Annotated in this window: 53 protein-coding genes and 1 pseudogene (2 of these 54 cut by a window edge); 33 read left to right on the forward strand and 21 right to left on the reverse strand. The window is 72.2% G+C overall.

The genetic code is table 11. The features are described from left to right. Together AC07DC_RS17235 and AC07DC_RS17240 are read left to right on the forward strand one after the other, a co-directional pair. A protein-coding gene (locus AC07DC_RS17235) for a DMT family transporter (RefSeq protein ID WP_478915248.1) crosses the window boundary here: on the forward strand, window positions 1–175 show its 3' end. The gene continues 719 nt to the left of window position 1, outside the view; the window shows 175 of its 894 coding nt (coding positions 720–894); its start codon lies off the left edge, out of view; its stop codon occupies window positions 173–175. Window positions 176–329: 154 nt separating this feature from the next. Next, window positions 330–857 carry a DUF5134 domain-containing protein gene (locus AC07DC_RS17240; RefSeq protein ID WP_478915249.1) on the forward strand — a complete coding sequence of 176 codons (528 nt, stop codon included), beginning with the start codon at window positions 330–332 and terminating at the stop codon, window positions 855–857. A gap of 28 nt (window positions 858–885) precedes the next feature. Here the strand turns inward: AC07DC_RS17240 and AC07DC_RS17245 are convergent, their stop codons facing one another. Next, the gene (locus AC07DC_RS17245; protein WP_478915250.1) at window positions 886–2,004 is read right to left on the reverse strand and encodes a glycoside hydrolase family protein; all 1,119 of its coding nucleotides are present in this window, start codon (window positions 2,002–2,004) and stop codon (window positions 886–888) included. 283 nt (window positions 2,005–2,287) lie between these two features. Between AC07DC_RS17245 and AC07DC_RS17250 the strand changes: the two genes are divergently transcribed. The 8 genes from AC07DC_RS17250 to AC07DC_RS17285 all read left to right on the forward strand — a co-directional run bounded on the left by AC07DC_RS17250 (window position 2,288) and on the right by AC07DC_RS17285 (window position 10,460). Then, window positions 2,288–3,226, forward strand: a complete 939-nt coding sequence (locus AC07DC_RS17250; RefSeq protein WP_478915251.1) for a M56 family metallopeptidase — start codon at window positions 2,288–2,290, stop codon at window positions 3,224–3,226. A gap of 67 nt (window positions 3,227–3,293) precedes the next feature. After that, window positions 3,294–3,983 (forward strand): HAD family hydrolase, encoded by a 690-nt coding sequence (locus AC07DC_RS17255; RefSeq protein ID WP_478915252.1) that lies wholly within the window; start codon window positions 3,294–3,296, stop codon window positions 3,981–3,983. A gap of 70 nt (window positions 3,984–4,053) precedes the next feature. Next, a complete protein-coding gene (locus AC07DC_RS17260; RefSeq protein WP_478915253.1) occupies window positions 4,054–5,328 on the forward strand; it encodes an NAD(P)/FAD-dependent oxidoreductase in 1,275 nt (424 codons plus the stop codon). Beyond that, window positions 5,322–6,050, forward strand: coding sequence for a DUF1365 domain-containing protein (locus AC07DC_RS17265; protein ID WP_478915254.1), 729 nt, complete (start codon window positions 5,322–5,324; stop codon window positions 6,048–6,050). The genes AC07DC_RS17260 and AC07DC_RS17265 overlap by 7 nt, the downstream gene beginning before the upstream one ends. A 38-nt stretch (window positions 6,051–6,088) precedes the next feature. After that, the gene (locus AC07DC_RS17270; protein ID WP_478915255.1) at window positions 6,089–7,387 is read left to right on the forward strand and encodes a class I SAM-dependent methyltransferase; all 1,299 of its coding nucleotides are present in this window, start codon (window positions 6,089–6,091) and stop codon (window positions 7,385–7,387) included. After that, a complete protein-coding gene (locus tag AC07DC_RS17275; protein WP_478915256.1) occupies window positions 7,384–8,187 on the forward strand; it encodes a DUF1295 domain-containing protein in 804 nt (267 codons plus the stop codon). The genes AC07DC_RS17270 and AC07DC_RS17275 overlap by 4 nt, the downstream gene beginning before the upstream one ends. A 159-nt stretch (window positions 8,188–8,346) precedes the next feature. After that, a complete protein-coding gene (locus tag AC07DC_RS17280) occupies window positions 8,347–9,000 on the forward strand; it encodes a TetR/AcrR family transcriptional regulator (protein WP_478915257.1) in 654 nt (217 codons plus the stop codon). Window positions 9,001–9,119: 119 nt separating this feature from the next. Then, window positions 9,120–10,460: an FAD-dependent oxidoreductase gene (locus AC07DC_RS17285; RefSeq protein ID WP_478915258.1), complete on the forward strand. Its 1,341-nt coding sequence runs from the start codon at window positions 9,120–9,122 to the stop codon at window positions 10,458–10,460. A gap of 60 nt (window positions 10,461–10,520) precedes the next feature. Here the strand turns inward: AC07DC_RS17285 and AC07DC_RS17290 are convergent, their stop codons facing one another. After that, complete coding sequence (locus AC07DC_RS17290; protein ID WP_478915259.1) at window positions 10,521–10,889, reverse strand: ArsR/SmtB family transcription factor; 369 nt, start codon at window positions 10,887–10,889, stop codon at window positions 10,521–10,523. A 110-nt stretch (window positions 10,890–10,999) separates the two neighbouring features. Here AC07DC_RS17290 and AC07DC_RS17295 point away from each other — a divergent pair, with 110 nt between their 5' ends. Then, a complete protein-coding gene (locus tag AC07DC_RS17295; protein ID WP_478915260.1) occupies window positions 11,000–12,091 on the forward strand; it encodes an NADH:flavin oxidoreductase/NADH oxidase in 1,092 nt (363 codons plus the stop codon). A gap of 57 nt (window positions 12,092–12,148) precedes the next feature. On the opposite strand, the pseudogene AC07DC_RS17300 reads toward AC07DC_RS17295, so the two are convergent. After that, window positions 12,149–12,574, reverse strand: a pseudogene (locus AC07DC_RS17300) (SDR family oxidoreductase); the annotation flags it as partial. A 139-nt stretch (window positions 12,575–12,713) separates the two neighbouring features. Here AC07DC_RS17300 and AC07DC_RS17305 point away from each other — a divergent pair. The 5 genes from AC07DC_RS17305 (at window position 12,714) to AC07DC_RS17325 (ending at window position 17,364) form a co-directional block, all read left to right on the forward strand. Next, window positions 12,714–13,802 (forward strand): WD40/YVTN/BNR-like repeat-containing protein, encoded by a 1,089-nt coding sequence (locus AC07DC_RS17305; RefSeq protein WP_478915261.1) that lies wholly within the window; start codon window positions 12,714–12,716, stop codon window positions 13,800–13,802. A 19-nt stretch (window positions 13,803–13,821) separates the two neighbouring features. Further along, entirely contained in the window at window positions 13,822–14,499 is a 678-nt protein-coding gene (locus tag AC07DC_RS17310) for a uracil-DNA glycosylase (protein WP_478915262.1), read from the forward strand. Window positions 14,500–14,524: 25 nt separating this feature from the next. Beyond that, window positions 14,525–15,367: an LURP-one-related family protein gene (locus AC07DC_RS17315; protein WP_478915263.1), complete on the forward strand. Its 843-nt coding sequence runs from the start codon at window positions 14,525–14,527 to the stop codon at window positions 15,365–15,367. A gap of 4 nt (window positions 15,368–15,371) precedes the next feature. Continuing rightward, the gene (locus AC07DC_RS17320) at window positions 15,372–16,397 is read left to right on the forward strand and encodes an N-acetylglucosamine kinase (protein WP_478915264.1); all 1,026 of its coding nucleotides are present in this window, start codon (window positions 15,372–15,374) and stop codon (window positions 16,395–16,397) included. 97 nt (window positions 16,398–16,494) lie between these two features. Beyond that, window positions 16,495–17,364: a sirohydrochlorin chelatase gene (locus AC07DC_RS17325; RefSeq protein WP_478915265.1), complete on the forward strand. Its 870-nt coding sequence runs from the start codon at window positions 16,495–16,497 to the stop codon at window positions 17,362–17,364. Between the two features lie 138 nt (window positions 17,365–17,502). Here AC07DC_RS17325 and AC07DC_RS17330 read toward each other — a convergent pair whose 3' ends face one another. The 3 genes from AC07DC_RS17330 to AC07DC_RS17340 form a co-directional block, all read right to left on the reverse strand. Then, the gene (locus tag AC07DC_RS17330; protein ID WP_478915266.1) at window positions 17,503–18,549 is read right to left on the reverse strand and encodes a lactonase family protein; all 1,047 of its coding nucleotides are present in this window, start codon (window positions 18,547–18,549) and stop codon (window positions 17,503–17,505) included. A 74-nt stretch (window positions 18,550–18,623) separates the two neighbouring features. Beyond that, window positions 18,624–19,871, reverse strand: coding sequence for a nitric oxide synthase oxygenase (locus tag AC07DC_RS17335; RefSeq protein WP_478915267.1), 1,248 nt, complete (start codon window positions 19,869–19,871; stop codon window positions 18,624–18,626). Between the two features lie 147 nt (window positions 19,872–20,018). After that, window positions 20,019–21,518, reverse strand: a complete 1,500-nt coding sequence (locus AC07DC_RS17340) for an FUSC family protein (RefSeq protein ID WP_478915599.1) — start codon at window positions 21,516–21,518, stop codon at window positions 20,019–20,021. 200 nt (window positions 21,519–21,718) lie between these two features. Between AC07DC_RS17340 and AC07DC_RS17345 the strand changes: the two genes are divergently transcribed. Continuing rightward, a complete protein-coding gene (locus AC07DC_RS17345; protein WP_478915268.1) occupies window positions 21,719–22,267 on the forward strand; it encodes an Lrp/AsnC family transcriptional regulator in 549 nt (182 codons plus the stop codon). A gap of 21 nt (window positions 22,268–22,288) precedes the next feature. Here AC07DC_RS17345 and AC07DC_RS17350 read toward each other — a convergent pair whose 3' ends face one another. The 4 genes from AC07DC_RS17350 to AC07DC_RS17365 all read right to left on the reverse strand — a co-directional run bounded on the left by AC07DC_RS17350 (window position 22,289) and on the right by AC07DC_RS17365 (window position 26,285). Next, entirely contained in the window at window positions 22,289–22,921 is a 633-nt protein-coding gene (locus AC07DC_RS17350; RefSeq protein WP_478915269.1) for a DJ-1/PfpI family protein, read from the reverse strand. 12 nt (window positions 22,922–22,933) lie between these two features. Further along, a complete protein-coding gene (locus tag AC07DC_RS17355) occupies window positions 22,934–23,899 on the reverse strand; it encodes a GlxA family transcriptional regulator (protein ID WP_478915270.1) in 966 nt (321 codons plus the stop codon). 400 nt (window positions 23,900–24,299) lie between these two features. Beyond that, a complete protein-coding gene (locus tag AC07DC_RS17360; RefSeq protein WP_478915271.1) occupies window positions 24,300–25,664 on the reverse strand; it encodes an FAD-dependent oxidoreductase in 1,365 nt (454 codons plus the stop codon). 198 nt (window positions 25,665–25,862) lie between these two features. Then, a complete protein-coding gene (locus AC07DC_RS17365) occupies window positions 25,863–26,285 on the reverse strand; it encodes a secondary thiamine-phosphate synthase enzyme YjbQ (protein WP_478915272.1) in 423 nt (140 codons plus the stop codon). 103 nt (window positions 26,286–26,388) lie between these two features. Here AC07DC_RS17365 and AC07DC_RS17370 point away from each other — a divergent pair, with 103 nt between their 5' ends. From AC07DC_RS17370 to AC07DC_RS17415, 10 genes are all read left to right on the forward strand, one after another. Then, window positions 26,389–26,472: a putative leader peptide gene (locus tag AC07DC_RS17370; protein ID WP_384631905.1), complete on the forward strand. Its 84-nt coding sequence runs from the start codon at window positions 26,389–26,391 to the stop codon at window positions 26,470–26,472. 146 nt (window positions 26,473–26,618) lie between these two features. After that, window positions 26,619–27,479, forward strand: coding sequence for an ABC transporter permease (locus AC07DC_RS17375; protein ID WP_478915273.1), 861 nt, complete (start codon window positions 26,619–26,621; stop codon window positions 27,477–27,479). Then, complete coding sequence (locus AC07DC_RS17380; RefSeq protein ID WP_478915274.1) at window positions 27,452–28,261, forward strand: ABC transporter ATP-binding protein; 810 nt, start codon at window positions 27,452–27,454, stop codon at window positions 28,259–28,261. The genes AC07DC_RS17375 and AC07DC_RS17380 overlap by 28 nt, the downstream gene beginning before the upstream one ends. 41 nt (window positions 28,262–28,302) lie before the next feature. Then, on the forward strand, window positions 28,303–29,340 hold the full coding sequence (locus AC07DC_RS17385) for an ABC transporter substrate-binding protein (RefSeq protein ID WP_478915275.1): 1,038 nt from the start codon (window positions 28,303–28,305) through the stop codon (window positions 29,338–29,340). Continuing rightward, window positions 29,340–30,548, forward strand: a complete 1,209-nt coding sequence (locus AC07DC_RS17390; protein WP_478915276.1) for an LLM class flavin-dependent oxidoreductase — start codon at window positions 29,340–29,342, stop codon at window positions 30,546–30,548. The genes AC07DC_RS17385 and AC07DC_RS17390 overlap by 1 nt, the downstream gene beginning before the upstream one ends. 143 nt (window positions 30,549–30,691) lie before the next feature. Then, window positions 30,692–31,561: a glycoside hydrolase family 3 N-terminal domain-containing protein gene (locus AC07DC_RS17395; protein ID WP_478915277.1), complete on the forward strand. Its 870-nt coding sequence runs from the start codon at window positions 30,692–30,694 to the stop codon at window positions 31,559–31,561. Window positions 31,562–31,616: 55 nt separating this feature from the next. Then, on the forward strand, window positions 31,617–32,732 hold the full coding sequence (locus AC07DC_RS17400) for an NAD(P)-binding domain-containing protein (RefSeq protein ID WP_478915278.1): 1,116 nt from the start codon (window positions 31,617–31,619) through the stop codon (window positions 32,730–32,732). A 189-nt stretch (window positions 32,733–32,921) separates the two neighbouring features. After that, window positions 32,922–33,692: a (Fe-S)-binding protein gene (locus AC07DC_RS17405; RefSeq protein WP_478915279.1), complete on the forward strand. Its 771-nt coding sequence runs from the start codon at window positions 32,922–32,924 to the stop codon at window positions 33,690–33,692. Continuing rightward, a complete protein-coding gene (locus tag AC07DC_RS17410) occupies window positions 33,689–35,164 on the forward strand; it encodes a lactate utilization protein B (protein WP_478915280.1) in 1,476 nt (491 codons plus the stop codon). Before AC07DC_RS17405 ends, AC07DC_RS17410 begins: the two co-directional genes overlap by 4 nt. After that, the gene (locus tag AC07DC_RS17415) at window positions 35,161–35,862 is read left to right on the forward strand and encodes a LutC/YkgG family protein (RefSeq protein WP_478915281.1); all 702 of its coding nucleotides are present in this window, start codon (window positions 35,161–35,163) and stop codon (window positions 35,860–35,862) included. Before AC07DC_RS17410 ends, AC07DC_RS17415 begins: the two co-directional genes overlap by 4 nt. Before the next feature lie 105 nt (window positions 35,863–35,967). Here the strand turns inward: AC07DC_RS17415 and AC07DC_RS17420 are convergent, their stop codons facing one another. Then, on the reverse strand, window positions 35,968–37,785 hold the full coding sequence (locus AC07DC_RS17420; protein ID WP_478915282.1) for an ABC transporter ATP-binding protein: 1,818 nt from the start codon (window positions 37,783–37,785) through the stop codon (window positions 35,968–35,970). 153 nt (window positions 37,786–37,938) lie between these two features. Here AC07DC_RS17420 and AC07DC_RS17425 point away from each other — a divergent pair, with 153 nt between their 5' ends. After that, window positions 37,939–38,439 carry a MarR family winged helix-turn-helix transcriptional regulator gene (locus AC07DC_RS17425; RefSeq protein ID WP_478915283.1) on the forward strand — a complete coding sequence of 167 codons (501 nt, stop codon included), beginning with the start codon at window positions 37,939–37,941 and terminating at the stop codon, window positions 38,437–38,439. A gap of 85 nt (window positions 38,440–38,524) precedes the next feature. Here the strand turns inward: AC07DC_RS17425 and mscL are convergent, their stop codons facing one another. Together mscL and AC07DC_RS17435 are read right to left on the reverse strand one after the other, a co-directional pair. Then, on the reverse strand, window positions 38,525–38,971 hold the full coding sequence (mscL, locus tag AC07DC_RS17430) for a large conductance mechanosensitive channel protein MscL (protein ID WP_478915284.1): 447 nt from the start codon (window positions 38,969–38,971) through the stop codon (window positions 38,525–38,527). 74 nt (window positions 38,972–39,045) lie between these two features. Next, window positions 39,046–40,803 (reverse strand): carbohydrate-binding module family 20 domain-containing protein, encoded by a 1,758-nt coding sequence (locus AC07DC_RS17435; RefSeq protein WP_478915285.1) that lies wholly within the window; start codon window positions 40,801–40,803, stop codon window positions 39,046–39,048. Between the two features lie 261 nt (window positions 40,804–41,064). Here AC07DC_RS17435 and AC07DC_RS17440 point away from each other — a divergent pair, with 261 nt between their 5' ends. Continuing rightward, window positions 41,065–41,934 (forward strand): LysR family transcriptional regulator, encoded by an 870-nt coding sequence (locus AC07DC_RS17440; protein WP_478915286.1) that lies wholly within the window; start codon window positions 41,065–41,067, stop codon window positions 41,932–41,934. 16 nt (window positions 41,935–41,950) lie between these two features. On the opposite strand, the gene AC07DC_RS17445 is transcribed toward AC07DC_RS17440, so the two are convergent. Next, on the reverse strand, window positions 41,951–43,579 hold the full coding sequence (locus tag AC07DC_RS17445) for a peptide-N4-asparagine amidase (RefSeq protein ID WP_478915287.1): 1,629 nt from the start codon (window positions 43,577–43,579) through the stop codon (window positions 41,951–41,953). A 228-nt stretch (window positions 43,580–43,807) separates the two neighbouring features. Here AC07DC_RS17445 and AC07DC_RS17450 point away from each other — a divergent pair, with 228 nt between their 5' ends. Further along, window positions 43,808–45,670, forward strand: coding sequence for an ABC transporter transmembrane domain-containing protein (locus AC07DC_RS17450; protein ID WP_478915288.1), 1,863 nt, complete (start codon window positions 43,808–43,810; stop codon window positions 45,668–45,670). Continuing rightward, window positions 45,667–47,448, forward strand: coding sequence for an ABC transporter ATP-binding protein (locus AC07DC_RS17455; RefSeq protein ID WP_478915289.1), 1,782 nt, complete (start codon window positions 45,667–45,669; stop codon window positions 47,446–47,448). Before AC07DC_RS17450 ends, AC07DC_RS17455 begins: the two co-directional genes overlap by 4 nt. A gap of 83 nt (window positions 47,449–47,531) precedes the next feature. On the opposite strand, the gene AC07DC_RS17460 is transcribed toward AC07DC_RS17455, so the two are convergent. Next, the gene (locus tag AC07DC_RS17460; protein WP_478915290.1) at window positions 47,532–48,326 is read right to left on the reverse strand and encodes a metal-dependent hydrolase; all 795 of its coding nucleotides are present in this window, start codon (window positions 48,324–48,326) and stop codon (window positions 47,532–47,534) included. A 133-nt stretch (window positions 48,327–48,459) separates the two neighbouring features. Here AC07DC_RS17460 and AC07DC_RS17465 point away from each other — a divergent pair, with 133 nt between their 5' ends. Both AC07DC_RS17465 and AC07DC_RS17470 read left to right on the forward strand, forming a co-directional pair. Next, window positions 48,460–50,973, forward strand: a complete 2,514-nt coding sequence (locus AC07DC_RS17465) for a DEAD/DEAH box helicase (RefSeq protein WP_478915291.1) — start codon at window positions 48,460–48,462, stop codon at window positions 50,971–50,973. A 25-nt stretch (window positions 50,974–50,998) separates the two neighbouring features. Further along, a complete protein-coding gene (locus AC07DC_RS17470; RefSeq protein ID WP_478915292.1) occupies window positions 50,999–51,865 on the forward strand; it encodes an acyl-CoA thioesterase in 867 nt (288 codons plus the stop codon). A gap of 60 nt (window positions 51,866–51,925) precedes the next feature. On the opposite strand, the gene AC07DC_RS17475 is transcribed toward AC07DC_RS17470, so the two are convergent. The 6 genes from AC07DC_RS17475 to AC07DC_RS17500 form a co-directional block, all read right to left on the reverse strand. Further along, window positions 51,926–52,885: a DUF6397 family protein gene (locus tag AC07DC_RS17475; RefSeq protein ID WP_478915293.1), complete on the reverse strand. Its 960-nt coding sequence runs from the start codon at window positions 52,883–52,885 to the stop codon at window positions 51,926–51,928. A 266-nt stretch (window positions 52,886–53,151) separates the two neighbouring features. Next, window positions 53,152–53,562, reverse strand: coding sequence for a roadblock/LC7 domain-containing protein (locus tag AC07DC_RS17480; protein WP_478915294.1), 411 nt, complete (start codon window positions 53,560–53,562; stop codon window positions 53,152–53,154). A gap of 149 nt (window positions 53,563–53,711) precedes the next feature. Further along, window positions 53,712–54,320 (reverse strand): GTP-binding protein, encoded by a 609-nt coding sequence (locus tag AC07DC_RS17485; RefSeq protein ID WP_478915295.1) that lies wholly within the window; start codon window positions 54,318–54,320, stop codon window positions 53,712–53,714. Then, a complete protein-coding gene (locus AC07DC_RS17490; protein WP_138353091.1) occupies window positions 54,301–54,684 on the reverse strand; it encodes a DUF742 domain-containing protein in 384 nt (127 codons plus the stop codon). Before AC07DC_RS17490 ends, AC07DC_RS17485 begins: the two co-directional genes overlap by 20 nt. 6 nt (window positions 54,685–54,690) lie before the next feature. After that, window positions 54,691–55,110 carry a roadblock/LC7 domain-containing protein gene (locus AC07DC_RS17495; protein ID WP_478915296.1) on the reverse strand — a complete coding sequence of 140 codons (420 nt, stop codon included), beginning with the start codon at window positions 55,108–55,110 and terminating at the stop codon, window positions 54,691–54,693. After that, a protein-coding gene (locus AC07DC_RS17500) for a sensor histidine kinase (RefSeq protein WP_478915600.1) crosses the window boundary here: on the reverse strand, window positions 55,107–56,179 show its 3' portion. The gene runs 1,627 nt beyond the window's last position; only the last 1,073 of its 2,700 coding nucleotides appear in the window; its start codon lies off the right edge, out of view; it ends in the stop codon at window positions 55,107–55,109. Before AC07DC_RS17500 ends, AC07DC_RS17495 begins: the two co-directional genes overlap by 4 nt.

The following is a 56,179-nucleotide window of genomic DNA, read 5'->3' on the forward strand; positions in this document are numbered from 1 at the left end:
CCGGGGCATGGCCGCGATCGGCGTCCCCCGCGCCAGCCAGCTCCAACTCGCGCAGCCGCTGCTGACGCTGGTGTGGTCGGCGGCGCTGCTCGGCGAGCACCTGGACGCCGCCACCCCGCTCGCGGCGCTGGCCGTCCTGGTCTGCGTGGCGGTCACCCAGCGCGCCAGGGCCTGAGACCGCGGCCCGCGAGTACGTCCATCGCGCCCCCCGAGTACGTCCGTGCGCGTGGGTGTGCGCCCTCGTGCCTGGGCAGCTCTCCAGCGGAACGCCGTCGCCGAGGGACGCGGGGCGGCCGGTGGGCGGGAACGCCGCGAACGGGAGGCCGGTCATGCACGGACCACCGCTGGTGGGGTGGCTGCTGGTCGTACTCAGCGCCGCGACGGGGCTGTCGTGCCTGCTGCGGCACGGCGCGCGGGACGAGGCGCTGATGGGGGCCGGCATGGCGGTGATGGCCGTGCCCATGTCCGTACTCGACCCCAGACCCTGGGGTTCGCTGCTGCTCGCGGTGGTCTTCGCGGCGGCGGCGGTCCGGGCCCTGCTGCTCGCCCGGCGGCCCGGTCACCATCTGCACCACGCCCTGGGCGCTGCCGCGATGGTCTACATGACGGCCGCCATGGGCACCGCCGCCCCGGCCGGCAGCCACGCCGGGCACTCCCCGGCGGGTACGCCGCTGCTGACGGGGGCGCTGCTGGTGTACTTCGCCGCCTACGTCCTGGGAGCCGGCGCCCGGCTGGTGACGGTGGCGGCCGTCGCCCCGGCCGGCGGTCCGCCGGCCGGGGTGCCGATCGCGCCGGAGCTGGCGGCGTGCCGGGTCTCCATGGCGCTGGGGATGTTCGCGATGCTGCTGGCGCTGTGAGCGCCGGGGCCGATCGCCCCGGTGGGTGTCAGCAGGCGAGGGCGAGCGGCGGCCGCCAGACCTGGCCGTCGCCGGGAGTGCCGGAGGGCGTGGTGGAGTTGAGCGGCACGAACATCATCCGCGCGGAGGTCTCGTTCCGTTCGCCGGTCCACAGGTCGATGCCCTGCCAGGCCCGCCCGTCGACGACGGAGACCGTGCGGGACTGTCCGCCGCAGCTGTTGGCGGAGATGAGGCGACGGCCGTTCGCGGGCTGGCCGACGCCGAGGTTCGGAGGCGCGACCCAGTTCCCGTAGAGGCTGGTGGCGGTGGCGTAGCCGGTACCGGTGCCCGTGCAGTAGCCGCAGCCCGGATCCGAATAGGTGAGGAAGTACTGCCCACTGGCCCGGTCGTACCAGCCGCCGGGGCTCTCGATGTTCTTCAGTCCGGCGACGCTCAGCCCGCCCTCGCCGGACCCGCCGACGCCGTAGGCGTTCAGCTCCTCGATGGACAGGGACAACGCGCCGGGCATCGTGCACACCAGGGCGGGCGCGGCGCCCGGCGTGACGGAGTCGATGAAGCCCATGTCCCCGTTGCCGGTGCAGTACTTCAGCGCGGGCTTGGTGTACGAGCCGTGCGGCGGACCGGCGGAGGGGCCGCACGGGCCGGCGGGCCCGTTGCAGCCCATCGCGTTGTAGGCATGGGTCCTGTCGCGCCCGTAGTCGGCCGGGGAGTTGAACCACAGGATCCACACCCCGTCGTCACTGCCCCAGCCCTTGCGCTGGATCATCCGCGCGTTGAAACAGCCCGCGCCGGTACCGCCGCACTCCACCTGCCAGCTCGTGCCGGTGTACGGATCGATGTCGTTCAGGCCGAACAGCAGGGTGGGCGTGGACCAGGGCCCCGAGAGCGAGGGCGCGGTGGACACCTTGAAGCCGCACCACGGCGTGTTGGTCGCCTGCCAGTGGAAGCCGCACGCGTACGCGGTCCCGTACGCGTAATAGACGCCGTCGAACTTCTGGATGATGCCGTCATGCAGATCGAGCGAGACGGGCAGGGTGAACGCCACCCGGCCACCGGGCTCCGCATGTGCCTGGGAGGCGGTCGCACCTCCGAGGAGTGCGACGAGGGAGAGGGCAAGGACGGCGAGCAGAGTACCGATACGGCACACCACGCCTCCAGTTCGATGAGGTCGTCGCAGACGAAGTCGCGGGTGAGCCGTTCCGATGATCGGCTCGCATGACGCACCGTATCCGTGCGATTGCGGCGTGTGTGGCGGCGCGACCGGCTGCCGCCCGACGTCACCCGTAGCGACGAAGAGTCGTACGGCCGGCCGGGTCCTGCGCGCAGCCGGAGGTTCGGGCGCGCGGGACGGGCCCTGACGAGGTGAGGCGTGCATCACTTCGGACCGCGGACCGTACCCGCCGGTCCCGCCGCCTCCTAGGGTGAGCGGCATGACGGTCCCGTTCGTGCTGCTGGTGGTCGGCGCACTGGCGGCGGCGATGACGCCGCGCCTGCTGTCCCGTGCCGCCTGGCCGGAGCGCGAACCCGTGCTGGCCCTGTGGGTCTGGCAGTGCGTCGTCGCCGCCGTCCTGCTCTGCTGCGTCCTGGCGATGGCGCTCAGCGCCGCCGCCGCTTCCGCCGCGGTGCGCTGGCACCTGTTCGGCTTCGCCCCGCACGGTGTCGTGGACGCGTACGGCCTGCCCGGCTACGGGCGCTGGGCCGGATCGCTGGCGATCCTGCTGGCCTGTGGTGGCGTGTGGACCGCCGCGATGCTCACCCGCGAGGTGCGCGGGGCGCGGTCCCGGCGCCGCCGGCGGCGGGCCGAACTGCTCGTACGCTCCCCCCGGCTGCCCGGCGAGGAGCCTCCGGCCGGTGACCGGCTGGTGGTGCTGGAGGGTGACCGGCCCGACGCCTGGTGGCTGTCGGGCGCGCAGCCGCAGCTGGTCGTGACCACGGCCGCGCTGCGCCGGCTCAAGGGCCGCCAGCTCGACGCCGTACTCGCCCACGAGCAGGGCCATGTCCGTGCCCGGCACGATGTGCTGCTGCACTGCGCGGGCGCACTGGCCTCCGGCTTCCCGCAGGTCCCGGTCTTCGCCGGCTTCCGCGACCAGGTGCACCGGCTGATCGAGCTGGCCGCCGACGACACCGCCTCGCGCCGCTTCGGACGGCTCACCACGGCGCTGGCCCTGGTCGAGCTCAACGAGGACCGCGGGGTGTTCGGCCCCTGTCCCACTCCGCTCGCCGAACTGCCGCGCCGGGTGCACCGGCTGCTGGATCCGGCGCCGCGGCTGGCCCCGGTACGCCGGGCCGGACTGACCGCGACCGCGCTCCTCGTCCCGGCCGTCCCCCTGCTGATCGCCTTCGTCCCGGGGCTCAGCGCTCTCGCGTAGCCCGCCGGAACCGCTCCTTCCGGGCCCCTGGCGGCTCACTTCCCGGCGCGTTCCGGAGAATGGCGCCATGGCGATCAAGGGATGCATGTTCGACTTCTCCGGGACCCTGATGCGGGTCGAACCGGCCGAACGCTGGCTGGACGCGGTCCTCACCGCGACCGGCCACGACGTTCCCGCCGCGGTGATCGCGCGGTACGCGGAGCGGCTGGAGCGGGCCGGGGCGCTGCCCGGCGGCGCCCATCCGATCCGGGTGCCGCCGGAGCTTTCGGCCGTCTGGCAGGAGCGCGACCGCAGTGCCGAGCAGCACCGGGCCGCATACACCGGCATGGCCCGGCAGGCGGACCTGCCGTGGGACGTCTACGACGCCCTGTACGACCGCCATATGACGCCGGAGGCCTGGACGCCCTACCCCGACACCGCCGAGGTGCTGGGTGAACTGCGGCGGCGTGGGACCGCCGTGGCCGTGGTCAGCAACATCGGCTGGGACCTGCGGCCGGTCATCCGCGCCCACGGTCTCGACCCGTTCGTCGACGCGTACGTGCTGAGTTTCGAGCACGGCATCCAGAAGCCGGACCCCCGGCTGTTCACGATCGCCTGCGACGCCCTGGGACTTCCTCCCGAGCACGTCGCGATGGTGGGCGACGACCGGCGCGCCGACGCGGGCGCCGCGGTGCTCGGCTGCCCGGTGCACCTCGTCGACCATCTGCCGGCCGACAAGCGCCCGGACAGTCTGCGGAAGATCCTCGATCTGTTGTAGTCCCACCAATCCGTACGGCGCGCCGCTCCGAATACCCGGCAAGGACATGCGGGCGTGAGGAGGGCGGGCTGTGATGACGGAACGACGTCGGGTCGCGATCATCGGGAGCGGGATCGCCGGACTCGCGGCCGCGTATGTCCTGCGCAGGACGCACGATGTCCTGCTGTTCGAGGCGGACGCCCGGCTCGGCGGCCACGCCGACACCCATGAGGTGGTGGCCGCCGACAGCGGCCGGGCGTTCGCCGTCGACACCGGCTTCATCGTGCACAACCGCCGTACGTACCCGCTGTTGACGCGGCTCTTCGCCGAACTGGGCGTGGCCACCCAGGAGACCGACATGAGCATGTCGGTGCGCTGCGACGGCTGCGGTCTCGAATACGCCGGAGCCCGCGGCGCGGCGGGCCTGTTCGCACGGCCCGGCAACGCTGCCAACGTGCGCTATCTGCGGCTGCTCGCGCAGGTGCCGCGCTTCCACCGGGCGGCCCGCGAACTGCTGGCGCGGCCGGCGGACGGCCCGGAGCCGACCCTCGCCCACTTCCTCGCCGAGCAGGCCTTCTCGCCGTACTTCGTCTCGCACTTCATGACGCCGCTGGTCTCGGCGGTGTGGTCCTGCGGCGCGGCGCAGGCGGCCGGCTATCCCGCCCGCCATCTCTTCCGCTTCCTGGACAACCACGGGATGCTCTCGGTGACCGGCGCCCCGGCCTGGCGGACCGTCACCGGTGGCTCGCACGAATACGTCCGCCGGATCGCCAAACAGCTGACCACGGTGCACACCTCGGCCCCGGTCCACGCGCTCACCCGCCGGGCCGGCGGCGTACAGCTGCGCACCGGGGACGGCGCCGAGCACACCGCGGACGCCGTGGTCGTCGCCGTCCACCCCGACCAGGCGCTGCGGCTGCTCGCGGACCCGACGCCCGAAGAGTCCGAGGTGCTGGGCGCGTTCGCCTACTCCCGCAACCCCGCGCTGCTGCACACCGACACCTCGCTGCTGCCCCGGGCGAGCGGCGCGCGCGGCTCCTGGAACTATCTGCTGCCCTCGTGCGGCGCCTCCCCCGACCGGGTCCTGGTGAGCTACGACATGACCCGCCTCCAGCGGCTGGACAGCGCGCAGGAGTACGTCGTCACACTGGGCGGCGAGCGACTCGTCGACCCGGCCCTGGTCCTGGACCGCATGGAGTACACGCACCCGATCTTCACCAGGCGCTCGGTCGCCGCCCAGCAGCGGCTGCCCGGGCTCAACGGCCCGGTCACCACGTTCGCCGGGGCCTGGCACGGCTGGGGATTCCACGAGGACGGCTGCCGCTCGGGAGTCGCGGCGGCCGCCGCGCTGGGCGTCCCATGGTGACCGCGGCGCTCTACGAGTGCGTGGTGGCGCATGTGCGCACCGCCCCGCTGCGGCACGCCTTCCGGCACCGTACGTATCTCTGGCTGGTGGACCTGGACGCGCTGCCCCGACTGCCGCGCCCGCTGCGCCCGCTGGCCCGTTTCGAGGCACGTGACCACTTCGGCGGCGGGGCACCGGACATCCGCGGGGGACTCGACCGCTTCCTCGCGGCGAACGGGGTGGAGCGGCCCCGCGGCCGGGTGCTGATGCTCACCGCGGCCCGGGTGTTCGGCCATGTCTTCAACCCGCTGACCGTCTACTGGTGCCACCGGCCGGACGGTTCGACGGAGTGTGTCGTCGCCGAGGTGCACAACACGTACGGCGAACGGCACTGCTATCTGCTGCGCCCGGACGCGGCGGGCCGGGCCGTCACCCCGAAGGAGTTCTACGTCTCGCCGTTCTTCCCGGTGGACGGCGAGTACCGCATGCGGCTGCCGGAGCCCGGCGCCCGACTCGATCTGACGGTCCGTCTGGAGCGCGCGGAAAGCCGTCCGTTCACCGCGACGCTGCGGGGCGAGCGGCGCCCCGCGACCGCCGCGGGCCTGCTGCGGGCCGCTGTGCGGCACCCGTGGTCGACGGCCGGTGTGTCCGTGCTCATCCGGGTGCACGGAGTCCTGCTGTACCTGCGCGGCCTGCCCGTACGGCCCCGTCCCCCGCACCGACCCCAGGAGGGTGTGCAGTGACTGCCCCTGTTTCCCGTCCGTCCGTTTCCCGTCCGGCCATGGTCCGGCCGTCCCTGGCCCGGCCGTCCGTGGCCCGCGCTCTGCCGGTGAACCCGGAACTCTGGCCGGATGTCGCCCGGACGCCCGCCGCGCCGGTCCGCGCGGCCGTCGCCGGGCATCTGGTGCGGCGGGCCGTGACCCGCCTGCCGCTGCGTCTGGGCCTGCCGGACCGCGCACCGGCCGGGCCGCCGGACGCTCCGCTGCTGCGGGTGCACCGGCCGGGCCCCTTCTTCGCCCGGATCGGTGAGTCCGGACTCGTCGGCTTCGGCGAGTCGTACATGGCGGGCGAATGGGACTCCGACGACCTGGTGGGCGTGCTCACCGTGCTCGCCTCCCACGTCGCGTCCCTCGTGCCGGCCCCGCTGCAACGGCTGCGCGGCGCCTGGGCGCTGCGGCAGCCGGCCGCCCAGCGCAACACGATGGTGGGGGCGCGCGGCAACATCAGCCGCCACTACGACCTGTCGAATGACCTGTTCTCGCTCTTCCTGGACCCGACGATGACGTATTCGGCGGCCCTGTTCCCGCCGGACGGCACGCCCGGCGACCTCCGCTCCGCTGGCGGAGCCGAACCGCTGACCGTGGCCCAGCACCGCAAGATCGACCGGCTGCTGGACCTCGCCGCCGTGGAGCCGGGCACCCGGCTGCTGGAGATCGGCACCGGATGGGGCGAGTTGGCGCTGCGGGCCGCACAGCGCGGCGCGGAGGTGGTGACGGTGACCCTGTCGCGGGAACAGCGCGAGCTGGCCCGGCTGCGGATCCGCGAGGCGGGGTACGAGAACCGGGTGACGGTGCTGCTGCGGGACTACCGGCAGATCCGCGGCGAGTACGACGCCGTGGTCAGCGTGGAGATGGTCGAGGCGGTCGGCGAGGAGTTCTGGCCGGTGTACTTCCGTGCACTGGAACGGTTCCTGGCCCCCGGCGGACGGATCGCGCTGCAGGCGATCACCATGCCGCACGACCGGCTGCTGGCCTCCCGGCGCACCTTCACCTGGATCCAGAAGTACATCTTTCCCGGCGGTCTGCTGCCCTCGGTCACCGCCGTCGAACAGGTGCTGGCCCGCCACACCGGACTGCGGATCGCGGAGGACACCGGGTTCGGGCCGCACTACGCCCGGACGCTGGAGCTGTGGCGCGAGCGCTTCACCGAACGGGCCCAGGAGGTCGCCGAGCTGGGGTTCGACGAAACCTTCCGCCGGATGTGGACCTTCTATCTGGCCTACTCCCAGGCGGGATTCCGGTCCGGCTATCTGGATGTGCGCCAGTTGCTGCTGGTGCGCGGCGCGGACGGTGCCTGGTGAACGGCTTTCCCTGGGGCGACTTCGCCATGTGCCTCGCGGCCTCGGCCGGCGCGGCCCTCGCGGTGCTCCTCACCGCCTTCGCGGTCGGCGCCGCGAAGGGTCTTCACCGGGTCGTGGACGTGGCCTGGGGTACCGCCTTCGCCCTGGTGGCGGGGGTCTCGTACGCACTGTCCGCGGGCCATGGGGACGAGACTCGGCGGCTGCTGGTCCTGATCGCGACGGCGGCGTGGGGCGTGCGGTTGTCCGTGTACATCGGTCTGCGCGGCTGGGGCCACGGCGAGGATCCGCGCTACGCCCGGATCCTGTCGCGCGCGCCCGGCAGCCGGAGCCTCTACGCGCTGCGCATGGTCTATCTGCTGCAGGCGGCACTGGTCTGGCTGGTGTCGCTTCCCGTCCAGTTCGCCATGTACGTGCCCGGCGCGCTCAACGGGTTCGCGTCGGCCGGGGTGGCGCTGTGGCTGCTGGGGTTCTTCTTCGAATCCGTGGGTGACTTCCAGCTCGCCCGCTTCAGGCGGGATCCGTCGCATCACGGCACGATCATGGACGGCGGGCTGTGGAGCTGGACCCGGCATCCCAACTACTTCGGCGACTTCTGCGTGTGGTGGGGGCTCTTCCTGCTCGCCTGCTCGACCCCGCTCGCGGCCATCACGCTGGTGTCACCGCTGGTCATGAGCTACCTGCTGATCCGCGGCAGCGGCAAGCCGATGCTCGAGCGGCACATGGCACGACGCCCGGGATTCGCCGAGTACACGGCGCGCACCAGTGGCTTCTTCCCCAGACCGCCGCGTCATCGGCTCTGACCGGCCACGGGCCTGCGGCGCGCTGTGACCGGGTCGGCGCCCGGCGGTCCCCCGCGCCGCCGGGCGCCGACCCAGGCCCCCGTTCCCCGTGCGGGCGCGTAGGCCCGCGGGGGTGCGTTGAGTATATTGGCTGAGAGCCAGTCAACGCAGGAGTAAAGCATGTCTCCCCGAAGCGCATCGGTCAATGAAGAGATGCGGCGGCGTTCCCGGGAACGGCTCCTCCAGGCGACGGTGGAGCTGATCGAAGAACGCGGTTACGAGGCGACCACCCTCGGCGACATCGCCGACCGGGCGGGCACCGCGCGCGGTCTGGTGTCGTACTACTTTCCGGGAAAACGCCAGCTGGTGCAGTCGGCGGTGCACCGCCTGATGCATCTGGAGCTGGCGGCGGCGCTGGAGCGCGAGCCGTCCACCGAGGACGGCCAGGAGCGGATGGCGCGGGCCATCGACGCGATCCTGGGCCTGACCCAGACGCACACGAAATTGATGCGGACGCACATGGCGTCGATCCTCCAGGCAGAGGGTTTCATCCAGTGCGCCGAGCAGCAGAAGCTCGCCGCACTGCTGGAGGACACGGTCGTACGGTGGGGCGCCGAGGATCCCGGCGCGGAGTACCCGATGCTGCGCGCGCTGCTGATGGGCGCGGTGGTCGCCCTCCTGGTGCCCGGCGTGCCGATGCCGCTGCCGCGGCTGCGGGCCGAGCTGTTCACCCGGTACGGGCTGGACTGGGAGCTGGGCGTTCCGCCGCCCACCGTCGAGGGACCCGTCGCGGCGGCGGACAGCCGCCCTCCCGTGCGCTCGCCGTTGCCCTGACGGATTCGCGGGCCCGCGGAGCGCTGAAAGCTCGTCCCGGACACCGGTAGCGGCGCGCGCCACTCCCGCAACGCACGGCGATGGCGCATGCTGGGCTTATCCGCGGAAGGAGCCAGATCGTGCTTCGAGTCGCAGTAGTCGGTTCAGGGCCCAGTGGCGTGTACGTGGCCGAGGCGCTGACCCGTCAGACCACCGTGCCGGACGTGGCGGTGGACGTCCTCGACCGGCTGCCGTGCCCGTACGGCCTGGTGCGCTACGGAGTGGCACCGGACCACGAGAAGATCAAGTCCCTGCAGGGCAATCTTCGGCAGGTGCTGGAGGACCCGCGGGTGCGCTTCCTCGGCAATGTCGAGGTGGGGCCGGCGCTCGGGCCCGAGCAGCTCGGCGAGCTCTACCACGCGGTGGTCTACTGCTTCGGCGCCGCCGCCGACCGGCGGTTGGACGTGCCGGGCGAGGATCTGCCGGGCAGCTACTCCGCCACCAGGTTCGTGTCCTGGTACAGCGCCCACCCGGACGAGCCACCGGAGGGTTTCGCGCTCCTCGCCCGGTCGGCGGTGGTGATCGGGGTCGGCAATGTCGCGGTCGACGTGGCCCGCGTACTGGCGCGGGGCGCGGACGAGTTGCGGCACACCGACATCCCGCAGTCGGCGCTCACCGCCCTCGATGCCAGCCAGGTCGCCGATGTGCACATGGTGGGGCGGCGCGGCCCCTCCCAGGCGAAGTTCACCACCAAGGAACTACGCGAGCTGGGCGGACTGTCCGGCGCCGATGTCATCGTGCACGCCGACGAGTTGGCCCTCGACCCCGGGTACGCCGACCCTTCCGCGCTGCCTGCCGTGGCCCGTCGCAATGTCGAGGTGTTGCGCGAGTGGGCCGGCCGGGTCCCGCAGGGCCGCCCGCGCCGGATCCATCTGCGCTTCTTCCTGCGCCCTGCCGAACTCCTCGGCGACGAGCGGGTGTCGGGTGTCCGTTTCGAGCGGACGGTGCCCGACGGGCTGGGCGGGGTGCGCGGGACCGGGCAGTTGGAGGAGATCGAGGCCCAGCTCGTCCTGCGCTCGGTGGGGTATCAGGGCGTGCCGCTGCCCGGCCTGCCGTTCGACGAGCAGCACGCGGTGGTGCCCAATGACGGCGGCCGGGTGCTGCGGGACGGGGTGCCGTCACCCGGCGAGTACGTCGCGGGCTGGATCAAGCGCGGGCCGACCGGGGTGATCGGCACCAACCGGCCCTGCGCGAAGCAGACTGTGGCGGCGCTGATCGAGGACGCGCCGCGGCTGCTGGCCAGGTCGCTGGCGCGCGACCCGCTGGAGGCGCTGCGGGCCGGCGGCGGCGATCCGGTGGCGTGGCAGGGCTGGCTGTCGATCGAGGCCGCGGAGAAGGCGCTCGGCAGGTCGCTCGACCGGGGCACCGTCAAGATCCAGGACTGGGCGGGGCTGCTGGCCGCCGCGCGCCAGGCCGCCTGACCCGGACGCGGCGGGCGCTCTCAACGGGCGTCGGACAGTCTCAGCGGGCGTCGCGCGGTCTCAACGGGCGTCGCGCGGTCCGTGCAGCCGCTCGCACTGCCCGTCGATCGCCGCCAGCACGGTGTCCAGGAGCCCGGGGAACAGCACGTCCAGATCCTCCCGGCGCAGGCCGCTCATCTTGGAGGTGCCCCGGTAGTTCTGCTCGATGACGCCGGCCTCGCGCAGCACCCGGAAGTGGTGGGTGGTGGTGGACTTGCTGACCGGCAGCTCGACATCGGAGCAGGCCAGCTCGGTGTCGGCGGCGGCCAGGGTGCGCACCACGTGCAGCCGCATGGGGTCGGACAGCGCGTGGAGCACGCCTTCGAGGCGGATGGCCGCGCGCTCCGGGTGCTCCAGCGCGCGGGCTGCGGGGGCGGTCTGCGGTGTCATGGATCTATAGTACGAGATTCCTCGTAGTTTGACATCTGCCGTATTACGATGCGTATCGTAGAAGGCGTCCGGTGAAGCGATCCGGTGAGCCCTACGACGAGGAGAGCGCCATGAGCGCACTGTTCGAGCCTTACACCCTGCGGTCCCTGACCATTGCGAACAGGGTCTGGATGGCGCCGATGTGCCAGTACAGCGCGGCGGTCGACGGTCCGGAGCAAGGTGTGGCGCAGGACTGGCACTTCGCACACCTCGCCGCACGGGCGGCCGGCGGCACCGGCCTGATCCTCACCGAGGCGACAGCCGTCAGCCCGGAGGGCCGCATCAGCCCGGCCGACCTCGGGCTGTGGAACGACCGGCAGCAGGAGGCGTTCGGCCGGATCACCCGCTTCCTCAAGGAGCGGGGGACCGTTCCCGGCATCCAGCTCGCCCACGCCGGGCGCAAGGCCTCGACGGACCGACCGTGGCGCGGCGGCCGCCCGGTCGGCGCGGAGGGCAACGGCTGGCAGCCGGCCGGCCCGAGCCCGGCGCCGTTCGCCGACGGCCACCCCGTACCGCGGGAGCTGACCGTAGAAGAGATCCGGGAGATCGCCGGCAGGTTCGCGGACTCCGCCCGGCGGGCGCTCGCGGCCGGGTTCCAGGTCGTCGAGGTGCACGGCGCCCACGGCTACCTGATCCACGAGTTCCTCTCCCCGCACAGCAACCACCGCACCGACGAGTACGGCGGCAGCTTCGAGAACCGGATCCGCTTCGCGTTGGAGGTCGTCGACGCGGTGCGCGCGGTGTGGCCCGCGGATCTGCCGGTGTTCTTCCGGGTCTCCGCGACCGACTGGCTGTCCGAGAACGGAACGGGCCCGGGCTGGACCGCCGACGAGACCGTCCGGCTGGCGAAGGAGCTGCGCGCCCACGGCGTCGACCTGCTCGACGTCTCGACCGGCGGCAACGTCCCCAAGGTCCGGATCCCGACCGGCCCCGGCTACCAGGTGTCCTTCGCCGAGCGGGTCAGGACGGAGACCGATCTGCCGGTGGCCGCGGTCGGCATGATCACCGATGCCCGGCAGGCCGAGGAGATCATCGCCTCCGGCCGCGCCGACGCCGTCCTGCTCGGGCGCGAGCTGCTGCGCGACCCGCACTGGGCGCTGCGCGCGGCGCGCGAGCTGGGCGCGGTGTCTCGCGTTCCCGACCAGTACGGGTGGGCCATCTGACATCCGCGCCCTCGATCCGGTTCGGGGAGTTCCGGAGGCGGCAGGCGGCAGGCGCCACTACGGGACGATCGAGTCCACGTATCCGCCGTCGACCCGGATCGCGCCACCGGTGGTGGCCGACGCCTGGGGCGAGCTCAGGTTGACGACCATGTGGGCGATCTCCTCGGGCTCGATCAGCCGCTGGACGAGCGACTGCGGCCGGTACTCGCGCATGAACGCGCGCTGCGCCTCGTCCCACGGGAGGTCGCGGTCCACCAGCTCGTACACGAAGTCCTCGACGGCGCCGGTGTGGGTGGGTCCGGCGATCACCGAATTGACGGTGACGCCGGCGCACGCCGGCCCGGTCGCGATGGCGGCTCCGATGCCCTGCGTCGACCCCGTGACCAGGGCGGTCTTTCCGGTGAGATCAATGAGCACGACGCGGGCCCCTTCCGCGGTGATCCGGGCGGCGCCGCGGTCCCGCGTCCCGTGGATCCGGACCCGTTCAGTAGATCACCGCGGCGGGCGGACGGGTCGCAGGACGCGGTGCCGACCTTCGGGAACCGCGCGCGGCGGGCCATTGTCAGTGGTGGGGTGGAGACTCTGTGATGTCGGACACATTCCAGCATGGAGGCGACGTGCCATGAACGACGTATTGCTCGCGGTGGGCACCCAGAAGGGTCTGTTCCTCGGCCGCAGGAACGGCGGCGGGGGGTGGGACTTCAGCGGCCCGCACTTCGCGATGCAGGCGGTGTACTCCATCGGCATCGACACCCGCCGCGACACGCCCCGGCTGCTGGTGGGGGCGGACAGCTCGCACTGGGGGCCGTCGGTGTTCCGCTCCGACGACCTGGGGACGACCTGGCACGAGCCCGCCAGGCCCGCCGTGAAGTTCCCCGAGGACACCGACACCTCGCTGGAGCGCGTGTGGCAGCTGCATCCCGCCGGGCCCGCCGCCCCGGATGTGGTGTACGCGGGCACGCAGCCGGGAGCGCTGTTCCGCTCCGAGGACGGCGGCGAGAGCTTCGAGTTCGTGCGCAGCCTGTGGGAGCACCCGCAACGGGCCGAGTGGAACGCCGGATTCGGCGGCCAGGCCGTGCACACCGTGGTGACCGACCCCCGCAACGCGGACGCGGTGACCGTCGCGGTGTCCACCGGCGGGGTCTACCGCTCGCTGGACGGCGGGGCGAGCTGGACGCCGTCCAACACCGGGGTGCAGTGCACCTTCCAGCCCGAGCGGTTCCCGGAGTTCGGGCAGTGCGTGCACAAGATCGCGCAGGACGCCGAGGACCCTGACCGGCTGTATCTGCAGAACCACGGCGGGGTCTACCGCAGCGACGACGCGGGAGCGAAGTGGTCGGAGATCGGCGCCGGCCTGCCCGCCGACTTCGGCTTCACCATCGCCACCCACCCGCGCCGCGGCGGCGTCGCCTATGTCTTCCCGATCACCGCGGACGCCCACCGGCTGCCGCCGGACCTGCGCTGCCGGGTCTTCAGGACCGAGGACGCCGGCGGGACCTGGGCCCCGCTCTCCCAGGGGCTGCCGCAGGAGCCGCACTACGGAGCCGTCCTGCGGGACGCGCTGTGCCTGGACGACGCGGATCCCGCCGGGGTGTACTTCGGCAACCGCAACGGCGAGGTCTACGCGAGCGCGGACGAGGGCGACAGCTGGCAACTGGCCGTCTCCCATCTCCCGGACGTCCTGTGCGTGCGTGCGGCCGTCATCGGCTGAGCCACTAGAGTGACGGATCGTGACAGCGCGACCGTTGAACGAAATCGTCGAGGCCGGCTGGGCGAAGGCCCTGGAGCCGGTCGCCGGGCAGATCGGCGCGATGGGAGACTTCCTGCGCGCCGAGATCGCCGAGGGGCGCACCTACCTGCCGTCCGGGGCGAACGTGCTGCGCGCGTTCCAGCAGCCGTTCGACGAGGTACGGGTGCTGATCGTGGGTCAGGACCCGTACCCGACGCCCGGCCACGCGGTGGGGCTGAGCTTCTCCGTGGCCCCGCAGGTGCGTCCGCTCCCCGGCAGCCTGGAGAACATCTACCGGGAGCTCTGCACCGACCTCGGCGTCCCCCGGCCCTCCGACGGGGACCTGACGCCGTGGACGCGGCAGGGCGTGCTGCTGCTCAACAGGGCGCTCACCACGGCGCCCCGCAAGCCCGCGGCCCATCGGGGCAAGGGCTGGGAAGAGGTCACCGAGCAGGCCATCCGGGCGCTGGTGGCGCGCGGCACCCCGCTGGTGTCGATCCTGTGGGGACGCGACGCCCGCAACCTGCGTCCGCTGCTCGGCGAACTGCCCGCGCTCGAAGCGGCGCATCCGTCCCCGATGTCCGCGGACCGCGGCTTCTTCGGCTCCCGGCCGTTCAGCCGGGCCAACGCCCTGCTGACAGGACTCGGCGCCGATCCCGTGGACTGGCGCCTGCCGTGACGGAGCCGGACTGTACGCTGCCCGGGTGACGACGCATTCGAATACTCCTGCGGGCTGGTACGCGGACCCGCAAGGCACCCCGAACCTGCTCCGCTACTGGGACGGCTCCCAGTGGACCGAGCACACGAACACCGGCCAGCCGGGCCAGGTTCCCCAGCAGCAGACGAACAACGCCTGGGAACTGAACGTCGACGGCGGCCACGACCCGTCCAAGGTGCAGCGCCAGGTGCAGCACCAGGCGGGTGTCGCGCCGACCGGAGGTGGTGGCGGCACGCTGTTCAACGAGCCGATCCTGGTGGTGAACCAGAAGGCCAAGCTCATCGAGCTGAACAACGAGTACAGCGTCTTCGACCAGCAGGGCCGTTCCCTCGGTTCGGTGAGCCAGGTCGGCCAGAGCACGGCCCGCAAGGTGCTGCGCTTCGTCTCCAGCATCGACCAGTTCCTCTCGGTCAAGCTGGAGGTGCGGGACGCCCACGGGCAGCCGCAGCTGCTGCTCACCCGGCCGGCGAAGTTCATCAAGTCCAAGGTGATCGTGCAGCGCCCGGACGGACAGACGCTCGGCGAGATCGTCCAGCAGAACGCCATCGGCAAGATCAACTTCTCGTTCGAGGTCAACGGCCAGAAGATCGGCGCCATCAAGGCCGAGAACTGGCGCGCGTGGAACTTCGCGATCGTGGACCACACCGACACCGAGGTCGCCCGTATCACGAAGACGTGGGAGGGCCTGGCCAAGACCATGTTCACCACGGCGGACAACTACGTGCTGCAGATCCACCGGCCGCTCGCCGAGCCGCTGCTGAGCATGGTGGTCGCCTCCGCGCTCACGGTGGACACCGCGCTCAAGCAGGACTCCCGCGGGCTCGGCTGACCCGATGGCCGGTTCCGGCGGCTGGGTCCTCGGTGTGGACTCCGGCGGCTCCGGGGTGCGGGTGTCCCTTGCCCGTGCCGACGGCACCGCCAGGTCCGCGCCGGTCTCCTCCAAGCGGCCCGCCGTGGTCGCCGCCCGGGGGATCGACGCCAACAGCCTGCTCGACGAAGTGCTCCCCGCCGCCCGTGAGTTGATGCGCGCGGCGGGCGCCGACACGCTCACCGCCATCGCGGTCGGCGCCGCGGGCCTTGCCACGCTCGGCGACGATCTGCGCGCCGTGCTGCCCGGGGCGCTGCGCGAGGCCTTCGGCGTGCGCGCGCTCGCGCTCGCCGCGGACGCGGTGACCGCGTATGCGGGCGCCCTCGGCCTGCGCCCCGGGGTCGTGGTGGCGGCGGGCACCGGAATGATCGCTCTCGGCACCGGGCTCGACGACTCCGGCTGGCGCCGTGCCGACGGCTGGGGCCATCTCCTCGGCGACGCCGGCGGCGGCGCCTGGATCGGCCGCGCCGGCCTGGATTCCGCCCTGCGCGCCCACGACGGGCGGGCAGGGGGTTCCGCCGCGCTCCTGCAGCGCGCGGAAGCGCTCTTCGGCCCGGTCGACGGCCTGCCGGGACAGCTGTACCCGCGGGCCGACCGGCCGGCCGTCCTCGCCTCGTTCGCCCCGGCGGTGGCCCGCTGCGCGGTTTCCGATCCGGTGGCGGCGGACATCCTGCGGCAGGCCGCACGGCACATCCTGGAGACGGCCGCCGCCGTCCGCCCGACCACCGGCAACGGCACCGGCACCGGCACCAGTCCGTGCCGGACGGCGCTGACCGGCGGCCTGTTCAAGATGGGCGAGCCGCTGCTAGGGCCGCTGCGCGAGCTGGCACCCGAGGTGTTCCCCGAGGCGGAGTTCGTCCCCGCCGAAGGAGATCCGCTGCTCGGGGCCCTGCGCATCGCGGGCGCGCTCGCCGAGGGCACGCTGTCACTGCCCGAGGACCCGGCGCTGCTGCACGTCCCGATGCACGTGCAGCCGCACAGCCAAATGTGACCGAACGTGAAGGAAAATCGGACGGAACGGGACAGGTCCCCCCTAGGACGTACCCACCCGAACACCCGCGCACCGCGAGGCATTAGCATGCGACGCCATGAGCACTGCCACTGGCCCCGCAGCCGGCCTCCCCGTTCGAATGCCGCGTCCCCGCCAGCCGGGACGCCACCGCCGACCGGAGCCCCTGGCCGCGCCCGAGGGCGCGCCGGTGCTGGTTCTCGCTGTTCCCGGCACCCCGACCCCCGCTGTGCGCAGCCTCGCGGAAGAGGTCATGAGCATCGCCCGGTCCGAGCTGTCGGGCCTGGACCCGCGCATCGGCTACCTCGAAGGCGACGACGCCGAATTCCCGACGCTGGAGGCCGTGCTGACGCAGGCCGCCTCCGAGCGCCCTGACGGCTCCCCCGCCGCCGTCGTGGTCCCGCTGCTGGCCGGGCCCGACGCGTCGGTGGTCCGCCGGATCCGCCAGGCGGTGACCGACAGCCGCTGCGGCGCCGAGGTGACCGACGTACTCGGCCCGCACCCGCTGCTCGCCGAGGCGCTGCACGTACGGCTCTCCGAGGCTGGTCTGGCCCGCGCCGACCGTGCCCGGCTGTTCACCGTCGCGACGGCCGCCGACGGCATCATCCTGGCCACCGTGGGCGGCGAGGAGGCCGTACAGGCGGCGGGTGTCACCGGTCTGCTGCTCGCGGCCCGGCTCGCGGTCCCGGTACTGGCCGCCGCGCTGGACGTGGACGGGTCGATCGCCCGCGCGGCCGAGCAGCTGCGGGGCTCCGGTTCCACGAACCTCGCCCTGGCGCCGTGCCTGATCGGTCCGGAGGTCGCCGCCCAGCTGCTGCACTCCGCCGCCGAGGAGGCGGGCTGCTCGGGCGCCGACGCGCTCGGCCCCTACCCGGCGGTGGGCAAGCTCGTGGTCGCCAAGTACACGACCGCGCTGGGTATCGCCCCGCAGGGCGCCCCGACGCACTGACGTGTCCCCGACGGTGCGGGCGGTGCGTTCGGCGCCGCCCGCACCGTCGTCTCGTCTCCAGTCGGCGTTCAGCGCATGGTGCTCAGAACGTGGCCTTCAGCGCGTGGGGTTCAGAACGTGGCGTTCAGAACGTGGGGTTCAGCGCAGCAGCACGCAGGAAGCGGCCGGGACGTCGACCGAGCCCGCCTGCTTGGGGATGCCGGTCTCCTGGTCGATGTCGAACCAGGTCACGTCACCGGACCGCTCGTTGGCCGCGTACAGCCGGCGGCCGGACGGGTCGGCGGTGAGGTGACGCGGCCAGTCCCCGCCGCACGGGACGGTGTCCAGCAGTTCCATCCGCTCCCCGGACTCGTCGAGGGAGAGCACCGCGATGCTGTTGTGGCCGCGGTTGGCCGCCCAGGCGAAGCGGCCGTCGGGCGAGACGACCAGTTCCGACGGGTAGTTGGGGTGCTCCGGGTCCGCCGCGCCCTCGGGCAGCACGGACACCTCGCTCATCGGCCGCAACGATCCGGCCGCCGCGTCCCACCGGCAGACAGTGACGACGGAGTGCAGTTCGTTCATGACGTACGCCCGGTCACCGCGCGGGTGGAAGGTCATATGGCGCGGTCCGGCCCCTGAGCGCAGCCCGAGCTCCCGCTCGATCTCCAGCTCGCCGGTGGCAGCGTCGAGCTCGCACACCCGCACCGAGTCGGTACCGAGGTCGACGCTGAGCAGCCAGCGGCCCGAGGGATCCGGCAGGACCATATGGGCGTGCGGGCCCTTCTGGCGGTCCTTGTTCGGCCCGTCGCCCTCGTGCTCCAGCACGCTGCGCACCGCGCCGAGCCCGCCGCCGGCCGCGTCGAGGGCCAGCACGCTGACGCTGCCCGACGAGTAGTTGGCGGTGAACAGGTGTCCCCCGTGCAGGCACAGGTGGGTGGGCGCGCTGCCGCGTACGGGCACGGTGCCGCCCAGCTGCCGCGGCGCGGCGGGGTCCGCGAGGGAGAAGGCCGCGACGCCGCCCTCCCGGGTCTCGCTCACCGCGTACAGCACCTCGCGGTCGGCGGAGAGCGCCAGGAAGGACGGGTCGTCCACCGCCGCCGTCGACCCGAGCACGGTGAGCGCACCGGTCCCGGGGTCGACGACGGCCGTGGTGAGGCCGCGCCCGCCCGCCGACGTGAACGATCCGATGTATGCGTGCGCGGCCACCACTGCTCCTGTCACTCCAGCTACGTGTGCTGCGGTGACATTAGTGGGCGGCGCCGCGGGCCGCACGGGCGGGGCTACACGGAAACCGTTCCGGGACAGGTCCCCTGGCCGTCGCGGGGTGCGGCGGAGCGGTGCACGTAGGCCGGTGTGCGCTCCCCCGTCTCGTAGTACCGGTGGAAGACCTCGGTGGCCGAGCCGGAGATCGGCGGCACGATCCACGACCAGTCGGCCGGCACGCTGCGCCCCTTGCGCTCCTCGCGGTCGACGTGGGCGAGGAAGCGGCGGGACTCGGTGTGGTGGTCGGTGACGGTGGCGCCCGCCCGGTCGAAGGAGTGCAGGACGGCCCGGTTGAGTTCGACGAGGGCGCGGTCCTTCCACAGCGACCGGTCGCTGCTGGTGTCCAGTCCCAGCCGCCGGGCGAACCGCGGCAGCAGGTCGTAGCGGTCGGTGTCGGCGAGGTTGCGGGCCCCGATCTCGGTGCCCATGTACCAGCCGTTGAAGGGCGCGGCCGGGTAGCGGATGCCGCCGATCTCCAGGCACATGTCGGAGATCGCCGGGACGGCGTGCCAGCGCAGCCCCCATTCGGCGAGCCACTCCAGTTCCGGGTGGACGATCGGCACCTCTAACAGCGCGTCGGCGGGGAGGGTGAACCAGCGCGGCTGTTCACCGCGGCCCTCGACGATCAGCGGGAGGACGTCGAACGCGGTGCCCGGTCCGCGCGGCCAGCCCAGTCGCTCGGCCGCGTCGGTGATGCCGGTGTTGCGTGGGTCCCCCGTCACCCCGCCGTCCGCGTCCCGGTAGCCGGCGTACCTGATCAGCTGCTCGTTGTGGATCCTCGGTCCGGGCAGGCCGGGGGCGTCGGGGGCGAAGACGGTGATGACCGGGCGGATCCGTCCACCGTTGGCCGCGGCGCGCAGATGGGCGGCGGACTCCTCGGCGATGCCGGCGGCGTCGGAGATCCGGCGCCGGTCGCGGACGTGCAGGGAGTTCCAGTACAGCCGTCCTATGCAGCGGTTGTTGTTGCGCCAGGCGACGCGGGCGCCGAAGACCAGTTCCTGTCTGGTGTGCCGGTAGGTGCCGGTCGCGTCGATCTCGGCCCGCACCCCCGTCAGGCGTGCGGCGAGGCCGTCGGCGTCGGCCTCCTCCCGGTACAGCTGCCGCAGGAACTCCCTGGCCGGCGGCCAGACGTCGCCCTGGGCGTCCCACTGCCCCGCCCCCGCCGGGCGGGCCACCGGGCGCCCGACCGGCGCTTGGAGCGCCACCGTCCGTTCGTGATGCGCCATGACGTCGGTCCGTCGCAGAAAGTTCAGCACGCCGCGCACTCCCCAAGGTGTTCGGCTCCCGGACCGCATCCCGCTGCGGCCCGCGGAATTCCGATGCGGAGGGTCCTACCCGAGGGAGCGGTTGATCCATCCTGTTTGTGGCCGATGCACATGCCTCAGACATGGGCCACGTGTCCACGCCGCAGCTCAGACGGCCAAAGGGGCGCGTGGAGTTGCGCGCAGGGGTGCGACCAGAGCCGTGAGCGCCCCCTCCAGTGCGTGCAGGTGCGCCAGCGCGTGCTCCGCGTGCGGGTGTTCGCCGGCCTCGGCGACCACCGTGAGCTGCGCCGGGACATGCGGAGCACCGGGCGCCACGAGCCGGTGGACGGCTTCCTCGACGCGGCGGCAGGCCGCGAGCAGCCGCTCGTCGTGGCCCGCGTCCGGGTCGGCCACCACCGCGGCGAGGGCGCGGACGCGCTCCGCGCATTCGTCGAGCAGCGCGAGCACGCGGCGCGCCCGCGCCCTGCGGGCCCGCAGCGGGCTGAACGGGTGGACGAGCGGGGCGACGGTGGTCCTGACCCGGCCCAGTACGAGGTCGAGCTCCTGCGCGCGCTGCGCGAGGTCCTCGCCGGGGCCGCCGGCCAGGTGGTGTGCAGCCTGGGTGGTGAAGTCGCGCACGCCGTGCAGCGCGCGCTGGATCCAGGCGTCGGTGGCGGAGTGCGTGCTGATCGGCAGGACGACGACCACGGCCAGTGCGGCGCCGAGCGCCCCGACCGCGGTCTCCTCCAGCCGCAGCCACAGCAGACCCGGGTGGAGGATGCCCAGCAGACCGTAGAGGGAGCCCGCCATGACGGTCACGAAGAACATCATCCAGCTGTACGACACGGGCGCTGTGTAGAAGATCCCGAAGACGCAGATCCCGACGAGCAGGGCGGTCGGCGCCCCCGCGCCGTGCAGCGGCAGGGCCAGCGCGAGACCTGCGGCGATGCCCGTGACGGTGCCGAGCACCCGGCGGAAGCCGCGGACCAGCGTCTCTCCCCGGTGGGCGGTGTTGACGAAGATCCACCACGCGGTGCCGACCGCCCAGTACCAGCGGTCCTCGGAGAGCGCCTGGCCGAGCGCGAGGGCGCACCCGGAGGCGGCGGCGGCCTGGAAGGCCTGGCGGGTGGTGGTCCTGCGCAGTCCGCGCGCCTGCGGCAGCGCGACGACGGCCGGCGGCGCGGCCCGGCGCTCGTAGCACCACAGGCCGAAGCGGACGAGTGCGGCCGAGGCGAGGCCCAGGCCGACGGCCCCGCACAGTTCGGGGAGCACGGCCGGGACGGCGTGCAGGAACTGGGAGATGAAGAACATCATGAACGCGAAGACGCCGAGCGCGTGCCCGCGCGGCCCCCAGCGGCGGGCGTAGACGCCGCCGAAGACCACCGCGACGAAGACCGCGTCACGGGCGTACGGGAACGCGTGCAGCCACGCGGCGACGGCGAGGACCGGAAGCCCCACGACGGGCATCAGCGCGGTGGTGACCGCCTGCTGTCCGACCCGGGCGTCACCGATGACGAAGAGCGCCAGCAGCGCGGCGAGGCCGCCGCCCGCCACGGCGGGCATCGACAGCCCGGCCAGCAGGGCCGAGGTGACCGCCAGCGCGATGCCCAGGACCGCGCGGGACGCGCTGCGCAGCCGCGCGTGCCCCGGGTCCGGAGCGATCAACATCCTCTTCACGTCGGTGGTCCCGCCCCTTGCTCAGCATCGTTCGATCAGCAGACATGACAAAGGCGTTGCGGAGGACCGCAACGCCATCGTCACGCCAAGGAAAGCATCACCAGGGGCAATGGCTCAAACGAGCCAGTCGGTATTGGGCCATTGGTACAGTGAAGAGCTCTGCCGACCGACCAGAAGGAGACCAGTGGCCCATGGCCGTCGATGCACTGGACGCCCGCATCCTGCGGCTGATGCTGGAACAGCCGCGCACCAGCGTGCGTGAGTACGCCCGCGTCCTGGGCGTGGCCCGCGGCACGCTCCAGGCCCGGATCGACCGGCTGGAGCGCGACGGGGTGATCACCGGGTTCGGTCCGCGGCTGTCGCCCGCCGCGCTCGGCCACCCGGTGCTCGCCTTCGTGCACATCGAGGTGACCCAGGGGCACCTGGACGATGTCGGTGACGCGCTGGCCGCGGTGCCCGAGATCATCGAGGCGGTCTCGGTCACCGGCGGCGGCGATCTGCTGACCCGCGTCGTCGCGCGCGACAACGCGCATCTGGAGGACGTCATCCAGCGGCTGATCCGCACCCCGGGCGTGGTCCGCACCCGGACCGAGGTGGCGCTGCGCGAGCGCGTGCCGCACCGCGTGCTGCCGCTGGTCGAAGCGGTGGGACGGAGCGCCGAGGGGCCGGGGCGGGGAGCGGAGGGTCTGGCGCGGGGACCTGAGCGGCCGGAGCGGGGCGCCGCCGACCGGGCGCCGTGATCCCCGGCCCGGTATCCGGCCTCAGCGGTTGAGGCCGGCCGCCAGGAGGTCTTTGGCGGCCTGCGGCGCCTTGGCGAGCGAGCCCGCGTCGAAGGGCGGCTGGGGGTCGTACTCGATCATCAGCTGGATGGCCTGGGCGGTGGTCGGGCCGACGATCCGCCCGGCGAGCGCGAGCGCCATGTCGATCCCCGAGGAGACCCCGGCCGAGGTCACGATCCGCTGCTCGTCGTGGAACACCACCCGCTCCCCGGTGTAGACGGCGCCGAGTCCCTGCAGTTCCTCCGCGGCGCTCCAGTGGGAGGCGGCGGTGAGACCGTCCAGCAGTCCCGCGGCGGCGAGCGCCAGGGATCCGGTGCAGACCGAGGTGGTCCAGGTGGTCGTGGCGTGCATCCGCTCGACCCATGCGATCAGGCCGGGGTCCGCCAGGAAGTCACGGACGCCCCTGCCGCCCGGTACCACCAGGATGTCGCAGGCGGTGATCTCGTCGAACGCGGCGTCGGCGGTCAGAGCGAGCGTCTTGGCGCTGTCCCTGACCGGTCCCACCGTCTCGGCGGCGAACACCGTCTCGGCTCCGGGCAGCATCTTGAGCACCTCGTACGGGCCCACGGCGTCCAGCGCGGTGAACCCGTCGAACAGCGGAATGACGATGTGCATGGCGACTCCCGATCAGTTGGTGCCGAAATGGCGGCGGTACTCGCCCGGGGTGACCCGGACGGTCCGCCGGAAGGAACGGTGCATGGTCTCCACGGTGCCGAAACCGCAGCGCTGGGCAACCGCGCCCACCGTCGTGTCGGTGCTCTCCAGCAGCCGCCGCGCCGCCTCGACGCGGGCGGCCTCGACGTAGGCGGCGGGTGTGCGTCCGGTACCGGCCCGAAAGGTCCTGGTGAAGTTGCGCTCGCTCATCCCGGCGCGCGCCGCCAGCACCGGCACCGCGAGGTCCGCGCCCAGATGGTCGGCGATCCACTCCTGCACCTCGCGCAGCGGCGCCCGCGACGGCCGCTGCGCGGCCAGCTGGGTGCTGAACTGCGCCTGACCGCCGGGCCGCTGGACGAACATGACGAGCTGCCGCGCGATGTCCCGGGCGAGGTCGGCGCCGTGGTCGTCCTCGATCATGGCCAGTGCCAGGTCGATGCCCGCGGTGACTCCGGCCGAGGTCCAGACGTCGCCGTCCCGGACGAAGATGGGGTCGGGGTCGACCGTCACCTGCGGATACTGCTCGGCCAGCCGGTCGCAGCCGCTCCAGTGCGTGACGGCGCGCCGTCCGTTCAGCAGCCCGGCCGCAGCGAGCAGGAAGGCGCCACTGCAGACCGAGGCGACCCGGTCCGCGCGCCGGGCGGCCGCGGCGAACCAGCCGACGAACTCCGCGTCCTGGACCGCCCGCCGTATGCCGGGGCCACCGACGGCGACCAGCGTGCCGATCGGGCCCTCGCACTCGTCGAACGTCAGCGTCGGGGTGACGGCGAGCCCGCCGCTGGACCTGACCGGTCCGGCAGCGGCCGCCACGGTGTCGAGCCGATACCCCGGCCCGGCAAGATTGTGCCGTCCGGCCTGCGCGAACACCTCGTGCGGCCCGGTCAGATCGAGGATCTGGAAGTCCGGGGCGACGACGAAGACGATGCGGTGATCTGTCACCCGTTCATCGTCACCGGCCCGGAGAATGGCGGCAAGGACACGGTTATGACGATTCCCGCCACCGATGCGACGCCGGGACGTCAGGCGTCGCACGGCGGGACGTCAGGCGGCAAAACGCCGACGGCGCGGGTCCCGTCCCCGGTCCCCGCGCCGCCACGTCATGAAGGAGCCCTCGGCAGACCCAGGGCCTGTCCGGCTCTAGGTCGTGTCTTCAAAGGCCCGTCTGGCCGGCGGGGTCTGGCACGCACGCTCGCGGCGTTGTCGTCGGTCGCCGATGGCCCCCAGCTACCACTGGGAGGTGCCCCCACCGCAGGGACTCCCTCCTCCGCCTTGCGACCGCACGCACCAGACCCCGCCGGCCCCGCCCTCCGGGCGGACGACGCTACTTTGAAGACACTCCCTAGGCGCCGCTCGCCTCGAGCATGTCCTCGCGTTCGACGATCTTCACCCGGTCGCGGCCCTGCGGCTCGCCCAGCGACTTCTCCGCGGCGTCGAGCCGGTGCCAGCCCTCCCAGGTGGTGAAGCGGACGTTCCGCTCGCCGAGGAACGCGTCCACGTCCTCCGGGGCAGGCGAAGTGGGTGCGTGCAGACGACCGTTGGCGTAGTCGTCCAGCAGGCTGGCCACCGTCTCGTTGGCGTCGCCCTTGGTGTGGCCGATCAGCCCCACGGGGCCGCGCCGGATCCAGCCGGTGACGTAGGTCGACTGCAGGTGCTCGCCGGTCTCCTCGATCACCCGGCCGGCCCGGTCCGGGACCGTGCCCGACGCGAGGTCCCAGGGCAGCTTGGGCAGCTCGTCGGAGAGGTACCCCACGGCGCGGTAGACCGCGGTGACGTCCCACTCCTTGAAGGTGCCGGTGCCCTTGACGTTGCCGGTGCCGTCGAGGGCGGTGCGCTCGGTGCGCAGGCCGACGACTTCGCCGTCCTTGCCGAGGATCTCGGCCGGTGACTCGAAGAAGTGCAGGAACAGCTTGTGCGGGCGGTCGCCGACATCGCGGATGGCCCAGTTCTCCACGGTCTTGGCCACCATGTCGGCCTGCTTGTTGCCACGCCGGGTCGCGATCGAGCCGTCGTCGTAGTCGATGTCCTCGGGGTCGACGATGACCTCGATGTTCGGGGAGTGATCCAGCTCCCGCAGCTCCATCGGGCTGAACTTCGCCTGCGCCGGGCCGCGGCGGCCGAAGACGTGGACCTCCAGGGCCTTGTTGGCCTTGAGGCCGTCGTGGACGTTGGGCGGGATCTCGGTCGACAGCAGTTCGTCCGCGGTCTTGGCCAGGATCCGCGCCACGTCGAGCGCGACGTTGCCGACGCCGAGGACGGCGACCTTCTCGGCCTCGAGCGGCCAGGTCCGCGGCACGTCCGGGTGCCCGTCGTACCAGGAGACGAAGTCCGCCGCGCCGTACGAGCCGTCGAGGTCGCTGCCGGGTATGTCGAGCGCCCGGTCGGCCGTAGCCCCCGTGGAGAAGATCACCGCGTCGTAGAAGGTGCGCAGGTCGTCCAGGCTGATGTCGCCCGGGTAGTCCACATTGCCGAAGAGGCGGATCTGCGGCTTGTCGAGCACCTGGTGCAGGGCCGTGATGATGCCCTTGATGCGCGGGTGGTCGGGGGCGACGCCGTAGCGGATCAGGCCGAACGGGGCCGGCATCCGCTCGAAGAGGTCGATGGAGACACCGGGCGAGGCAGCCACCGGGGATTTCAGCAGCGCGTCGGCGGCATAGATCCCGGCGGGGCCGGCTCCGACAATTGCTACCCGCACAGGGCGAAGCATGATCAGGTTCCCTTCGAGCGGTGGCAAGCGGACTCGCGGGAAGCCTAAACTAAGGCAAACCTAAGTTAGTAGGCGGGTCAGATCTATGACCCCATAAGGCTGCCTTATGGGCTCTCATCGATCCGATATGACCCACGGAGCCGCACGGACACCCCCACCGGCCATCGCCCATCGACGCGAGGCATACGGCGCCCCAGGTCAGCCCAGAAAGGACAGCCGCACCTGGCGCCGGGGATTGTCGCGGTTGGTGTCCACCAGGACGACGGACTGCCAGGTTCCCAGTTCCAGTCGGCCGTCGATCACCGGGAGCGTGGCGTGTGGCGGGACCAGGGCCGGGAGTACGTGGTCGCGGCCGTGTCCCGGGCTGCCGTGGCGGTGGCGCCAGCGGTCGTCGGCGGGGAGCAGGTCGTGCAGCGCGGCCAGCAGGTCGTCGTCGCTGCCCGCGCCGGTCTCCATGACGGCGATGCCGGCGGTCGCGTGCGGGACGAAGACGTTGAGCAGCCCGTCGCGGCCGTGTGCGGCCTCGTCGAGGAACTCGGCGCAGGCTGCGGTGAGATCGTGGACCGTCTCGGTGGAGCCGGTCGGGATGTCGAGAGTGCGGGTGGTGAACGCGTGGGCCATGGCTCCATGGTCGCCCAACGCCGCCGGATCCGCGTTTGGGACTCCCGTCCGGGTGGCGAGACGACGTTGACCGGGCGCGGGACGGCTCGCTAGGTTCTCCCGCATGTTGCGTCCCGTTCTGCTCACCACGCGCGGTCACATCGACCTGCTGCGGGTGGCCTCCGCCGCGTGTCCTCGCGGCTGCTGACGCCTTCTCACTCGTTCGTCCTTCTCCTCGCCTCGCTCTTTAGCGCGCTCCCGGGCTGATCCCGCACGAATCCGTACGGATCCGACCCGTCGGGAGCCTGCGCGTCGAGGCGTGCCTCCGCCTGCCGCCCCCGCCGTGGAGTCGTCATGACCATCAGCAAACCACCGCCGGACATATCCGTAATACCCGACCAGGGAATCGTCCTTGAGCTGGAACCGATCATCTCGGCGGCCTCCCGGCGCCGCCATGTACCCCGCTGGCTGCGCCGGACCGCCGGACCCCTTCTCCTCCTGGCCCTGTGGCAGGTGCTGAGCAGCACCGGAGTTCTGCAACCCGACATCCTCGCCTCCCCCGGCACCATCGCACGGGCCGGAAGGGAGCTGATCGCGGACGGGACACTGCCGTCCGCGATGCTCGTCTCGCTCCAACGCGTCGCCCTCGGACTGGTCTTCGGCGTTCTCGCGGGCACCGCGCTCGCCCTGGTCTCGGGGCTCTCCCGGCTCGGCGAGGACCTGGTCGACGCGAGCGTGCAGATGCTGCGGACGGTGCCCTGGGTGGGTCTGATCCCGCTCTTCATCATCTGGCTCGGCATCGGCGAGGCGCCCAAGATCGCGCTGATCTCGCTGGGCGTCGCCTTCCACCTCTATCTGAACGTCTACGCGGGCATCCGCGGCGTGGACGAGCAGCTCATCGAGGCCGGCACCTCGCTCGGCCTGTCCCGCTGGGGACTGGTGCGCCATGTCGTCCTGCCCGGTGCACTGCCGGGCGCGATGACCGGACTGCGCTACTCGCTGGCGACCGCCTGGCTCGCGCTGGTGTTCAGCGAGCAGATCAACGCCGACGACGGCATCGGTTTCGTCATGAACCAGGCCCGCGAGTTCTTCCGCACCGACGTGATCGTGGTCTGCCTCGTCGTCTACGCCTTCCTCGGCCTGACCGCCGACATCGTCGTCCGCACTCTCGAAAGGCTGCTGCTGCAATGGCGACCGACCTTCACCGGCAAGTGACCCGGCCCGCAGGCCAGAAGACCGACCGGAAGCCGGACCGTCCGGGGACGGGGACGGGGACGGGGCCCGGAACGGCGGTCCGGGTCGAGGGACTGACCCGCGCCTTCGACGGGCGCGCCGTGATCGACCGGCTCGATCTCGACATCCGGCCGGGCGAGTTCACCGCCCTGCTCGGCCGCAGCGGCTGCGGCAAGAGCACGCTGCTGCGCGTGCTGGCCGGTCTCGACCGCGAGGTCGAGGGTTCGGTGCTGGTGCCGCGGCGGCGCGCCGTCGCCTTCCAGTCGCCGCGGCTGATGCCGTGGAAGCGGGTGTGGCGCAACGTCCTGCTCGGGCTGCCCGGCCGGCCCGACCGCGCGGTCGCGGAGCAGGCGCTGGAAGAGGTCGGGCTCGGCCACCGGTCCGGCGCCTGGCCCAAGACGCTCTCCGGCGGCGAGGCCCAGCGCGCCTCGCTGGCCCGCGCCCTGGTCCGGGAGCCGGATCTGCTGCTGCTCGACGAACCGTTCGGCGCCCTCGACGCGCTGACCCGGATCACCGCCCAGCGGCTCGTCGCCGAGCTGTGGCAGCGGCGCGGGTGCGCGGTGCTGCTCGTCACCCATGACGTGGACGAGGCGCTGCTGCTGGCCGACCGCGCGCTGGTGATGGAGAACGGCGTGATCGCCCACGACAATCCCGTCGCGCTGCCGCGCCCCCGCGATCCGGGCGACCCCCGGTTCGCCGAACTGCGATCCCGCCTGCTCGATCAGCTCGGCGTCGACAACCACCCTGCCGTCCAAGCTGCCTGACGACCTCTCACTCTCGTTCCGAACGGAAGAAACGATCTCCCATGAAACGCTTCGCCCCCGCCCTGCTGCTCCCGCTCGCCCTGCTGCTGACCGCCTGCGGCGGGTCGTCCGCCGCCGATGACGCCTCGGGCGCGTCGAACACCTCGGACGGTCTCGGTGGTGTCACGCTCAACGTCGGTGACCAGAAAGGCGGTTCCGAGGCGATCCTGCGGGCCGCCGGAGAACTGGAGAAGGTGCCGTACAAGATCAAATGGTCGACGTTCACCTCCGGGCCACCGCTCCTCGAAGCGGTCAACGCGCGGGCGGTGGACATCGGCGGGGTCGGCAACACCCCGCCGGTCTTCGCGGCGGGCGCCCGCTCGAAGGTCACGGTGGTGGGCGCCTCGCACGGCTCGTCCGCCGGTGAGGTCATCGCGGTGCCCAAGGACTCCGATCTGACGTCGGTGGCCGATCTCAAGGGCAAGTCGGTGGCGGTGGCGCAGGGCAGCTCCGCCCACTTCCAGCTGGTGGCCGCGCTCACGAAGGCGGGCCTGAAGCTGACCGACGTCAAGGTCAGCTATCTGCAGCCGGCCGACGCGCTGGCCGCGTTCAGCCGGGGTCGGGTGGACGCCTGGGCCATCTGGGACCCGTACACCTCGCAGATCCTGCGCAACACCGGCGCCCGGGTGCTGACCACCGGGGACGGCGTCGTCAACGGGCTGGCCTTCCAGGTCGCCGCGCCCTCGGCGCTGCAGGACAAGAACAAGTCCCAGGCGATCGGCGACTACCTCACCCGGCTGCGCCGGGCCCAGGACTGGGCGTTCAAGCACCCCGAGGAGTGGGCGAAGGTCTGGTCGAAAGCGACCGGGCTGCCGTACGACGTCGCACTGGACGCGGTGAAGCGCAGCAGCGGCACCCGGGTGGCGGTGGCCGTGGACGACGCCGCGATCGCCTCCGAGCAGAAGATCGCCGACACCTTCGCCGACCTCAAGCTCATCCCGAACCACTTCGCGTTCAAGGACTTCGTCGACCAGCGCTTCAACGCCGGCCTGCCGGCCTCCACCACGCCGGCCCGCTCCTACGGAAAGGCCTCCTCCTGATGTCCGTGCACCTGCACTGGTTCCTGCCCACGGGCGGCGACGGCCGGACCCTGGTCGACCGCCACGCCTACACCGACGGCGGCATCAAGCGCTCGCGGATCACGCCGATCAGCGGGGTCCGCGCCCCCGACATCGACTATCTGGCGCAGATCGCCCGCGCCGCCGACCAGTTGGGCTTCGAGGCCGTACTGACGCCGACCGGCACCTGGTGCGAGGACGCCTGGCTGACGACGGTGGCGCTCTCGCAGCACACCGACCGGCTGAAGTTCCTGGTGGCGTTCCGGCCCGGCGTCATCTCGCCCGTCCTGGCGGCGCAGATGGCGGCCACGTACCAGCGGATCACCCGCGGCCGGCTGATGCTGAACGTCGTGACCGGCGGCGACTCCACCGAGCAGAAGCGCTTCGGCGACCATCTGGACCACGACAACCGGTACGCCAGGACCGATGAGTTCCTGTCGGTGGTGCGCGGGGTGTGGGAGGGCAAGCCCTTCGACTTCCACGGCGACCACTACCAGGTGGAGGGCGGGCTGGTGGCGCTGCCGCCCGAGCCGCGCCCGCCGGTCTTCTTCGGCGGCTCGTCGCCGGCCGCGGGACCGGTCGCGGCCCGGAACGCGGATGTCTATCTGACCTGGGGGGAGCCGCCGGAGCAGGTCAAGCAGAAGATCGACTGGATTCGCGGGCTGGCAGAGGTGGAGGGCCGCACCGTCCGGTTCGGCATTCGGATGCATGTCATCTCGCGCGACTCCTCGAAGGACGCCTGGGCGACCGCGAACCGGCTGTTGGACGACCTCGACGACGACACCGTCGCCGCCGCCCAGCAGGCGCTCGGCAAGAGTGAGTCAGTGGGCCAGCAGCGGATGCTGGCCCTGCACGGCGGCTCCCGCGACAAGCTGGAGATCTCCCCCAACCTGTGGGCGGGGGTGGGGCTGGTGCGCGGCGGCGCGGGGACGGCGCTGGTGGGCAACCACTCCGAGGTCGCGGACCGGATCGAGGAGTACCACGCCCTGGGCGTCGAGCACTTCGTGCTCTCCGGCTACCCGCACCTGGAGGAGGCGTACTGGTTCGGCGAGGGCGTGACGCCCGAACTGGCGGCACGCGGCCTGCTCGACACCGTCCCCGGCTCCCCGCTGGCGGGCGTTCCGGCCACCAACGGCCGTCCGGCGTCCGCGCCGGGCGGTGCGCCGTTGCTGCTCTCCGGGGGGCGTTGAGCGGCGGCGGAAAATCGCGGCTGCCCGTCCGCCGGTAGATCGTTCCCGTCGGACGGGCAGCCGCTTCCCGATTGGTCTGGACCATTAGGTCGCTGTCGGGATACCCTCCCACTGCCGCCGCACGCCAAAGGGGGACAGCCGACGTGAACACCCTGCACCGTATCGCCGCACTGGTCGACGCCTGCCTGCTCCCCGCCTGCCGCACCGCGCGGCTGCCGGACTGGATACGGCTCGGGCTCGACCGGGGCATGCCGGGGGTGGTCGCCTACGCGAGAACTCCCGCCGCCTCCCGCCGGATCACGGACGCGCTGCACGAGCGGCTCCCCGACGCCCTCACCGGCCGTCCCGGCGACCCCCCGAGCAGCGCCGGAAGCGATCCCGGCACCGGTGGCAGCGGCAGTTCCGCGGCCGCCGAACTGGTGGGTCTGGGAGCCAACTTCCATCTCGGCGTCCGGCCGGGCTTGCGGGCCGACGCGACCCGGGTCTTCGTCACCGATCTGCAGGCGCACGGTGTCGCCGCGGCCCTCGGCCCCTTCACCGGCGAGGGTCCGCTGCGGCCGTTCGCCGAAGGCGCCGCCGCCGGAGTACGGGCGATCACCGCCGGACGCACCCCGGTTCCGGGCGGCGACGGCCTCCCGGCCACCCTCAGCGGCCGGGCCGTGACGGGCGTGCTGCGCGGTGACCTCGGCTACCGCGGAGTGGTGGTCAGCGACACCCTCGACGCGCCGTCGATCGTCAACGGCTGGGGGGTGCCGGGCGCCGCCGTGCTGGCCTGGATCGCCGGGGTCGACCTGGTCCAGCTCGGCCCGGCGTGCGGCGCGGGCGTACGCGAGGCGATCCACACCGCCGCTGCCCGCGCGGTGGCCGACGGAGACCTCGCGCCCGCCCGGCTGGAGGAGGCCGCCGAGCGCGTGGCCCGCCTGCGGCGCTGGGCCTCCGAGCCGCGGATGCCGACGCCGGCGGCCCCGGAACCCACTTCGACTCCCGCTCCCGCTTCGGCCATCCGCCGCTAGCCCTGGTCCGACGCCCCACGGGAAGCTTTTCGCACCACCCGAGGTTGGTAGAACCGTGAACGACTTGAGCGGACCGCACGAGGTCGACGTCGCCGTCATCGGGGCCGGGCAGGCGGGCCTGTCGGGTGCGTACTTCCTCAGCCGCGCCGGGTTCCGTCCCGACGAGGGCTTCGCCGTGCTCGACCACTCCCCCGGCCCCGGCGGCGCCTGGCAGTTCCGCTGGCCCTCGCTCACCTACGCCAAGGCCCACGGCGTGCACGACCTGCCCGGCCTCCCCCTGGAGGGCGCCGATCCGGCCCGGCCCTCCTCCGAGGTCGTCTCCGAGTACTTCGACCGCTACGAGCGCACCTTCGACCTGCGCGTCCACCGCCCGGTGAACGTTTCCGCGGTCCGCGAGGCGGGCGGCGGGCGGCTGCTCGTCGAGACGGACGCGGGAGCGTGGTCCGCCCGCGCGCTGATCAACGCCTCCGGCACCTGGGACCGTCCCTTCGTCCCGCACTACCCCGGCCAGGAGACCTTCCTCGGCCGCCAGCTGCACACCGCCGGCTACCGGGGCGCGGCGGAGTTCGCCGGCCGCCGGGTGATCGTCGTCGGCGGCGGGACCTCCGCCGTGCAGCTGCTGATGGAGCTCGCCGAGGTCGCCGACACCACCTGGATCACCCGGCGTCCGCCGCTCTTCCGCGACCAGCCGTTCGACGAGGACTGGGGCCGCGCCGCCATCGCCCTCGTCGAGGAGCGGGTCCGGGCGGGGCTGCCGCCGCAGAGCGTGGTCAGCGTCACCGGCCTGGCGGCCACCGAGGCGGTCCGCGCCGCGCGGGCGCGCGGGATCCTCGACCCGCTGCCGGCGTTCGACCGCGTCACCGAGCACGGCGTCACCTGGAACGACGGCCGGGAGCTGGAGACCGACGTGATCCTGTGGGCCACCGGCTTCCGCGCCGCCCTCGACCATCTCGCACCGCTGCGGCTGCGCGAGCCCGGCGGCGGCATCCGGCTGGACGGAACCACCCGGGTCGCCAAGGACCCGCGTGTCCACCTCATCGGTTACGGGCCCTCCGCCAGCACCATCGGGGCCAACCGGGCGGGGCGCACGGCGGTCCGCGAGATCCGCCAACTCCTCGCGCGGGGAGCGGAAGAGACCGCGCCCGTACGGTCTCCCGCCCTCGCGCACTGACCGCTCGGCCGCGGGGACCGCTAACCTTCCGGCCATGCCCGACTCGCGCTCTCGGCGGGAGCTTCCCGCACTCCCCGGCGCCCTCGCCGCGGCCGGCTCGACGCCGCCACCAGGCCGCTGCGGCACGGCACGCCAGAAAACATCCGATGTCTGCTTCCCACTGGTCCCGCGCTACGGCAGTATGAGGCCATGCGCGTAGCCCTCTTCGTCACCTGCGTGAACGACATGCTCTATCCGGACACCGGGCGGGCCACCGTCGCACTGCTCGAACGGCTGGGTGTGGATGTCGACTTTCCCCCGGCGCAGACCTGCTGCGGGCAGCCCCAGTTCAACACCGGCTACCGGCACGAGACCGAGCCGCTGGTGCGCCGGTACGCGGCCGCCTTCGAGGGGTACGACCACATCGTGACCCCATCGGGGTCCTGCGCGGCCATGGTGCGCGAGAACTATCCGCGGATCGGAGCGAAGGCCGCCGCCGAAGGGCGCGGCGACAGCCTCGCCGAAGCAGCCGCGTCCGTCGTGCCCAGGACGTACGAGCTGACGGAGTTCCTGGTGGACGTGTTGAAGGTGACCGACGTCGGGGCGTACTTTCCGCACACGGTCACCTACCATCCCACCTGCCACGGGCTGCGGGTGCTGGGCCTCGGCCGGCGTCCGCTGGCGCTGCTGGAGAACGTCGAGGGGCTGCGGCTGCGGCAGTTGGAGGGCGCGGAGGAGTGCTGCGGCTTCGGCGGCACCTTCGCCGTCAAGAACGCGGCCGTGTCCGCCGCGATGGGTGCGGACAAGACCCGGCACATCGCCGGGACCGGAGCCGCCGCCGTCTGCACCGTCGACAACTCCTGCCTGATGCACATCGGCGGCACGCTGGCCCGGGAGGACTCGCCGGTCCGGCCGGTGCACATCGCCGAGATCCTCGCCGCGACGGAGGAGCACCCCTACCCGATGGAAGAGGTCCGATGAGCGGCACGTATCTGGGGATGCCGGCCTTCCCGGAAGCCGCCGCGAAGTCCACCCAGGACACCCAGCTGCGCGGCAATCTGCGGCACGCGACGCACACCATCCGCGCCAAACGCGCGGTGGCGGTGGCCGAGCTGGACGACTGGCCGCAGCTGAGGGCCGCCGGAGCCGCCGTCAAGGACCGTACGCTGCGCCATCTCGACCACTACCTGGAGCAGTTGGAGGCGGCGGTCACGGCCGCGGGCGGCCAGGTCCACTGGGCGGCCGACGCCGCGGAGGCCAACCGGATCGTGACGGACCTGGTGCGCGCCACCGGCGAGACCGAGGTCGTCAAGGTCAAGTCGATGGCCACCCAGGAGATCGGCCTCAACGAAGCCCTCGCCGAGGCCGGCATCCACGCCTACGAGACCGACCTCGCCGAACTGATCGTGCAGCTCGGCGACGATCTCCCGTCGCACATCCTGGTCCCCGCGATTCACAAGAACCGGTCCGAGATCCGGGACATCTTCACCGAGCGGATGGGCGACTGGGGCCGGGCGGCGCCCGACGGGCTGTCCGACGAGCCCGCCGACCTCGCCGACGCGGCGCGGCTGCACCTGCGGGAGAAGTTCCTGCGGGCCAAGGTCGCCGTCTCCGGCGCGAACTTCATGGTGGCCGAGACCGGCACCCTCGTCGTCCTGGAGTCCGAGGGGAACGGCCGGATGTGCCTGACGCTCCCCGAGACCCTCATCTCGGTCGTCGGCATCGAGAAGACCATCCCCACCTGGCAGGACCTGGAGATCTACCTCCAGACGCTGCCCCGCTCCTCGACCGCCGAGCGGATGAACCCGTACACCTCGACGTGGACGGGCACCACGGAGGGCGACGGACCGCAGACGTTCCACCTGGTGCTGCTCGACAACGGCCGTACCGACACCCTCGCCGACACCGTCGGCCGCCAGGCGCTGCGCTGCATCCGCTGCTCCGCCTGTCTGAACGTCTGCCCGGTCTACGAGCGGGCCGGCGGCCACGCGTACGGCTCCGCCTACCCCGGCCCCATCGGCGCCATCCTCACCCCGCAACTGCGCGGTACCGCCTCGGCGCTGGACGCCTCGCTGCCGTACGCGTCGACGCTGTGCGGCGCGTGCTACGAGGTCTGCCCGGTCGCGATCGACATCCCGGAGGTCCTGGTCCATCTGCGGGAACGGGTCGTCGAGGGCGGGGCGGTGACGCTGCGCGGCACCCGGGCCGTCATCAAACCGGCCAAGGGGCACGCCGCCGAGCGGGCCGCGATGCGCGCCGCCCGCTGGACGCTCGACCATCCGGCCGCCCTCCGCGCAGGGCAGCGGCTGGCCGCCCGCACCCGGCGGCTGCATCCGGCGCGGCTGCCGGGCCCGGGACGTGCCTGGTCCGCCACCCGCGAGCTGCCGACCGTACCCGCCGAATCGTTCCGTGACTGGTGGCAGCGCACCCGGGGAGAAGGAAGCAGCACATGAACCACCCCAATCCCGCGAGCCGGCCGGGCGGTACGAGCAGCCGGGAGCGGGTCCTCGGACGGATCCGGCGCGCGCTGGCCGATGTGCCGCGCGACGAACTCCCCGGCAGCGCCCCACTGGACCGCGACTATCTGCGGGTGCACGGGACCCGGACCCCGGAGCAGACCGCCGACCTGCTGGCCGTCCATCTCGCGGACTACCGCGCGCTGGTCCACCGGTGCCCGGCCGGCGAACTCCCGGCGTTGATCGCCACGCTGCTCGCCGAGCGCGGCGCCCGCTCCGCCGTCGTCCCCGACGGCCTGCCCGACGGCTGGCTCTCCGCCGTCGCCGGGGTGGAGCTCGTCCCGGACACCCTCGCCCTGACCGCGCGCGAACTCGACGCCGTGGACAGTGTGGTGACCGGCTGCGCGGTGGCCGTCGCCGAGACCGGCACCATCGTGCTGGACGGCTCGCCGGGCCAGGGCCGGCGCCGCATCACGCTCGTGCCCGACCACCACATCTGCGTGGTCCTGGCCCCCGGGCAGATCGTCGATTCGATCCCCGAGGCGATGGAACGCCTCGATCCCGCCCGGCCGCTGACCTGGATCTCCGGCCCTTCCGCCACCAGCGACATCGAGCTCGACCGGGTGGAGGGCGTGCACGGTCCGCGCACGCTGGAAGTGATCCTGGTGGACGAAATCAGCGCGGTGAAAGGCTGATCAGGGGCTGACCCCGGCGAGGACCCGGCAAGGGTCCGGCGGGGTCCGCCCCGGCAGTGCCAGGGCGTGACCCGGGAGTCCGTCGTGGCGGGACCCCGGCACGGTCTACGCGGTCTTGGCGAGTTCGGAGGTCGCGAGCCGCTCGTCGCGGCGGACCAGCGCCGCGTAGCGGCCGTCGCGTACCAGCAGTTCGTCGTGGGTGCCGCGTTCGGCGATCCGGCCCGCGTCGAGCACCACGATCTCGTCGGCGTCACGGACGGTGGAGAGCCGGTGGGCGATGGTGATGGTGGTGCGGCCGGCCGACAGCGCGTCGATGGCCTCCTGGACGGCCTGCTCGGTGCGGGTGTCGAGCGCGCTGGTGGCCTCGTCGAGGATCAGGACCGGCGGGTCGCGCAGGATGGTGCGCGCGATGGCCAGGCGCTGCTTCTCACCACCGGAGAACCGGTAGCCGCGCTCGCCGACGAGGGTGTCGTAGCCGTCGGGGAGACCGGCGATGTGGTCGTGGATCTGGGCGGCCTTCGCGGCGGCGACGATCTCGTCGTCGGTCGCGTCCGGCTTGGCGAACCGCAGGTTCTCGGCGACCGAGGCGTGGAAGAGATACGTCTCCTGGGCGACCACGCCGACCGATTCGGCGAGCGTGTCGAAGGCGAGGTCGCGGACGTCGACGCCGTCGATCGTCACCCGGCCGCCCGTCACGTCGTACAGGCGGGGCACCAGGTAGCTGAGCGTGCTCTTGCCGGAACCCGTCGAACCGACGATGGCCAGGCTGCCGCCGGCCGGTACGGCGAGGTCGATGCCGTGCAGCGTGCGCTGGGCGCCGGAGGCGTCGTACGAGAAGTCGACGTTCTCGAACCGTACGTCGCCGCGGGCGCGCTCCATGCGGACCGGGTCGGCGCGCTCGGTGATGTCGACGGGCAGGTCGAGGTATTCGAAGATGCGCTGGAAGAGCGCCAGCGAGGTCTGCACCTGGACACCGGTCGACAGCAGGCTCACGGTCGGGCGGAACAGGCCCTGCTGGAGCGAGACGAAGGCGACGAGCGTACCGATGGAGATGGCCGGCCCGCCGTTGCTCATGGTCAGACCGGCGGCCCAGTACAGCAGCGCGGGCATGGCGGCCATGACGATGCCGATGGTGGACATCCGCCAGCGTCCGGCCATGTTGGAGCGCACTTCGAGGTCGACCAGCCGCTCGGACTCCTCGGAGAAGGAGCGGGTGAGCGAGTCGGAGCGGCCCATGGTGCGGCCGAGCAGGATGCCGCTGACCGACAGCGACTCGGTGACGATGGCCGACATGGAGGCCATCTGCTTCTGCCGCTGGGTGGTGATCTTCTTGCGCTCACGGCCGACCCGGCGGCTGATCCACACGAACACCGGGAGCAGCAGCAGGGAGACGATCGTCAGCCGCCAGTCCAGGGCGAGCATCGCGACCACGGAGGCGATGACGGCGGTGAGGTTGGAGACCAGCGAGGTCGCGGTGGACGTCACGGTCGCCTGCATGCCGCCGATGTCGTTGGCGATACGGGACTGCACCTCGCCGGTGCGGGTCCTGGTGAAGAAGGCGAGCGACATGCGCTGCAGCTGCTCGTAGACCGCGGTGCGCAGGTCGTGCATGACGCGCTGGCCGACGGTGGTCGAGATCAGGGTCTGCAGCACGCCGAAGACGCTGGTGACGACGGCGGTGGCGATCATGCCGAGGGCGAGCAGGCTGAGCAGCCCGGTGCGGCCCTGCGGGATCGCGGTGTCCAGGATCGCCTTCAGCAGGAAGGGCGAGGCGACCGAGACGAGGGAGGAGAGCGCGACCAGGACGCCCACGAAGGCGAGCCGGCTGCGGTAGGGACGGAAGAGCCGCACGATGCGGCGCACGTCGGTGGGTGTGTCGGGGTCCTTGGGCGGTGGCGTCCACCGGGTTTTGTCGGGGTGCAAAGGGCTCCTCGGGAGGTTGCTGGGGTCGGATGCCGGTACGGCCGGCGATGTCGGAGCGCTGCCCGCGCATCACTGCCGGACCGGACCGACTTCAGGAGTGTAAGTCATTGTTACCTATGTTCACAATGACTTACATCCTGATATCCTTGGGCCATGGATCCCCGCACCACCACCGCGCCCGAACCCGCCGCAGAGTCCGCGGCGGAGTCCGCAGCCGCCGAGACCACCGGCCGCCTCGCCGACCAGCTGCTCCAGCTGACCAAGCGGCTCCACCGGGCCCAGCGCCGGCACCTCGAACCGCTCGGCATCACCCCGGCCCAGTCCCGGCTGCTGCGGACCGTCGCGCACAGCGAGGCGCCGCCGCGGATGGCGGACCTCGCCCGGCGGCTGGATGTCGTGCCGCGCGCGGTGACCACGCTGGTGGACGCGCTGGAGGCGCACGACCTGGTGCGCAGGATTCCCGACCCGGCCAGCCGCCGGGTGATCCGCATCGAGCTGACCGAGGCCGGGGGCGCGACGCTGCACCGCCTGCGGCTGGCCCGCCGGGCCGCCGCCGAGGATCTCCTCGCCCCGCTGGACGGCACCCAGCGCGAGGCGCTGACCGCGCTGCTCGCCACCCTGGACGCGGCGGCGCCCCCGCGGTCGCGCTGCTGAAGCGCGTCCGAGGGGGCGTCGTGGTGGCACTCGCCGCGGCGGAGGTTCGCCCTGCCGCGGCGAAACCGCGGGCTGCCGACGACCGCTAGTTCGAGGTCGTCACGCGATGGCCGGCGCCGTTCTCGGAGTGCGCCGGCAGGATCTGGGCGGTGCAGGCGCTGCAGCGGCGGGCGGCCTGGGGTATCGGGGTCAGGCACTCCGGGCACTCACGCATCGGAGCCGCGGCCGCCTTGGGGAAGAACCGCTCCTGCATCCGGTTCATCGGCAGGATGACCAGGAAGTAGATCACCGAGGCGACGATCACGAAGCTGATCGTCGCGTCGATGAAGGCGCCGTACGGGAACGTCACTCCCGAGACCGTGAACGCCTTGCGGGAGTAGTCGCCCGACGCTCCCGACATGAGCCCGACGATCGGGGTCAGGAACGCCTTGACGAAGCCGCTGACCAGCGCGGTGAAGGCCGCACCCACCACGATACCGACGGCGAGTTCGACGACGTTGCCGCGCAACAGGAACGCACGAAAGCCCTTCATAACTCAGAAAATCCCCTCTGTGCTCACGAACTGGAATGTGCCAGTCTCCCCTGATCCTGGCCGCCCGCCCACCATCATCCCCGCCAGTTGTCGCTGAGTGACACCTTTCCGCTCGCGGGCACGGTGGCGGTCCGGTTGGCACCGGTCTCCCAGGTCGCGTTCCCGGCGGCGTCCTTGCGCAGGTACTTGTACTCGAACGCCGTGCCCGCGCCCATCGCGACATCGAGCTTCCACACCGGGTAGGCCGCGGACGAGAGCAGCAGGGCCTTGCTGGTGTCCCAGTTCCCGAGGGTGGCGTTGTTGCCGGTGACGTAGATGTTCTGGCCGAGCGCGGTCGTGGCGTTCACCGCGAAGGACGCGCCGGAGGCCGGGTCGGTGGTCCCGCCGCTGCTCCCCCCGCCGCCGTTGCAGGGGGCACCCGCGTAGAGCGCCACCGCGTCGTTGGAGCCGATGGTGGCCGTGAACCTGCCGTCGGAGCCGACGGTGTAGCTGGTCCCGGAGTGCTGGACGTCGCAGTAGCTGCCGGCCGGCAGCGAGGTGGCGTACGTCTGCGTGAGCGCGCTGCCCTCGTGGTTGATCGCGACGAAGCCCTTGCTGCCGCGGCCGAACGCGATGGCGTTGTTGCCGTTGGACCACCAGTTGGTCACCGCGGTGCCGGAGACGGCGTTGCGGAAGCCGACCATGCCGGTGATCTGTGGCCAGGCGTGCTGGCACTTCCACCCGTCGCTGTAACAGGCGTTGACGGTGCCGCCGTTGGGCGGGCCCGAGTCGTTGTCGGAGAACTCGTAGCCGGAGTAGACGTTCGGCGAGCCGTAGGGCCAGGCCAGCAGGTAGACGTTGGCGAGGGTGTAGGCGGCGCCCGCCTTGTAGTTGAGGGTCGAGCCGTTGCGCTCGGTGTCCCAGTTGTCGACGAAGGTCCGTGCGTTGGCGCTGGGCAGATAGCCCCAGGAGGCGCCCCAGTTGCTCAGGTACGACAGCTTCTCGCTGGTGAAGATGCGCTTGAGGTCGGTGGCGGCGCGGAACTCGTCCACGTCTCCGGTGCCGGTGTACTCGCTCGGCTGGACCGCCTCGCCGGCTCCGTAGATGACCTCCTGCGCCCAGAAGATGCCCGGGTTGCTGAGCTTGGACTTGATGGCGGCGAGGTCGCTCGCGGCGATGTGCTTGGCCGCGTCGATCCGGAAGCCGTCGGTGCCCAGCGAGATCAGGTTGTTGAGATAGCCGGCGATCGTGGACCGTACGTAGTCGCTGCCGGTGTCCAGATCCGCGAGCCCGACGAGCTCGCAGTTCTGCACGTTGTTCCGGTCGGCGTAGTTGGTGATGTTGCTGCGACAGGAGTGGAAGTCCTGGTCCTGGTAGTAGCCGGGGTAGTTGTACTTGGAGTAGGTGGTGCCGCCGGTCCCGGTGCCGGAGCCGGCCGCCATGTGGTTGATCACCGCGTCGGCGATGACCTTGACGCCCGCGCCGTGGCAGGTGTCGACCATGCGCTTGAAAGCGGTGCTGTCGCCGAGCCGTCCGGCGATCTTGTAGCTGACCGGCTGGTACGAGGTCCACCACTGGCTGCCCTGGATCTGCTCCTGGGCCGGGGAGACCTCCACGAATCCGTAGCCGGCCGGACCGAGGGTGTCGGTGCACGCCTTGGCGACGGAGTCGAATCGCCACTCGAAGAGGGTGGCGGTGACGTCCTTGGTGCTCGGCGGGGTCGCCTGCGCCTGGTGCTGGGTGGCGACGGTGAGGCCGGTCGCGGCGAGCAGCGTGGCGAGCGCGCCGTACAGGGCACGGGATCTGCGGGAGGTTCGGGAGGTTCGGGGTACCCGGGATGTGCGGGATCGCATGTGCGGCTCCTCCGGAGTGCGGGCACGGCTGTGCCCTCGAAGGCAGCCCGCGCCAAGCCGCCGGGTGGGGGTGCGGAACCCCGCGTCCCACGGGGTTCCGCCGAGGAGCTTCCCGCCGTGACCGTGAGCACGTCAAGGGACCGGTGGAAACATTTTCAACTACTTGCTGAAATCTCTTCCACCTCGGCCGACCGCACCGCCCAGGACCTCTTCCGGCAGGCGCGATACCCTCAAGGCATAGCCATGTCGGAGGAGCGCCCCATGGACCTGGACCTGCGCAAGCTGCGGTACTTCACGGCCGTCGCCGACCGGCTGCACTTCACCCGCGCCGCCGAGGACCTGCACATCGCACAGCCCGTGCTGAGCCGGCAGATCCGCGCGCTGGAGCACGATCTCGGCGCGGCGCTTTTCGTCCGCGACAGCCACGGCGTCACCCTCACCGAGGCGGGGCAGCAGCTCCTGAACGACGCGCGGCCGCTGCTGGCCTCCGCGGAGGCGGCGCGGCGCCGCGTACGGCGCGCTGCCCGCGGAACGCAGCACCTCGTGGTGGGATTCCGGTCCGGGATCGTCGTCACCGGCGCGGTCCGGGCGTTCACCGCCGCGCATCCGGAGGTCACGGTCGGCGTACAGCGGCTGGAATGGGACGACCAGGCCGAGGTCCTGCTGGACGGGCGGGTGGACATCGCCTACATCCGGCTGCCCATCGACGCCCGCGGCCTGGAGGTGATCCCGCTGTACAGCGAAGCGCGGCTGGCGGTCCTGGCCGCCGGGCACCGGCTCGCGGCGAAGGAGTCCCTGACACTGGCCGATCTGGCGGCCGAACCCCTCATCGGCCATGCCCGGTACACCGGTCCCGGCGTGCTGCACGGCGCCGCGAACGCGGCCTGGATCGGGATGGTGAAGGCGGCCGGGAGGGGGGACGTGGTCCGCTCCGTCGAGGAGAAGCTCGAACATGTCGCCTCGGGACGCGCGATCACCTTCCTGCCCGCCTCCGCGACCGCCTACTACACGCGCCCCGACATCGTCTGTCTGCCGGTCACCGACGCGCCGCCCGACGAGGTCTGCCTCGCCTACGACGCCACCCGGAGCTCGTCCCTGATCGGGGAGTTCGCCCGGGTGGCGAAGGGATAGGCCAGCCGGTACTGGCTCAGCCCAGCATCCGGTCCTCCGTCAACGCGCCCTGCGCGGTCGCGATCCGGCGGTCGTAGCAGCCGTCGGGACCGACCGTCCGGTAGCGCTCGGACGAGGTGCCGGTGGCGTGCCGCTGCTCGCGCGGCACATTCAGGGTGAAGGACGCGTCTCCCCGGTAGACGTCGTCCAGCAGCGACCGGCTGACGGTCCGGCCCCCGCGTTCGACGACCGTGTCGGCGCGGTCGCCGAGCAGCATCACCGTACGCAGCCGGTCGGCGGCGCCGACCGACGTACGGCCGTCCATCGTGTACGCGCGGCGCGCCTCGGTGCTGGTGGCCGGACCGCGGCCGGACCGGGTCACCGTCGCGTCGTCGGTCCACCGTGCGGTGAGCGCGTCGGTGCTCTCGTCGGCGTTCCACCGGTGGGTGGAGGTGGCGGACAGCGCGCGGCGGACGGTGGTGGTGACCCGGCCGTGCGACGTGTCGACATAGCCGGCGACCGTCAGGCTGTGACTGCCCTTCGCGTCCAGGGCCCGCTCGTCACCGGTCCGGTAGGAGGTCGAGGTGGCCGGGGCGCTCTCCTGGTGCGTGGTCAGCGCGCCCGGCACATGAGCGCGGTGCGCGTCCTGCCAGACCAGCACGTTCGTCGGCACGCTCCAGCCGCTCTGGCCCTCGGGCACGCCCAGCACCGAGACCTCGACGCGGTGCGCGTTCCCGTCGTTGAGCAGTCCGGCGTACGGCGTCAGGTCGTACTCGACGGGTTTGACGTCGAAGGCGCGCGGGCCCGGGATCACGTACCAGAGGAAGGGGTTGGACCAGCCTCCGGTCCACACGGTCGGGAACGGCGCGGCGATTCCGGCCAGTTGGCCGTCCACCCGCAGCTGCACCTCCCGGTAGGGACCGCCGGCCTGGCAGGAGTACGGCACATCGGCCGGCACCGCCAGGTACCAGAACTCCTCGCAGCCGCCGCCCGAGCCGGTGGCGTACGCCTCGGCGACGATCCGCTCGCTGTTGCGCGGTGTGGTGAGATCGCCGACGATCGCCGTGCCCTCGCTGTGCGAACCGGCCAGGGTCAGCACCTGGTCGGGCACGGTTCCGGCCACGTCCCCGCCGCCCGCGCCGCGTGCCGGGTAGAAGGTCAGGGAGACCTTGACGTCGATCACGCCGGTGTACGTGTCGTTGACGACGTTGCCGATGAGCATCTCGACCGGCTGCGGGCCGCGCAGCGTGGCCGAGTACCGCGTGACGTCCTTCTCGACGTTCCAGGCGATCCCGTCGGGCGACGGCTCGGGGGTCGAGGTGTCCAGCACCTCCACCCCGCCGATCCGCAGATACCCCAGCCGGTCGTACTGCCGCCCGGCGACCTTGCCGTCGAGCCGCAGCACGACCTTGCTCCAGTGGTCGCCGCAGCCGCGCGGCGGGGTGTACGTGCTCGTGTAGGGCGTGAAGTCCTTGAACTGCGCCGCCACGATCTGCGTGGTGCAGGAGGGCCCACCGGGGGTCGCGATGGGCGGGGCCGCCGTCAGGGGGTCGTGCCAGTCGGTGCCGAACTCTGCCGGGGGCGCGGTGGTGGCCGCGGCCGCCGGGCCCGCGAAAAGCGCGAACCCCACTGCCGCGGCGAGCGCCGCGAGTATCCGTCTTCCCACGCGGTGGTGCCTCCTCGTCGTGCGATGGCCACGAAGTACAGCGCACAGCTTGGCCCGGTCGCGCGCCGGGCGACAGACCGCCTCACGCGACGGCGCGCCCCGCCGAACGACCTTGGCTCAATACCTGCTCATTCCGGGCGCGGCAGCCGAAAATCGGTTGACCCGGTACGTGCGGTGACGCGAACCTTGCACGTCTTCGCACCCCACTCCAGAGCATCTCGGGACGTCATGTCGCTACGTCAACTCCCCTTCCAGGACCCTGGTGTCCCCGACGTCAGATCGGGGTTCCGTTTCCTGCTCTGGCTGGAGAAACGCCAGCTGCGCGGGCAGCTCACCGCCGCCGCGTGGGGCACTTTGCTGATGGCGTCCCTCGCGCTGTTCCCGGCCGCCGTCGGCCTGGCCGTGCAGGCGGTCGTCGACCATTCCGGCCACCGGCTGGCGCTGGCCGGTGGACTGATGCTGGTGCTCGGCGGGCTCAGCGCGCTCGGCGACACCATGCTGCACCGCACCGCGGTGACCAACTGGATCACCGCCGCCGCCCGCGTCCAGCAGTTGCTGAGCCGCAAGACCGTCGAGCTGGGCTCGGTGCTCACCCGGCAGGTCGCGGCCGGCGAGATCGTCACGGTCGGCGCGGGCGACGTCGAGAAGATCGGCTGGTTCGTGGAGGCGTTCGCCCGCTTCACCTCCGCCTTCCTCGCCACCATCGGCATCGCGGTGGCACTCGCCTTCTACCAGCCGGATCTCGGCCTCGTCGTGGCCGCCGCCATCCCCGTCCTCGCACTCGCCGTGCTGCCGCTGCTGCCGGCGGCGACCAAGCGCGCGGACATCCAGCGGGAGAAGGCCGGCAAGGCCACGGAGCTGGCCTCCGACACCGTCGCGGGTCTTCGGGTGCTGCGCGGTATCGGTGGCGAGGAGCTCTTCCTCGACCGGTACCGCAAGGCCTCGCAGGAGGTCCGTACGGCCGCCGTGCACAGTGCCCGGATGTGGGCGCTGATCAGCGCCGTCCAGGTGGTCCTGCCGGGACTGCTGCTGGTGGGCGTGGCCTGGTACGGGGCGGTCCTCGCGCTCGACGGCCGGATCTCGGTCGGCGAGCTGGTGACCGTGTACGGGTCCGTCGCCTTCCTGATGTTCCCGCTGCGGCACTTCGAGGAGATCGCCATGGCGTGGTCCTTCTCGCGGCCGTCGGCGAAGCGCGCGGCGCGGGTGCTGGCGCTGGTGCGGGGCGTGGAACCGGATGCGTCGCTTTCGCCTGCCTCCCCTCTCGCCGGTGATCTGTACGACCCGGAGAGTGGTCTGCTCGCTCCTGCCGGGCTGCTGACGGCGGTCGTGTGCGGGGACCCGGACGCGGCCGGGCGGCTCGCCGACCGGCTCGGCGGGCACAGCCCGGACCGGGTGGCCGGCGAGGCCTCGGTCCTGCTGGGCGGCACGGCTCTCGACGAGCTGCCACTGGCGGCGGCGCGCGCCGCCGTCCTGGTGCAGGACAAGGACCCGGTGCTGCTCTCCGGGACGCTGCACGAGCTGCTCGACGTACCGTCCTCCGGCAACGTTTCCGCCGCCGACGCCCTGACGGCCGCCCAGTGCGGAGATGTCCTGCAGGCGCTCGTCCAGGCCTCGGTGGACGATTCCGGCGATCCCATGCGGACCCGGATCACCGAGCGCGGCCGCTCCCTCTCGGGCGGCCAGCGCCAGCGGCTGGCCCTGGCCAGGTCGCTGGTCGCGGACCCGGAGGCGCTCGTCCTGGACGAGCCGACGTCGGCCGTCGACTCGCACACCGAGGCGCGGATCGCGCGCGGTCTCAAGGGGATCAGGGCGGACCGCACCACGGTGGTGTTCACCTCGAGCCCGCTGCTGCTCGACCGCTGCGACCTGGTGGTCTTCATCGCCGACGGGTCTGTGGCGACCTCCGGCACCCACCACGAACTGCTGCGCGCGGACCAGCGGTACCGCGCCGTGGTCACCCGCGAGACCGAGGAACCGGCCGCTGTGAACTCAGGTGTCACGGCCTCGGTCACGGTCCCGGTCACCACCGAAGGCCCGTCCTCGGTCCCGTCCGGGGCCGGCGAGAACACCAGGATCGAGGAATCCGCATGATCGGCGTGAAGCCGCCGGAGCACGATCCGGACGCGCCGCAGCAGACGACGACGCTGCCGGTCGGTTCGCCGGCCACCGTGCGCAGGTACGTGACCGAGCTGGCCCGCCGACACCGCGGCGCCTTCACCCTGCTCGTCGCGGTCAACACGGTCGCCGTGGTCTCCTCCATGGTCGGGCCGTACCTGCTGGGGCAGCTGGTCGAGAACCTGTCCGCCGGGCGCCGGAACCTGCATCTGGAGCTCACGGTCGGGCTCTTCCTCGCCGCGCTCGTCGTCCAGGCCGGATTCGTCCGGCTGGTCCGGTTGCGCGGTGCGATCCTCGGCGAGCGGATGCTGGCCGACCTGCGCGAGGACTTCCTCGTCCGGTCCGTCGGACTGCCGCCCGGCGTGCTGGAGCGGGCCGGCACCGGTGATCTGCTCTCCCGGATCACCACCGACATCGACCGGCTGTCGAACGCCATGCGCGAGGCCGTGCCACAGCTGGCCATCGCGGTGGTGTGGGTCGCGCTGCTGCTCGGCGCGCTCGCCGTCACCTCTCCGCCGCTGGCACTGTCGGTGCTGGTCGCCCTGCCGCTGCTGCTGGTCGGCTGCCGCTGGTACTTCCGGCGCGCCGCCGCCGGTTACCGCTCCGAGGCCGCCGGCTACGCGGCCGTCGCCGCCGTGCTGGCCGAGTCGGTCGACGCGGGCCGGACGATCGAGGCGCACGGGCTCGGCGCACGCCGGATCACGGAGTCCGACGAGCGGATCAGGATCTGGGTCGGCTGGGAGCGCTACACGATGTGGCTGCGTAGCGTGCTCTTCCCGGTGATCAACCTGACGCACACCCTGATCCTCGCGTCGGTGCTGATGATCGGCGGGACCTTCGCGCTGCACGGCTGGGTGTCGGTCGGCGAACTGACCACCGGGGCGCTCTACGCCCAGATGCTCGTCGATCCCGTCAACCTGATCCTGCGCTGGTACGACGAGCTGCAGGTGGCCCAGGTGTCGCTGGCCCGGCTGGTCGGGGTCCGCGAGGTCGAGGAGCACGAGTCGGACGAGCGGATCGTCCCGGACGGACGCGACATGCACGCCGACGAGGTGCGCTTCGGCTACCGGGCCGGCAGTGACGTGCTGCACGGGGTGTCGCTGCAGCTGCGGCCGGGCACCCGGCTGGCGCTGGTGGGTCCCTCGGGAGCGGGCAAGTCCACCCTCGGGCGGCTGCTCGCCGGCATCTACGCGCCGCGGACCGGTGAGGTGAGGCTCGGCGGGGCGGAGCTGGCCCGGATGCCGGCCGAGCGGGTCCGGCGGCATGTGGCACTGGTCAACCAGGAGCACCACGTCTTCGTCGGCTCGCTGCGGGACAACCTGCGGCTGGCGCGGGCCGGTGCGGACGATCCCGAGCTGTGGGACGCGCTGGTCTCGGTGGACGCCGACGGCTGGGCGCGGGCGCTGGACGACGGCCTGGCGACCGAGGTCGGCTCCGGCGGCTCCACCCTCACCCCCGCCCAGGCCCAGCAGGTGGCCCTGGCCCGGCTGGTGCTTGCCGATCCGCACACCCTCGTGCTGGACGAAGCGACCTCGCTGCTCGACCCGCGAGCCGCCCGGCACCTGGAGCGTTCGCTGGCGCGGGTGCTGGAGGGCCGCACCGTCATCGCCATCGCGCACCGGCTGCACACCGCGCACGACGCGGATGTCATCGCGGTGGTCGAGGAGGGCCGGATCAGCGAGCTGGGCAGCCACGACCAGCTGGTCGAGGCGGACGGGGCGTACGCGGCCCTGTGGCGCTCCTGGCACGGCTAGGACGGTCAGGTCGGCACGGCTGCTTCCCGTACCCGGGTTCCGTGCCCGCCGCCCGCCCGGCGGCGGGCACGGAACCCGGGACGTCAGCCGAGGAAGCCCAGGGCGCCCAGCGCCCCGACGCCGCCGAGGAGGAAGAAGGCCGGGGTGAGCACCTTGATCTCGACCCAGCTGCCGGCCCGGAACCGCATGAACTTCGGCGGCCCCATCGGGTACCAGCGCTTGCGGCCTATCGGAATGGGCCACAGTATCGGGCAGCCGGACACCGTCAGGGCGTCGCCGATGCAGTGCACCAGCGAGCCCAGCACGATCGGGATACCGATCCACAGGTAGTGCTGGCCGGGCTCGGTGAAGAGCCAGTCCTTGCCGTTGCCCGGATCGTCCAGGACGTCGGCCAGCACCCAGGCGCCGGTGGCCCCCAGGAGCCAGACCAGGACATCGCTGGAGGCACGGGCCTGGCGCCACAGCAGGCCCTCGACGGCCAGCACCATATGGACGAAGAGGATGCCGAGCACCGCCCAGCGCCCGCCGAAGAGCGCCGCCGCCGAGCATCCGCCGCCGATCAGGGCGGCCCACAGCCAGGTGTGCGTCAGGGTGCGGTGGCCGCCGGTACGGCGCGGGTCGCCCTTCATACGGGTGGCCTTGTAGGTGGCGTACGACAGCTTGTCGATGATCTCGCACAGCGCTTTGGAGATGGGCCCGAAAGCGCGCGATATGGTCGCCGCCTTGTGGTCCAGGTCCGGAGCGAGAGCTGCGCCGGCGCAGATCAGGGCGCCGACGACAAGCGTCGGCCACGGCATGGGGTGGTCGAGCGCGGCCGCGCCCGCTCCCACCCCCAGCCATGCCGCCGCTCCGGAAAGTGAATGTGCCGGTCCCATCATGTGTGGTGCCCCGCCCCTTTCGGCCCGCCCGCAGGCGGAGTTGACGCCCAGTCGACGGCACACCATACCGTTGGCGATCTTCCGTAATACCGCCGGTTCCGCCGCGGGGCCCGAAGCCAGGCAAGATGGTGGGGTGACCCTCATTGATCAGCTGCCTCCCGAGGCCGACCCCGATGCCCTGTACGAAGCCTTCTCGACCTGGGCGGAGAGCCAGGGCATCACGCTCTACCCCGCTCAGGAGGAGGCGCTGATCGAGGTCGTCTCCGGGGCGAACGTGATCCTTTCGACCCCGACCGGTTCCGGCAAGAGCCTGGTCGCGGCGGGGGCGCACTTCGCCGCGCTGGCGAAGGACCAGGTCACCTTCTACACCGCTCCGATCAAGGCGCTGGTGTCGGAGAAGTTCTTCGACCTCTGCAAGCTCTTCGGTACCGAGAACGTCGGCATGCTGACCGGCGACGCCTCGGTGAACGCGGACGCACCGGTCATCTGCTGCACGGCCGAGGTGCTCGCCTCGATAGCGCTGCGCGACGGCCGGAACGCCGATGTCGGCCAGGTCGTCATGGACGAGTTCCATTTCTACGCGGAGCCGGACCGCGGCTGGGCCTGGCAGATCCCGCTGCTGGAGCTTCCGCAGGCCCAGTTCGTGCTGATGTCCGCGACCCTCGGCGACATGTCCCGCTTCGAGGAGGACCTCACCCGCCGTACGGGACGGCCGACGACCGTCGTGCGCTCCGCGACCCGGCCGGTGCCGCTCTCCTACGAGTACGTGACGACACCACTGACGGAGACGCTGACGGAGCTGCTGGAGACCCGGCAGTCGCCCGTCTACATCGTGCACTTCACCCAGGCGGCGGCTGTCGAGCGGGCGCAGGCGCTGATGAGCATCAACATGTGCACACGCGCCGAGAAGGACGCCATCGCCGAGCTGATCGGCAATTTCCGCTTCACCACCACCTTCGGCCGTAACCTCTCCCGGTTCGTCCGGCACGGCATCGGTGTGCACCACGCGGGCATGCTGCCGAAGTACCGGCGGCTGGTGGAGAAGCTCGCGCAGGCGGGCCTGCTGAAGGTCATCTGCGGTACGGACACCCTCGGAGTCGGCGTCAACGTGCCGATCAGGACCGTGCTGTTCACCGCCCTGACGAAGTACGACGGCACACGGGTCCGCACCCTGCGGGCCCGGGAGTTCCACCAGATCGCCGGGCGGGCCGGCCGTGCCGGATTCGACACCGCGGGCTTCGTCGTCGCGCAGGCGCCCGAGCACGTCATCGAGAACAAGAAGGCCGTCGCCAAGGCCGGGGACGACCCGAAGAAGCTCCGCAAGGTGGTCCGCAAGAAGGCTCCCGAGGGCTTCGTCAACTGGTCCGACGCGACCTTCGAGAAGCTGATCGCCTCCGACCCCGAGCCGCTCACCTCCCGCTTCCGGGTCACCCACACCATGCTGCTGTCGGTGATCGCCCGGCCGGGCAACGCCTTCGAGGCGATGCGGCACCTGCTGGAGGACAACCACGAGTCGCGGCGCAACCAGCTGCGGCACATCCGGCGGGCCATCGCCATCTACCGTTCCCTCGAGGCGGGCGGTGTCGTGGAGCGGCTGACCGAACCGGACGCGGAGGGCCGTATCGTCCGGCTCACCGTCGACCTCCAGTCGGACTTCGCGCTGAACCAGCCGCTGTCCACGTTCGCGCTGGCCTCCTTCGAGCTGCTCGACAAGGAGTCGCCGTCGTACGCCCTGGACATGGTCTCCGTCGTCGAGTCCACGCTCGACGACCCCCGCCAGATCCTGGCCGCGCAGCAGAACAAGGCGCGCGGTGAGGCGATCGGGCTGATGAAGGCCGACGGGGTCGAGTACGAGGAGCGGATGGAGCGGCTGCAGGAGGTCACGTACCCCAAGCCGCTGGAGGAACTGCTCTCCCACGCCTACGGCGTCTACCGCCAGAGCCACCCGTGGGTCGGCGACCACCCGCTCTCCCCCAAGTCGATCGTGCGTGACATGTACGAGCGCGCCATGACGTTCTCCGAGTTCACCTCGCACTACGAACTGGCCCGCACCGAGGGGATCGTGCTGCGCTACCTGGCGGGCGCGTACAAGGCCCTGGAACACACCGTCCCGGACGACCTGAAGTCCGAGGACCTCCAGGACCTGACCGCGTGGCTCGGCGAACTGGTGCGCCAGGTCGACTCCAGCCTGCTGGACGAGTGGGAGCAGCTCGCCAACCCCGAGGTCGAGACGGCCGAGCAGGCCGCCGAGCGGGCCGACCAGGTCAAGCCGGTCACCTCCAACGCCCGGGCCTTCCGGGTGCTGGTGCGCAACGCGATGTTCCGCCGGGTGGAGCTGGCCGCGCTGGAGAAGTACAACCTGCTGGCCGAGCTGGACGCCGAGTCGGGCTGGGACGCCGACGCGTGGGCGGAGGCGATGGACGCGTACTGGGACGAGTACGACGACCTGGGCACCGGCCCCGACGCCCGCGGCCCGAAGCTCCTCCAGATCGAGGAGCAGCCGGAACACTCCCTCTGGCAGGTCCGCCAGACGTTCGCGGACCCCAACGGCGACCATGGCTGGGGTATCTCCGCCGAGGTCGATCTGGCAGCCTCCGACGAAGAGGGCCGGGCGATCATCCGCGTGACAACCGTCGGCGAGCTGTGACCGCGCACGATACGAGGGAGTTCCGATGACCAACCCCGCCGAGCGGCTGGTGGATCTGCTCGACCTGGAGCGGATCGAGGAGAACATCTTCCGCGGCCGCAGTCCGCAGGAGCGGCTGCAGCGGGTGTTCGGCGGGCAGGTCGCGGGCCAGGCGCTGGTCGCGGCCGGCCGCACCACGGACGGCGAGCGGCCGGTGCACTCGCTGCACGCGTATTTCCTGCGGCCCGGCCGCCCGGGCGTGCCGATCGTGTACCAGGTCGAACGGGTCCGTGACGGCCGGTCGTTCACCACCCGGCGGGTGGTGGCGATCCAGCAGGGTCGCACGATCTTCAATCTGACCGCCTCCTTCCATCAGCCGGAACCGGGCTTCGAGCACCAGATCCCGATGCCTGAGGTGCCCGAACCCGAGAGCCTGCCGAAGCTGGGCGACGAGCTGCGCGAGCACCTGGGGGTACTGCCCGAGTCGCTGGAGCGGATGGCCCGCCGCCAGCCGTTCGACATCCGCTACGTCGAGCGGTTGCGCTGGACGCCCGAGGAGATCGAGGGCGCCGAGCCGCGCAGCGCGGTGTGGATGCGCGCGGTGGGACCGCTGGGCGACGATCCGCTGGTGCACACCTGCGCGCTCACCTACGCGAGCGACATGATGCTGCTCGACGCGGTGCGGGTACCGGTCGAACCCCTGTGGGGCCCGCGCGGCTTCGACATGGCCTCCCTCGACCACGCGATGTGGTTCCACCGCCCCTTCCGCACCGACGAGTGGTTCCTCTACCAGCAGGAGTCCCCGATCGCGACCGGCGCCCGCGGCCTGGCGCGCGGCCAGATCTACGACCGCTCGGGCCGGCTGCTGGTGTCCGTGATGCAGGAAGGGCTGTTCCGCAAGATCGGCGGCTGACCGGGACCCGTCGCGCCACCAGGCGAACACCGTTCAGGCGCGCCGCCGGGCCAACACCGTTCAGGCGCGCCCGAACAGCTTCTTGCGGCGACGGGTCCCCGCGCGGTCCCCGGGCCCCCGCAACCGCCAGCCCCGTCGCGGCTGCGGGGGCGGGGGCGGCTCGGGCTGGTGCTCCAGATCGGGCTGATGCTCCGGTCCGGGTGCCGGACACGGCTCCGGCCGGTGCTTCGGCTCCGCAGCGGTGGCCGGGCACGCCGTCGGGCGGGTGGCCGGACTGGGAGCGGGCCGAGGAGCCGGCCGCGGAGCCGGCCGGTCCTGCCGGGCGCGGTCGAGGGCCTCGGCCAGCGAGAGCCGGGCCAAGGCGATCTCGTCCGGATGGTCCGCGGTGACTGCCGCGTCGATCACCTCGCGGGAGGCGAACTCACCGGGCCTGCCCGGCGGCAGACAAGAGCGCAGCCTGCGCAGATAGGCCCGCTCGTACAGATCCTGCACCACCTCGGCCGCGCCGTCGGTCCCGAGCAGCGCCGACCAGACCGCCGCTTCCTCCCACGCGTCGGCCGCGTCCCGCACCAACTGCCCGGCGCGGCGCGCCCGCCAGCCACGCGCGCGGTGGTCCGCGCCCTCCTCCAGGACACCACGCAGCGTTACGGGCAGCCTGCCCCGCAGCGCCTCGGGATGATCCCGGGCGTACTGCCCGATCTCGTCGGCCAGGTACATCCAGACGACGGCCCGGTACCGGTTGACGTACCAGCGGACAGGCCGGATGAAGCCGCCTTTCGCCAGCTTGACGAAGCGGTCGCGGCTGACGCCGATGAGCTCCGCTCCGTCACCGCTGCCGACCACGCGCAGCCGGTCGCGCAGGGCCTGTGGGAACCCCTCCGCCCCGCGCAGCCGGTCGACTTCCTCGCGCGGGACGCGCCTGCGCCCCTGCCCTGCCAGGACGGCGCGGACCTCACCGAGCTGGACGGCCAGCTCGAACTCTCCCGTTTCCAGTCCCAGTTCTTCCCTGGCCCGGTTCATCCCGAGCGCCTCACCCGCCGACGCCTGCCCTGCGGGTGCTTCCCCTGCGAATGAATCCCCTGCGGGTGGTGCTTCCCCTTCCACTCCGGCCGATTGCTGCACGACCGCGAGCGACTCCCGTACGACCATGACTTCCCCCACTGCCTCGACTACTGACAGTGACGAATCTAGCGCAGCCCGCCGACCCGCCCACCTGGCCTGTGGACAACTCCGCCGGGGCACCGACGACCATGGGCGCACCACCGCAAGGCAGGAGCGCCGGTGGCTCAGCCTCCGGCAGGGGTGATACCCGGCTGCCGTGGCGCGACCCCGAGGTGCTCGCCGACTCGGTGCACCAGCAGCGTCATCTCATAGGCGACCTGGCCGACGTCGGCCTCCATGCCGCTCAGCACCGACAGACAGCTGCCGTCGCCGGCCGCGGTCACGAAGAGGTAGCCCTCGTCGAACTCCACCATCGTCTGGCGTACTCCACCGACCCGGAACTGCCGGCCGGCACCCTTCGCAAGACTGTGAAACCCGGACGAAACGGCCGCCAGATGCTCGGCTGTCGGCCGGTCCAGGCTGCCGCTGGCCCCCGTCACCAGCCCGTCGTTGGACAGCACCAGCGCGTGCTGGACATGCGGTACCCGTTCCGTCAGGTCGTCCAACAGCCATGCGAGTCCATTGCCCACCGTCATTCCCCGACCTCCCCGTATCGACTGCGGTACGAGACTGTCCTGAACAGCGCGCTACGGCAAGTCCCCATCGCGTCACGACCGGTATCCGTATCCGGTACCGGGGCCCGCGGAGGCCGTGGTTCCGCCACCGGGCGCGGACGTCGCGCCTGTCAGCCGACCGGGCGCAGCTGCCGTTCGGCGTGCATCCGTTCGGCGTGCTCGACCAGGGCGATGAGCACCGACTTTCCGGATTCACGGTCCCGGGCGTCGCACAGCACGACGGGTGTCCCCTCCGTCAGGTCCAGGGCCCGCGAGACGTCCTCGGGCCGGTAGGAACGCGCGCCGGAGAAGCAGTTGACGCCCACCGCGAAGGGGATGCCGCGATGCTCGAAGAAGTCGACCGCGGGGAAGCAGTCCTCCAGTCGGCGGGTGTCGGCCAGTACGACGGCACCCAGCGCGCCGTGCGACAGCTCGTCCCACAGGAACCAGAAACGATCCTGCCCGGGGGTGCCGAAGAGGTAGAGCGAGAGCCCGGTGCGGATCGTGATCCGTCCGAAGTCCATGGCGACCGTGGTGGTGGTCTTGCGTTCCACCCCGCCGGTGTCGTCGACTCCCCTGCCCGCCTCGCTGAGCGATTCCTCGGTACGCAGCGGCCGGATCTCGCTGACGGCTCCCACCAGCGTCGTCTTACCGACTCCGAAGCCGCCCGCGACCAGAATCTTCAACGCCAGGGCGGGCTCGTCACGCCTGCCCGGTCGCTCAGAGCGCACGAAGTCCATCGATCACCTCTCGCAGAATGTCTTCGCCGGGCAACTCGGCGGGCGCCACCGGCCGGCGCACCCGGACCCACCCCAGCGTCAGCAGATCGCCCAGCAGGACGCGTACGACGCCCACGGGCAGGTCGGAGTCGGCCGCGATCTCCGCGACCGACAGCGGATCGGTCCGGCACAGGGCGAGGATCGTGCCGTGTTCCGGGGCCAGGGCAGGGTCGCCGGCGGCACCCGGTTCCGCGCCCGGTTCGGCGACGACCTGCGCTATCAGGTCGAGATGGGCGCTGCCCCCGTCGCCCCGGGTCCGGCCGCCGGTCAGGGCGTAGGGACGGACCATCGGGCCCGCCTCGTCGTCGTACCAGCGGCCGTCCATGTGCGCTCAGCCGCCTACCGTGGTGTCGGAGGCCGGCCGGTCGGGAGTCCGCAGATGCTCCCCCACCTGTTTGACGAGCCGGGCCATCTCGTAGGCGACCAGCCCGACGTCCGCCGCGGCGGTCGCGAAGACCGCGAGGCACGAGCCTTCGCCCGCGGCGGCCACGAAGAGGAACCCGCCGTCGAGTTCGACCATGGTCTGCCGTACGTCGCCGGCGGCGAAATGCCGGCCGGCGCCCTTGGCAAGGCTGTGGAATCCGGACGCTACCGCCGCCAGGTGCTCGGCGTCCTCGCGGCTCAGCGCCCGTGAGGCGCCCACCGCCAGGCCGTCGTTGGACAGGACCACGGCGTGCCGTACCCCGGCCGCCCGGTCCGTCAGCTCGTCCAGCAGCCAGTCCAGCCGGCCGGACCGGTTCGCCTCGATCATGCCGGGTCTCCCTCGTTCGACGCCGAGCGGCCGGCCGGACGGCCACCGCCGCGCGCCCAACCGCTGCGGTACGCGGTCATGATGGCGCGGATCTGCTCCGGGGTACGTCCGCCCGCGTCCCCCGTCTCATCGTCCGGGCCGTTCCCCGGCACCGGTCCGTGCTGTTCCGGGGCGGGCCGCTCCAGCAGTTGCGGGGCGAGGTTCGCCTTCCGTACGCGACGTGGCAGGTCGTCGTCCCCGTGCGCGGTGCCGTTGACCGGCGGGCCCGCCGGACCCGGCGGATGCGCGGCCGGGGCGGCGGAGGTGGCGGAAGCGCGGACCACGACCGGCTCCGGTGGTACCGACGGGCCCGGTGAACCCGATGAGCCCGACGAGCCCGACGACGCATTCGCCCGCTCGCTGCCGTACGCGCGCCTGTCACCGCCCGCCCGCTCGTTTCCGTCGTTTCCGTTCCGCAACTCGGCTCCCTGCCGCACTCCGTTGCCGTTCCGCCGTTCCGCCCCGGTCCGCGGTTCGGTCCCGTTCCCCAGCTCGCCCCCGCGCCGCGACGGAAGCGGCCGGACGACGACCGGGTCCTCGCGGTGGGCGCGCTGGGCGCGGTTGCGTTCGGCGGCACGGCGGGCGGGAGCCGGGTCGGGAACGTAGCGCTCGATGAGCGCGGTGGGCAGCAGCACGACGGCCGTTGTCCCCCCGTAGGGGGACGGGCGCAGCGAGACCTTGACGTCGTGCCGGGCGGAGAGCCTGCTGACCACGAACAATCCGAGCCGGTCGCTGTCGAACAGGTCCAGTGCCTGGGCGCGTTCGATGCGCCGGTTGGCTTCGTCGAGCGCCCCGCCGCCCATGCCCAGACCGCGGTCCTCGACCTCCAGCACGTAGCCGTTGCCGACCTGTTCGCCGTTGATCCGCACCTTGGTGTGCGGGGGAGAGAACTGGGTGGCGTTCTCGACGAGTTCGGCGATCAGGTGGGTGAGGTCGGCGACCGCGCCGCCGACGACGGCGGCCTGCGGCAGCCGCCGCACCTCGACCCGCGCGTAGTCCTCCACCTCGGCGACCGCGGCGCGCACCACGT

Source organism: Streptomyces sp. NPDC045021, from assembly GCF_056432645.1.

Bases quoted from the DNA above. Each gene is read 5' to 3' on its own strand.
- AC07DC_RS17265 (WP_478915254.1), top strand. From the start codon at position 5,322: ATGGTGACCGCGGCGCTCTACGAGTGCGTGGTGGCGCATGTGCGCACC.
- AC07DC_RS17240 (WP_478915249.1), top strand. From the start codon at position 330: ATGCACGGACCACCGCTGGTGGGGTGGCTGCTGGTCGTACTCAGCGCC.
- AC07DC_RS17385 (WP_478915275.1), top strand. From the start codon at position 28,303: ATGAAACGCTTCGCCCCCGCCCTGCTGCTCCCGCTCGCCCTGCTGCTG.
- AC07DC_RS17360 (WP_478915271.1), bottom strand. From the start codon at position 25,664: ATGCTTCGCCCTGTGCGGGTAGCAATTGTCGGAGCCGGCCCCGCCGGG.
- AC07DC_RS17380 (WP_478915274.1), top strand. From the start codon at position 27,452: ATGGCGACCGACCTTCACCGGCAAGTGACCCGGCCCGCAGGCCAGAAG.
- AC07DC_RS17365 (WP_478915272.1), bottom strand. From the start codon at position 26,285: ATGGCCCACGCGTTCACCACCCGCACTCTCGACATCCCGACCGGCTCC.
- mscL (WP_478915284.1), bottom strand. From the start codon at position 38,971: ATGAAGGGCTTTCGTGCGTTCCTGTTGCGCGGCAACGTCGTCGAACTC.
- AC07DC_RS17250 (WP_478915251.1), top strand. From the start codon at position 2,288: ATGACGGTCCCGTTCGTGCTGCTGGTGGTCGGCGCACTGGCGGCGGCG.
- AC07DC_RS17495 (WP_478915296.1), bottom strand. From the start codon at position 55,110: ATGATCGAGGCGAACCGGTCCGGCCGGCTGGACTGGCTGCTGGACGAG.
- AC07DC_RS17485 (WP_478915295.1), bottom strand. From the start codon at position 54,320: ATGGACTTCGTGCGCTCTGAGCGACCGGGCAGGCGTGACGAGCCCGCC.
- AC07DC_RS17425 (WP_478915283.1), top strand. From the start codon at position 37,939: ATGGATCCCCGCACCACCACCGCGCCCGAACCCGCCGCAGAGTCCGCG.
- AC07DC_RS17435 (WP_478915285.1), bottom strand. From the start codon at position 40,803: ATGCGATCCCGCACATCCCGGGTACCCCGAACCTCCCGAACCTCCCGC.
- AC07DC_RS17370 (WP_384631905.1), top strand. From the start codon at position 26,389: ATGTTGCGTCCCGTTCTGCTCACCACGCGCGGTCACATCGACCTGCTG.
- AC07DC_RS17475 (WP_478915293.1), bottom strand. From the start codon at position 52,885: ATGAACCGGGCCAGGGAAGAACTGGGACTGGAAACGGGAGAGTTCGAG.
- AC07DC_RS17340 (WP_478915599.1), bottom strand. From the start codon at position 21,518: ATGTTGATCGCTCCGGACCCGGGGCACGCGCGGCTGCGCAGCGCGTCC.
- AC07DC_RS17325 (WP_478915265.1), top strand. From the start codon at position 16,495: ATGAGCACTGCCACTGGCCCCGCAGCCGGCCTCCCCGTTCGAATGCCG.
- AC07DC_RS17290 (WP_478915259.1), bottom strand. From the start codon at position 10,889: ATGACACCGCAGACCGCCCCCGCAGCCCGCGCGCTGGAGCACCCGGAG.
- AC07DC_RS17440 (WP_478915286.1), top strand. From the start codon at position 41,065: ATGGACCTGGACCTGCGCAAGCTGCGGTACTTCACGGCCGTCGCCGAC.
- AC07DC_RS17480 (WP_478915294.1), bottom strand. From the start codon at position 53,562: ATGACGGTGGGCAATGGACTCGCATGGCTGTTGGACGACCTGACGGAA.
- AC07DC_RS17375 (WP_478915273.1), top strand. From the start codon at position 26,619: ATGACCATCAGCAAACCACCGCCGGACATATCCGTAATACCCGACCAG.
- AC07DC_RS17295 (WP_478915260.1), top strand. From the start codon at position 11,000: ATGAGCGCACTGTTCGAGCCTTACACCCTGCGGTCCCTGACCATTGCG.
- AC07DC_RS17255 (WP_478915252.1), top strand. From the start codon at position 3,294: ATGGCGATCAAGGGATGCATGTTCGACTTCTCCGGGACCCTGATGCGG.
- AC07DC_RS17460 (WP_478915290.1), bottom strand. From the start codon at position 48,326: ATGATGGGACCGGCACATTCACTTTCCGGAGCGGCGGCATGGCTGGGG.
- AC07DC_RS17280 (WP_478915257.1), top strand. From the start codon at position 8,347: ATGTCTCCCCGAAGCGCATCGGTCAATGAAGAGATGCGGCGGCGTTCC.
- AC07DC_RS17490 (WP_138353091.1), bottom strand. From the start codon at position 54,684: ATGGACGGCCGCTGGTACGACGACGAGGCGGGCCCGATGGTCCGTCCC.
- AC07DC_RS17415 (WP_478915281.1), top strand. From the start codon at position 35,161: ATGAACCACCCCAATCCCGCGAGCCGGCCGGGCGGTACGAGCAGCCGG.
- AC07DC_RS17470 (WP_478915292.1), top strand. From the start codon at position 50,999: ATGACCAACCCCGCCGAGCGGCTGGTGGATCTGCTCGACCTGGAGCGG.
- AC07DC_RS17455 (WP_478915289.1), top strand. From the start codon at position 45,667: ATGATCGGCGTGAAGCCGCCGGAGCACGATCCGGACGCGCCGCAGCAG.
- AC07DC_RS17320 (WP_478915264.1), top strand. From the start codon at position 15,372: ATGGCCGGTTCCGGCGGCTGGGTCCTCGGTGTGGACTCCGGCGGCTCC.
- AC07DC_RS17345 (WP_478915268.1), top strand. From the start codon at position 21,719: ATGGCCGTCGATGCACTGGACGCCCGCATCCTGCGGCTGATGCTGGAA.
- AC07DC_RS17270 (WP_478915255.1), top strand. From the start codon at position 6,089: ATGGTCCGGCCGTCCCTGGCCCGGCCGTCCGTGGCCCGCGCTCTGCCG.
- AC07DC_RS17350 (WP_478915269.1), bottom strand. From the start codon at position 22,921: ATGCACATCGTCATTCCGCTGTTCGACGGGTTCACCGCGCTGGACGCC.
- AC07DC_RS17405 (WP_478915279.1), top strand. From the start codon at position 32,922: ATGCGCGTAGCCCTCTTCGTCACCTGCGTGAACGACATGCTCTATCCG.
- AC07DC_RS17390 (WP_478915276.1), top strand. From the start codon at position 29,340: ATGTCCGTGCACCTGCACTGGTTCCTGCCCACGGGCGGCGACGGCCGG.
- AC07DC_RS17410 (WP_478915280.1), top strand. From the start codon at position 33,689: ATGAGCGGCACGTATCTGGGGATGCCGGCCTTCCCGGAAGCCGCCGCG.
- AC07DC_RS17450 (WP_478915288.1), top strand. From the start codon at position 43,808: ATGTCGCTACGTCAACTCCCCTTCCAGGACCCTGGTGTCCCCGACGTC.
- AC07DC_RS17305 (WP_478915261.1), top strand. From the start codon at position 12,714: ATGAACGACGTATTGCTCGCGGTGGGCACCCAGAAGGGTCTGTTCCTC.